This is a genomic window from Micromonospora arborensis, from assembly GCF_003205615.1.
GTDB classification, from domain to species: domain Bacteria; phylum Actinomycetota; class Actinomycetes; order Mycobacteriales; family Micromonosporaceae; genus Micromonospora; species Micromonospora arborensis.
Window position 1 is genome coordinate 1 of the sequence record NZ_PYBV01000062.1, and the last position, 57,671, is coordinate 57,671.

The following is a 57,671-nucleotide window of genomic DNA, read 5'->3' on the forward strand; positions in this document are numbered from 1 at the left end:
GGTCAGCCCGTCGGTGCGGGCGCCAGCGTCGAGGTCGGCCTGCTTGACCCAGTCACGCACCGCGGTCTCGGTCAGGTCGAAATCCTGGCTGACCTGCCGAAGAGTGCGATCACCGCGCTGGCACAACTCAACGATCTCAGCCTTGAACTCCGGCGTGAACGAACGCCGAGGCCGCGGCCGCTTCTTCCCCATGCTCTCCATGATGATGGACATCCTCCCGGAGACCCCAGGTCCCCTGATCTCGGATGTCCGTCAAAACGGGGCAGGCCCAGCCACGATCGCATCGGCGAGACGTTTCCGGGCCGCGACCACGCCGGTCTTCGCGGCGGCGACGATCCGGGCGGCTTCCTCGTCCCGCGCGTCGGTGACTGCTGACCGCGCGACCTCATATGCCCTGACCGCTGCTGCCAGGTCGTCTGCCATCTGACGATCGTTCGATCGTCGATCATGGCCAACTAGAACAGGCCATCGGAACTGCCGATGAGCGGGCACACCGACTAGCGTGCACACATGGCCGAGTCTTCGGACCTCTCGAGTCCGGCTTCGCGTCGGGAGGCGCTCCGGATGGTTGACGTAGATGATCCTGGCCCTTACCACGCGATGCTCCGAGAGATCTTCGACCACGAAAGGGCGTGGCGCGAAGGCCCGGACGTGGGCGAGAGCGACGAGTACGAGCAGGTCTACGTAACGGCCTTCCTTCTGTTCCTTATCGGCGATCCCGCGGACTAGCCCCGCCTGTATGGGGCGAAGTTCCGCACGGGCGACATGGACCTGGGCATCGGCTTCGACGCCCAGGCCATCTTCGGAGCGGGCCGGGGCGACACGCTTCAGTGGCTCCTGGAGAACGGATACACCGACGAGCACGCGCGTCTGTCTGAGTGGTTGTCGCAGTCGGAAGACCCGAAGATCGAAGACTGGGCTCGGCACGTGCGCGGTTACTTCTACTCGCCGGACGGCGTGCTGCTCGTGGATCCGCTCTAGATACGCCCTGGCCAGCAGGGTCCGTCCGCTCTTGCCGCCGATCGGGTGTCACAGTTCGTCACGAGCAGTCCGTGCAGCGAACACCCGGCCCTGCCGATGAGCGGGGGTGTCATCGACGGTCTGCTCGCCAGGCTTGCCATCCTGGCGTGACGGCGTGCCGCTACATCCTCGGGTTCGTGCGCGACACTAGGCTCGTGGATCAACCGCTGAAGGTGCTGTGGTCGCGGCTTCTGCGCCTGCGTTCGAGCGCGGTGGCGTTGGCGGCGGCGTCCGGTGCCCTTGTCGTAGCGGAGCGGCACTCGCGTCTGGTTCGACTGGACCCCCAGACCGGAGCGCCGTTATGGGAGCAGGGCGTTGTGGACTGCTGGGGCACTACCGTTATCGCGGGGAACCGCTGTCTCTATCTGAGTCAGGCTGGGGTCCTGCATTGTTTCGACTTGCACAGCGGGCAGCGGACGTGGTCGACATCGATGCTGCGCCTGCGCCACCACATCAGTGTTAGTGGATCTGTTGCTTTCCTGGGCGGGTGGCGCGGATACCATCCGCTGATACGGGTGGATTTGGCGAACGGCGAGCTTCTTCCGGGTCAGTTCCCGGGACCCGCGTCGGACAGCAGCTTGGCCTGGCCGTTGCCCGTACGGCTGGACGCGGAGCGGGGCTGCACGACCGATGCGATCCTCATCGCGACTGCCAGTGAGGCGGCACTGCTGCTGTTGGACGCTCAAACCGGCGCTATCAGAGGTCAGTGGTCGCTGCCGGCGCCGGTGCGCTTTCCCGACTCCGGCATCGCCTTTAGCGCCGGCGAAGACGGCCGCATTGTCTTTCTCAGCGGTAGCCGCACCGTGATGGCCCTGCACCCAGCCGGCGGCGTGGAGATCCTGTGGCGGCACGAGCGTGACCTGCCATCGCTGCCGCCGATCCTCACCGGTCGAACGTTGTGGCTGGCCGAAGACACCTGCGTCACGATCATCGATCTCGACCGCAGGGCCCGTACAGAGGTAATGCATCTCGCGCACGGTGCTACCAGTGAGGGTGTCCCCGTCTCCGGAGGTGCACTCTTCGTCCGCGCCGGTAACCAACTCATCATGGTGAACCAGGCCGGGGAAATCGCCGCTTGCGTGCGACTGCCGGCACGCATCGACCGGCTACTTCCCAACGGTCGATCCCTGGTACACGCCATCGGCAAAGGCCACCTCACCACGATCGAGATCTCGACCACACCGACGTGAGCTCGACCGATGCGGCTGCGGGAGCCAGCGCTGGTGCCGACCAATGCACTGGTCCGGCAGCTCACGATCGGTCCGCGGTCGGCGGCCCGGTGCGAGCCCGGTTTGGGGGAGCATGTTGGGAGCAGCGGGGTGCCCTGAACGGCCTTGAACTGCGTGCAACGGCATCGAACGGCGCTCAACTGCACCCACCCCATCCTGCGGCTCCACGTTGCCGCAGGTCAGAGTCGGTGCGGCGTCCTGGTTCACACCGAAGAGGTCGCTGGTTCGATACCAGCATCGCCCACCCTTAGTTTGTGCAGGTCAGAAGCCCGTTACCGAGGCAGTCGGTAACGGGCTTTGCCGTGAGTGCCACTTACATTGGGAGCAGATTGGAAGCAGCGCGCGCCTGCGTCTCGGCGCGACCGGCGTCCACATCCCGAGGGTGCCGCCGGGTACCGGCTCGCAGGCGGACTGATGGCAGCCGGTTCGGTGGTCCGCCCCACTCGCCAGATCTTTGCGGCTCGTCGGACTTGCCAGCGCCGACGGATTGACGGCAGCTGACTACGGATCAGAAGGTTAGGGGTTCGAGTCCCTTCGGGCGTACAAACAATCAAGGCCGTGACCTGCGGAAACAAGGGTCACGGCCTTTTTGTTTCCCATTTCCGACCCCGGAATCTGCAGTGGATTCCGGTGTTGAGCAGGACTTCAATCACCCGACTCGAGGCCGGACCCGCATCCCATCCCGGTTACTTTCCGTGACGTTGGCAGGGTCTTTGTCGTCCCGGTAGGGGCCGTCACGGGGCCGTGTATGCCAGTGCGTGGTGCGGAGGCCGGCGGGCGGGACTGAGGGGCGTGACCCGCCGGGCCAAGGTCTCCCATGATCGTGTCCAGGAATGCCGTGCCGGCTACGACAGCTGAGCCTGATACTGCAGACAACCCCATAGATTGACGTCTGGTTGGCCGGCGACAGGGAACGCAAGCTCGGCGGGACGAATCGTTCATCCCCTGGAGCTCTCGTGCCGCACTTCCCTGGTCCTGTCGCGTTGCTGTCCGCCACCATTCTGACCCTGGTAACGGCCTGCTCGGGTGCCGTGCGGCAGCCGACCGGTCAGGCCGGCGGCCGGGTGGTCTTCGCGACCGATAAGGAGCCGGAGTGCTTCGACACGCAGGTGTCGCAGTCGGATATCTCCGGGGTGCTGATGCGCAACGTCTTCGACTCCTTGGTCAGCCGTGGGCAGGACGGGGAGTTCAAGCCCTGGCTAGCCAGCAAGTGGTCATTGTCGGCGGACGAGCTGACCTACACCTTCACGCTGCGCGAGGGTGTGAAGTTTTCCGACGGTACGCCGTTCGACGCCGCTGCCGTGAAGGCCAACTACGACCGGATCGTTGCCCCTGCTACCAAATCGAAGTACGCCGCGGGATTGCTCGGGCCGTACGCGGGGACGACCGTGATCGACCCGCTGACCGTAGCCGTCCGGTTCACCCGCCCCTTCGCATCGTTCCTGACCGCCGCCAGTACGTCGTACCTCGGGATCCGCTCGCCCAAGGCGATCGCGGCCGACCTCTGCGCGGGCAGCCCGGCCCAGCAGGTGGGGACCGGACCGTTCCTCTTCGCCTCCTACACCCGCGGCCAGCAGGTCGTGCTCACGCGGAACCCGTCGTACAACTCGGCACCGGCCACCGCGGCGCATACCGGCCCAGCGAACCTGTCCGAGCTGGTCTTCCGGTTCGTCGCTGAGGACACCGTGCGAGTAGGGAGTGTGACGAGCGGCCAGGCGGACATCGCAGATCGGGTGCCGCCGAACCAGGTCGGCACCCTGAAGAACAACGCCACTGTCCAGCTCACGAGCAGCAACACCCCAGGTCTGGGATACCAGTACTTCCTCAACACCCAGTCGCCACTCTTCGCCGATCGCCGGGTCCGCCTCGCCGTCCAGCAGGCCTTCGATGTCGACCGGGCCGTCAAGGCCGTCTACTTCGGGGAGTACGAGCGGGCGTGGAGTCCGCTGAGCCCTGCTACGGAGGCGTACGACGCCAGTCTGGTGAATTCGTTCAAGTACGACCCCGCTGCCGCAGCTGTGCTCCTCGACCAGGCGGGGTACACCGGCAGAGACGCGCAAGGCTTCCGTACCAAGGCCGGTCGCCGGCTGACCGCCACCTTGCTCTATGTACCGCTGTACACACCTGAGGACCGCCGGACCCTCGACCAGGCGCTGCAGGGTGACCTGAAGAAGGTGGGGATCGAACTCAAGCTCGTACCGATGGAAGCCGCCGCCTACGAGCCGGTCCGCAACGCCGGCGAGTACGACGTGATCGCCTTCGCCTGGGGTGGTTCGAACCCTGACCTGCTCCGGACGATGTTCGACTCGAAGAACTTCTTCGATGCCGGCGGCAACAATGCATGCCGGTTCACCGACCGGGCGGTCGACGACTGGCTGGCAGCGGCCGCCGCGAGCACGGATCCGGTTGCCCGCAAAGATCTGTACGGCAAGGCACAGCGCCGGATCATCGACGAGGGCGTCTCGCTGCCGACAGCGGTGTCCGAGCGGCAGTTGGCCGTCCGGTCCGCGATCACCGGTCTGACCTTCGACGCCAACGGCTGGCCCTTGTTCTATGACGTCGAGCGCAGCTGATGATCGCCCTGATCCTCCGCCGAGTACTGGCCGGAGTCGCCGTGATGTGGGTCGCGGCGACGCTGACCTTCGCCGCCCTCCGAGGTGTCCGGGGCGATCCGGTGGCCGCGGTACTGGGTCCCGGTGCCCTGGTCACCCCGGAGGTGCGGGCGCAGATCGTCAGCGAGTACGGCTTCGACCAGCCACTCGTCGTTCAGTACCTGCGCTGGTTGAGCCGGCTGGTCAGTGGGGATCTCGGCTGGTCCTATCAGCTCGGCCAGCCGGTCACCGAGGTGCTGCGTGGTCAGCTCGGCCCAACGGCTGAACTGGCAATCGCTGCGACGATCACGGCGGTGCTGGCTGCCGTCGTCCTCGCGCTGCTCACGGCCGGACGTGGACGGACGACAAGGTCGCTGGCGTCGATGGCCGAGTTGTCAGCGGTCTCGGTGCCGACCTTCTGGCTCGGTCTGGTGGCGCTGACATTCTTCTCGTTCCGCTGGCAGCTCTTTCCCGCAACCGGGGCGGGCAGCCTCAGCGCGCTGATCCTCCCGGCGGTGGTCCTCGCCGTACCGGTCGCCGGTGTGCTGACTCAGGTGCTGCGCGAGGGCCTGGAGACGGCACTCGCCCAGCCGTTCGCGCTGAGCGTGCGGATGCGGGGGATCGGGCCGGTCGCATTGATCGGACGGCACGCTCTCCGCCACGCCTGCATCTCGTTGGCCACGATGACCGGCTGGGTCCTCGGCAGTCTCTTCGGCGGCGCAGTGCTCACCGAAACGGTCTTCGCCCGCCCTGGCCTCGGCCGCGTCCTGCTGTCGGCGATCACCTCGCGCGACCTGCCCGTCGTCACCGCTGTGGTCCTGCTGGTCGCGGCCGCCTTCACAGTGATCAACCTGCTGGTCGACCTGGCCTACCTCGCCATCGATCCTCGGCTGCGGAGGCGTACCGCATGAGCGGACGAACGCGGAGATCCTGGTCGCCCGCCACATTGGCGGCAGTCGCGACACTTGTGACCATCGTTCTGGCTGCCGTGTGGCCGGAGCTCCTGACGCACCGGGCGCCCGACCCGACCGATCTGGGCGCCACCCTCCAGCCGCCGAACGGCGAGCATCTGTTCGGAACTGACAGGCTGGGGCGTGACGTGTACAGCAGAGTCGTCCATGGTGCCCGGCTCTCCCTTTTGATCGGCCTCGGAGCGACAGCTCTCGGACTGAGCCTGGGCACGCTCCTCGGCGTATTCGCCGGGGCGGGTGGCCGGTGGGCCGACGGAGTCACGATGCGGCTGATCGATGTCCTGTTCGCCGTCCCCGAGCTGCTGGTGGCGTTACTGGCCATCGCCGTCTTCGGCAGCGGCACAGCGAACGTCGTGATCGCGATCGGGCTCGCCTCCGCACCGAGCTATGCCCGGCTGATCCGCTCGCAGGTGCTGACCGTCCGCGAGTCCGAGTTCGTCCAGGCAGCGCGCACGGTGGGGCGGCATCCGCTGCATCTAATCGTTCGGCATGTCATGCCGAACACGCTCGGCCCGGTGCTGGCACTCGCAGCGGTCTCGGCGGGTGGCGCGGTGGTCGCCGGGTCCGCTTTGAGCTACCTGGGTCTCGGGCCACCACCTCCCGCACCGGATTGGGGCAGCATGCTCGCCGACGGACAGAGCTTCCTGCAGACCGCTTGGTGGCTGGTCCTGTTCCCCGGCCTCGCCATCGCCGCCGTCGTGATCAGCGCGAGCGTCGTCGGACGCTCGCTGCGGACCCGGAGCACCTGATGACCGAACTGCTTGACGCCCGCGGACTCACGGTCTCCTTCGACGACCGGGCTGTTGCCCAAGACATCGATCTCCAGCTGGCCGCCGGCGAGTGTCTGGCACTGGTCGGCGAATCGGGATCGGGCAAGTCCGTCACCGCCCGGGCCTTGGTCGGCCTCGCGGGACCGCGGGCCACCGTCACGGCCGAGCGGCTGCAGGTCAGCGGCGAGGACGTCAGCCGGTACGGCGAACGGCAGTGGCGGCGAATCCGCGGCAGCCGGATCGGGTTCGTGCTGCAGGATGCGCTCACCGCGCTTGATCCACTCCGCACCGTCGGTGCCGAGGTGGACGAACCGTTGCGGCTGCACACCCGGCTCGGTCGGACGGCCCGCGATGCCGAGGTCGAGCGGCTGCTCACCGAGTGCGGGATTCCTGATCCGGAGCGGCGCAAGAATCAGTACGCCCACGAACTGTCCGGTGGTCTCCGGCAGCGTGCTCTGATCGCCAGCGCACTCGCTGCCGGTCCGGCACTCCTGATCGCCGACGAGCCGACCACCGCCCTCGACGTGACGGTCCAGCAGCAGATCCTCGACCTGCTCGCCAAGCTCAAGCGGGACGGCCACGGCCTGGTGTTGATCAGCCACGACCTGGCCGTGGTGGCCGAGATCGCTGACCGGATCGCGGTCCTCGATCGTGGCCGCATCGTCGAGCAGGGTCCTGCCCTCGACGTCCTCAGCCGCCCACGACACGAAATGACGCGGGAGCTCCTGGCGGCGATCCCCGGCAACCGGAACGCGAAACCGCGGCAGGTGCACAGACAGGGACCGGCGGTGCTGTCGGTTCGCGGGGTCTCTCATCGGTACCGCGAGCGCTCTGGTCAGTACCGACAGGCGCTGGCCCGGGTCGGCTTCGAGCTGGCTCGCGGCGAGACGCTCGGCGTCGTGGGTGAATCAGGGTCCGGCAAGAGCACCTTGGCGAAGGTGATCCTCGGTCTGCTCCGCCCGGACTCCGGCGATGTCCTCCTCGATGCCGAGCCCTGGAGCAGCATCGGTGAGCGGGACCGGCGCCGCCGACGCCGCGAAGTGCAGTTCGTGCCTCAGAATCCCCTCGGTGCACTCGATCCCCGCTACCGCGTCGGGTCCGTTCTGTCCGAGAGCCTGGCCGCGATCGGCGTACCGCGCAGCGATCGGCTGCAACGAATCGCCGCCCTGCTGGCCGAGGTCGGGCTGCCTCCCGAGCTCGCCGTACGACGTCCGTCCGAGCTGTCCGGCGGTCAGCGCCAGCGCGTCTGCATCGCCCGCGCCCTGGCCACCGACCCGAGGATCCTGGTCTGCGACGAACCGGTGTCCGCGCTCGACGTCCGCACCCAGGCAACCGTGCTCGACCTGCTCGCCGACTTGCGCGACCACCGCGGTCTCGCGCTGGTCTTCATCTCGCACGACCTGGCCGTCGTTCGCGAGATCAGTGATCGCGTGATCGTCATGAAGGACGGCCACATCGTCGAATCCGGACCTGTCGACGATGTCTTCGACCATCCGGAGCACCCCTACGCCAAGGAGCTGGTCGCCGCCACTCCCCGCATCCCAGCCGTGGAGACCCGATGACGCTCGAGATCCGCAGTGGTGTCCGCGGTGCCGCCTTACCCGGTCACGATCCGGGCGAGCGGCAGGCACTCCGGCTCGCCCCGGACACCAGGCAGCGCGACGCGGACCCCGGACACATCATCGCCCAGGCAGTCGAGCACGAGCAGTCCGGCGTCGACAGCGCGCTCGTCGCCCAGTCCAGCTCCTGGCCGGACCCCTGGCTCGTCGCCGCGTGGGCCCTCGCTGCCACGAGCACCTTGCGGCTGGTGCCGGCCCACCGCATCGGGACGACGGCGCCGACTGTGGCGGCCCGTTCGCTCGCGACCCTCCATCGGCTCTCGGGCGGCCGGGCCGGCGTTCACCTCATCCTCGGTTCGAGCGACCTCGAGGTCGGCCGGGACGGCGACAACCTGCCGAAAGAGGTCCGCTATCGGCGGGCGGCCGAGTTCCTGGAGATCTTCACTCGGACCCTGACCAGTCGCGAGCCGTTCGACTTCGACGGCGAGTTCTATCAGGTCCGGGACGCGGTGTCCGGCCTGCCGCCAGTGCGGCCGGAGCTGTCCTTCGCCGGCACCTCACCAGCGGGCATCGCCTTGGCCGGCCGGTATGCCGATGTGTACGGCATACCGACCCAGCCGATCGAGCAGACCCGCGAGCTGATCGCCACGGTGCAGGCAGCAGCCGCCGAACACGACAGCAGGATCCGGATCTGGCGGAACGCCAGCTTCATCCTCGGCGACACCGATGCCGCCGCGGCAGACCATGCCGAACGGCTCGCCGCTCAAGCCGTACACCTCGGCACCCGGCTCGGGCCGGATCCGCTCTGGATCACGCGGCCCGGCCGGATCGCCGTACCGGATGAGCTGGAGCAGGCGATCGCGAACGTGGCCGGACGGGCCGTCGTTGCCTCGCCCGAGACCGCGGCCGAGTTGGGTGCGCAGCTGTGGCGAGCGGGCGTCGACATACTGCAGATCTCGACGCCCCTCGAGACACCCGAGGACCTTCGCCTGCGGCGGCGCCTGATCAGCTCACTGCGCGCCGCCACCGGCGGAGTCAGAGACCCAGCCTCCACGCTCGTACGGTGATGTCGTAAACGGATCCCTTGTCCTTGGTCCACGCCGCCGCGACCTCACCGACAGCCCGGAAGAAGTCTTCCTGCTCGTGATCGGCGACCAACCGGCTGAAGTACGTACCGAATGTCGACGCGTGGAAGTCGGCGTACTGACCTGCCGACTCCGCGACCACCGGCGCCACCCGCTCCTCGACCTCGGCGACCTTGAAGAACCGGCTCAGCTGCTGACCGATGTCAACCGCGGGCCGGGCTCGCACTGCCATCGGTACGACGTCGCCCAGCTCGGCGGGTCGGCCCAGCGCGAGCAAGGCTGCCCGTGCAACGAGATCCTCCGCACCGAATCCGTCATCCTGCACCTGCGGGTGGTGCGTGGTCAGTACGAAGTCGCCGCCGGCAGCGAGGTGCCGAGCGATCCAGCTGTAGAGCAGATGCTCGTCGGGGTACAGCCAGTGCAGCACCGAGGTCATCGTGATCAGGTCGAACCGCTCGACGAGCTGCGGTAGTCGCAGCAGGTCGTCCTGCCAGACCTGCGCGCTCGGCCCGAGCCGATGCTTGGCCTCCTGCACCCGTTCGGGCGATCCGTCGATGCCGAGCAGGTCGAGGTGCCCGGGCCAGCGATCCGTGACCGCCGCCAGGAGCGCGCCGGTGCCACACCCGAGATCGGCGATCCGCCGCGGCCGGCGTTCGACGAGCGACAGCACCCAGTCGTAGTCCTGATGCTGGCGGATCTGGCTGACCTCGTCGTACCCGGCCAGGTCCCTGGCCCGCTGGACGATGCTCATAGCGGCACCTCGATCAGCTGCTCGATCCGGCGGCGAACCTCGGTCTGGTCGTGCCGCTTGAACAGGTTGATCCGGTTCCGCGCCGGATCGCCGCGATGCACCGCCTCGTAGAGATCCTGACGCTGACCGAAACTGTCCGACGTCAGGTCCCACGCGAGCCGGAAGAGCCGGGACTTGGCCTGTACGTCGCGGTTCGCGCCGCGCATGTACCGCTCCAGCAACGGCTTGAGCGACGACTCGATATCGCGCTCGGTGGGCTGCATCAAGATGCCGGATTGTCCGATCCTCCGGACGATGTCCAGGGCCTCACCAGCCACCTCGGCCGCCCAGATCGCCGCGGCGGGCGTCGGCCCGGGGGCGAGCAGCCCGCTGTCGGTGACCCGCGCGGTCGCCTCCCCCGCGGCCAGGAAGTGCCCGAGGATCTCGATGAACGACGTCAGCCGGCCGAGGTCCTCCTGGATGTTGCGGAACGAGTCGACGCCGATCGCCTCGGCCAGCAACGTCCCCACTCCCAGCAGCGTCTTCAACCGCTCCTGATAGCGGACTTGGCCGACGTACTGGCTCCAGGCGTTGATCCGGGTCAGGCCTTCCAGTGCCAGCCGGCCGTCCCGCAGCAGGAACACCCGATCCGCGGGAACCCGGACGTCATCGAAGAACAGCATCGCGTCCTGCTCGTCGTACCGGGATGCGAACGGATGTGCATGCCCGTACGGCGTTCCGCCCAGCGGCTCGCGGCACAGGATTCGCAGCCCCGGCGTGCTCAGCGGGAGCGCGAACCAGATCACCAGGTCCTCGGCGCCCCGACCGGCGAAACTGGCCGACAGGTAGACCAGGACCTCATGGGCGAACGGCGCCAATGTGGTCAACTGCTTGGCGCCCCGGACGATCACGTCGTCACCTTCCCGGCGGACGATCCGCAGCGCCAGGTCGGGATCCTGCACCGGATCGGCACTGCGATCGATCTGCGGGTCGCCGAGCGCGTGGGTCAGCACCAGATCGCGCTCGGCGACGAAGCGGTACCAGCGTTCGGCGTTCTCACCATGCGCCGGATCGTTGGCCGCCAGTCGGTGCCGGAAGTCGTACACGCCCAAGGCGATCGTGGACATGAACGCAGGCACCCGGCCGAGTTGCCCCCACGACTCCCGCATCCACACGGCGGCGTTGCGCCGCAGCGCCCGGAGGTCGGCAAGATCGGCCGGTGGATGGAAGCCTCGGCCGATGCGCAGGCCGGTCGCCGGGTCTTCGACGGTCAGGGTGTCCCGGTGCTCGTCAGCGTGCTGCAGATCGATGAGGCGGCCGAGTTCGTCCAGCAGCGGAGTGAAGGCGGGATGCTCGCCGACGTTCTTCACCTCCTCGCCGTCCAGCCAGACGCTGCGCCCGTCGTTCAGGCTCGCGCGGTAGCGCTCACCGGTCAATGCGCCACGTGGTTCCACAAGCGATGTCAAGGAACTCATGTCGTCGTCTCCAGGTCTGGTCCGAGACACCTGTAGCCGCCGCCGTGGTGGATCAACGGCCGGCCCGGACGGGTCTCCACATCGGTCACGTGGCCGATCAGGATCTGGTGGTCGCCGGCCGGCACCGCCGCGGCGAGCTCACAGGTGAACCAGCTCAGGCAATCCGCGAGGACCGGCGTACCGCCGGTGTCCACGAAGTCGGGCAACGTCTCGTCCGGCCGGTCAGCGGCGGACCGTGCGAAATGCCGTGAAACGTCCGGCTGGCTGTCGTGCAGCACACTGATGCCGAACCGCCGTGTGCTCCGAATGGCCCAGATCAGCGGGCTGTTGGTGCCAATCGCAACGGACACCATCGCGGGTTCGAGCGACAGCGAGCAGAAGGCGGACACGGTCTTGGCCTCCACCTGACCGCGGTACCGGGTGGAGACCACGGTGACGCCCGACGCGAAGGTCCGCGCGGCGGACCGGTAGGCGCTCGAGGTCGGCCAGGTGGTGAGCACGTCGGTCCCGGTCATCGGATCCGCACCTTCCAGTCCTGCAGCCAGCTGTTCACGGCGAGCAGGAAGTCCGCGCCGCCGGTCGGATGCGGAGCCGCGCGCGGTCCGGGCAATGGCATACCGCGGTGCACCAGAGCCTTGACCTTCGCGGGATCCACCAGGTCGAAGACCGGTCCGCCCCGATGCAGCAGGTCGGCCAGCTCCAGCCGCAGCCGATCGCCGTACGCCGTCCCCGCGCTGGCCGGGTAGCCGCTCTTCGGCCGGTTCACCACCTCGTCCGGCAGGAGGTCGGCTGTTGCCTGCCGCAACAATCCCTTGGGCCGGCCACCCGCGTTCTTGAGCGCCCACGGGACGTTCCACAGGTACTCGACCAGGCGGTGGTCGGCGAACGGCACGCGTGCTTCCAGGCCGGTCGCCATACTCATCCGGTCCTTGCGGTCCAGCATGGCCGGCAGCCAACGCGTCAGCGCGAGATAGCTGATCCGCCGGATCCGCGCATCCTCCGTGGCCTCCCCCGGCAACTCCGGTACGGCGGCCAATGCCTCGTGCAACCGATCTCCGGCGTACTGGTCGGGGCGAACCTCCGCCCGGACCTCGTCCCTCAGCAGCGCTGCCGGCGCGGTCTTGCCGGCCGTCCATGGAAAGGCTCCGGTGACCGCCGGGGAATGGAAGTACGGGTAGCCACCGAAGATCTCGTCGGCGACCTCGCCGGTCAGCGCAACCGTCGAATGTGCCCGCACCCCGCGGAACAGCAGGTACAGCGAGACATCCGGCTCGCCCCAGCCGGGCCGGTCGCGAGCCGCGAGACCGATCGATCGGTGCTGTAGCAGCTCGGTCGACGGCACCACGATCCTGGTGTGCTGGGTGCCGACATGCTCGGCAACCAGAGCGGCGTACGGCGAATCACTGGTCGAGTTCCACGCCCCGAGCACCTCCGCGCCTTCATTCTCGGGGAAGTCGACCGCAAAGGTCGCAAGCTTGTCCGGCGAGTACTGAGCGGCCAGCGCAGTCACCGCGCTGGAATCCAACCCGCCGGAGAGCAGCGAGCCGAGCGGAACATCACTGACAAGCTGGCTACGCACCGCCTCCTCCAGCAGCTCTCGGACCGTGCGGACAGTCGTCGGCAGATCGTCGGTGTGCGGATCGCTACTCAAGGCCCAGTAACGGTTCTCACGGACCCCTTGGCGCCCGAACGTCACCGTGTGACCCGGCAGAACCTCGCGGAGGCCGCGGTAAACGGCGTGCCCCGGAGTCGGCGCGGTCGGGACGGCGAACAGCTCAGCGATGCCCTCGGCATCGATCTCGCGCTCGAACAGTGGGTTGGCCAACACGGCTTTGGGCTCTGAACCGAACAGCAGATTATCCGGTGTCGCTGCGTAGTACAGCGGCTTCACGCCGAGCCGGTCACGCACCAGCAGCAGCTCCTCGGAGCCGGCGTCCCAGATGGCGAAGGCGAAGATGCCAAGCAGTCGCTCGGCGACCCCGGCACCCCACTCGAGGTAGCCGGCCAGCACCACCTCAGTATCGGACGCGGTCCGGAAGTAGTGGCCGCGGGCAACCAGCTCGGCACGCAGTTCCCGATAGTTGTAGACCTCGCCGCTGTAGGTGATCACGGCACGTGGCTCGCCGGCCGCGCCCCGTGCCACCATCGGCTGGACGCCACCCGCAAGATCGATGATGGCCAGCCGCCGATGCCCAAGCGCCGCATGCTGCGACAACCAGACACCGCCGTCGTCGGGACCGCGCCGATACAGGGTCTCAGTCATGGCCTCGACCAGGGTGACCTCGCAGCGAAGGTCGCGATCCCAGTCCACCCAGCCGGTCACCCCGCACATGACGACTCCTGTCCCGACGGTTTGGTCGCCTGCCATCGGCACCCCGGGCCGGACGGGTGGTTCAGCAGTTCGAAGGTCGACCGGTAGCCCTTGGCCTCGAGGTTCGCCGAGGTGGCCAGGGTGCAGAACTCGCACGGGGACTTCAGAGTCAGAACCACCCCTCGGGCCCGGGCGCGCTCACGGTAGTCCCAGATCGCACAGTGCGAGATCTCGATCGTTGCCTGCTCGGGCTCTGCTTGCGTCACCGCGTACTCCGAGGCATACAACTCGGCCTGCCGGGCGAAACGGCGGATCGGGTCCGCGGCGCCGCCGCCGAAGTCCGGCTCGACGAGTCGGTAGACCTGCGCGATCGCGTTCGTCCAGCCGGCCAGCCCGTCGTGGCCGAACCGTCCGACGACGAACCGCTCCATCAGTGCCTGGGCCCGGAAGAAGACACGCTGCCAGCCGGCCGGGTCAGGTGCGGACTGGCCGGGCAGGTCGGCGAAGATCTCACCGCGCAGACGCAGCCAGGCCGCGACATCCTCCGCACTGCCGTTCGCTGCCAGGTAGCGGGTCAAGCCCGCCTCTCCCTCGAAGAGGCGCCGTTGCCACAACCTGGTCCGGTGCTCCGCACTGAGACCTTCCGTTTCCAGGACTTTCGCGGACTCGGCCATCTACCCACTCCCCGAGAATTCGCCGTCATGGATTCTTGGCTCGACTCTAGATTTGTGCTGTCCCCCCAACAACGCCGCTGTTTAGACCCCCAATCGGGCACCCTATGACCTCTGGTCATTGGATAACTGCGGATATTGCGAGGCCTTTCGGCAGCGCTTACCGTAACTGCCATGTTCGACAGTTTCACGGACCAGGTGGTCACCACCGCCGAGACCACGATCCGGGTCCGTGTCGCCGGCAGCGGGCCTCCGCTCCTGCTGCTGCACGGCTTCCCGCAGACCCACCTGATGTGGCATCGGGTCGCGCCCGGTCTGGCCGAACACTTCACCGTCGTGGTCACCGATCTGCGTGGGTACGGCGACTCCGGCAAGCCGCCGACGACCGCCGATCACGGGCCCTATTCCAAGCGCGCGATGGCCCGCGATCAGGTCGAGGTCATGCAGCAACTGGGGTTCGACCGCTTCCGGCTGGCCGGTCATGACCGCGGCGCTCGCTGTGCGTACCGACTCGCACTGGATCGTCCGGACGCCGTGGAACGCCTTGCCGTACTGGATATCGTGCCGACCATCGATGCCTTGGAGCGCACGGACCTGGAGGTCGCCAACCTATGGTGGCGCTGGTTCTTCCTCGCCCAGCCGGCGCCGCTGCCGGAGACCCTGATCGCCGCTGATCCCGAAGCCTTCTACTTCGGCCGGCACCACGAGCTCTTCTCGCCGCAGGCGCTGGCCGGATACCGGGCGGCTGTCGCCGACCCGGCGACAATCCATGCCCAGTGCGAGGATTACCGAGCGATGATGACCCTGGATCTCGACCACGACCGAGCCGATCGTGGTCGGTGCCGGATCACCGCCCCACTGCTCACCCTGTGGGGTCGGCGCTCACCGATCGATCGCTGGTTCGATGTCGAAGCGGTCTGGCAGGAATGGGCCACCGATGTCCGTGGTCACGCAATCGACTGCGGACATTTTCTGCCCGAAGAGGCGCCGGACCGGATCGTCAGCGAATTCCTCAATTTTTTCCGCGACTGACGGATCAGCCGGCTGCATCATCCGGCTCGCCGGAGCGGCAAGCGGGAAATACGCACCAGATTTTCGATGAGCGTCCGATCGGCGTCCCGGGCCGGTGTCTGCACCAGGATCAGCGCCTCCGGATCGTCGACGGGCCGGAATGCGAAGAGCTTCAGCTGCAGTCGCCGCCCGGCGACCCGGAGCGAGACCGGCCGCGAGCGCAGGTCATCGACTCCCTGGCACTGCCACCACCCGGACAACTCCGGGAAATCCTCGTTGAGCACGGCATACAGCTCACGGGTCCGCGGATCCTCAGCCCGGCGGGCGGTCTGAGCACGGAACTGCGCCAGGGTGGCCCGAGCCAGCGGTTCCCAACACTCGACGGTCTCCTGCACGTCAGGCGCTCCACCGGCCATGAACCACATCAGGTTCCGCCGGATCGCCGGCACCAGCTCCGGATCGAACCAGACTGCCGCGTACGCCGCATTCCAGGCCGTGATGTCGAAGCGGCAGTCGAGCAGGACCGCTGGACTGGTCTCCCACGAATCCAGCAGCTCTTGAGTGCTGGGCGCGATCTGTTTCTGGTGGTTGACCTCGACCGGCGAGTCGGGCATCAGCCCGGCCAGCGCCAGAAGGTGCCGATACGACGCCGGGCGCAGCCCCAGTGTGCGGGCGACAGAGTCCAGCACCTTCTTCGACGGCACGATCCGGCCCTGCTCGAGCCACGTGTACCACGCGACCCCGACACCTGACAGTGCCGCGACCTCCTCCCGGCGCAGCCCCGGCGTACGGCGCCGGCCGGTGTCCCGCAGCCCGACATCCACCGGATTGCGGCGCTCGCGGTGAGCTCGCAGGAACGCGCCGAGCTCCTTGGGGTGGGTGGGTTTGGCTTGCTCCGTCGTGCTCGTCAAAGGATCCTCCGCGCGGCAAGATGGCTGCTACCACTCGCGCCAAAGCATACTAGAACGATAGGAAATCATCAGCCGCAGTGAATGATTGAACGCCGGTGTCTCACTCCGCGACACCACCTGCCGAACCCATCCGATCCCGAACGAAACCTCCAAGCTCGTCGATGGCCGCCACCGCGAGCGGATGCGGCACGGCCGACTGCCAGCTGTGGGTCACCCGCGGCCAGCTGCGCAGAACAACCCCGGTGCCCAGATCCGCCAGCCGTCGCGCGAAGGCGCGCGAGTCGTCGACCAGCACCTCGTCCGCACCGACCTGTAGGAAGGTCGGCGGCAGTTTCGCCAGCTGCGCGTCCGAGGCTCGCAGCGGTGAAGCAGCCGGGTGGTCAGGGTCAGCGCCGTTCAGGTAGCAGGCTGCGGATCGGGCGGCGGCCTCCCGGCTGAAAACCGGGTCCGTCGCCGCGCACCGGTGATAAGAATCCGCCGCCTGCGTCAGGTCCAGCCAGCCGCAGAGCACTGCCAGGCCGGCAGGCTGTGGCGACTCGGTCGTGAGCAGAGCCGCAGCAGCAAGACCTCCGCCTGCCGACTGGCCGGACACGACAATCCGGTCCCGGGACGAGAATGCGTCGTACACGGCGACGGCGTCCTCGACCGCCGCCGGGAACGGATCCTCGGGCGCCAGCCGGTACGACGGCAGAGCCACCCGCACGCCTGCCCGGTGGGCCAGCTGGGCCGCGAACCCGACGGCCCCCTCCGGCGAACCTGCGCGATAGCCGCCACCGAAGAAATGCAGCACGGTACCCCGAACCGGTCCGGTGTCCGGCCGCACCACCAGCGTCCGGCGGCCGGCGACGACTTCCTCTTCGACCGTGGTCCCCGGCCGCGGCACGATCCGGCGGGCCAGCTCGTCGAGCGCCCGCCGGGTATCAAGGATGTGTTCCCTCGTCAGAGGTGGAGGGAGGTTCACGGGTGCAGATCGGCGAGTACCCGCGGCAGGTTCTGCGGCCGACGAGCCAGCTCCGGCGTGCCGGCGACATACAGAACGATCCGCGTGACGCCCGGCTGCAGATAGCGGGTGATCCGCTCCACACACCGGGCGGGGTCACCATGGATCCAGAGTTCGTCGACGATGTGATCGGGGATCGCCGCACCCGCACCGATCCGGTCGCCCGCGTCGGCCGCCCGCTTCGACACAGCGAGCTCGTCACCACGACCCAGCCAGCTGTGAAAGGCGTGGTACGGCGTCTGGTTGAGGATCCACCCGAGGAAACCGCGACCGGCAGCCCGCGCATGGTCGGCGTCACCGGTCGGGCAGACGAACAGCTTGACCACGGTCTCTCGACCCGGCAGCAACGACTGCACCGGCTCGAGCACCCGCGGCAGATCCGCAGCCGCGAGGAGATTCAGCACCACGCCGTCCGCGTCCTCGTAGCCGACCCGGACCATCTTCGGCCGCAGCGCTCCCACCAGCACCCGCGGCCGCTGTTCCGGCTTCGCGTCAAGCCGGAACCCCTGCACTGAGAACGTCTCGTAGTCCGCCGAGACGACCTCACCGGCCAGCGCCCGGCGCAGGAACCGCACCGTGTCACGAACGCGCGCGAGCGGCTGCCCGAACGGTACGCCGTTCAGCGCGGTGACATGCGCCGGCACCGATGAGCCGACGCCCAGCAACACTTCACCGCTGGTCAACTCCGCCAGCGCTCCGACCGTCTGCGCCAGTACGCCGGGACCGCGCGTACCGACTGGCACGACGCCCGTGCCGAGCGACAACCGCGGCTGCCAGGCGGCCGCCGCAGTCAGCGGGGTGAAGGCATCAGTGCCACCGCCTTCCCCGGTCCAGACATCGGTGTAGCCGAGATCCGGCAACGCCTGGATCAGCTCACGGGCCGCGGTCAGCGGCAGCCCGCTCAGTGGCAGGTTCACACCCCAGCTCGTCATGCTCGAACCAGCCCGCGTAGCCGCCGTACGGGACGCTCGACCAGGACGAACGAAGCCGCCGCGATGGCGACCGTGAACACCACGGTAACGGGGAACAGAATCCAGAACTGCGCGTGCCCGGCGGTCTGGCCGGTGATCCGTAGCCAGGCCTCAACGACGACCATGTGCCAGAGGAACAGCCCGTACGAGATCCGGCCGAGCGCACTCGGAATGCGGCCGGCGAGCAGTTTCGCCGGACCGTGGTCAGCGCGGAAGAGTAGCGGCAGGACCAGAGTGACCGCGATCACAAGGTAGAGCACGTGCTCCAGCAATGCCTCGACCACCGTCGGATAGCGCGCGGTCGTGCCGGTCAATGGCGTCGACACGGCGACGTACGCTACGAGCGCGACTCCCCAGCTCAGCCAAGGGCGTCGGCCGATGAGGACGGCAAGCCCAGGCGGCTCCGCTACTCGCGCCAGATGCGCGGACCAGGCGGCGAGCGCGATACCAGCGGCGAAGTAGCCCAGGTACTCCGGCAGCCAGAGCGCGAGCTTCGGGTACGGGCCCGCCGACGGCACATGCGTCAGGACCACCGTGCCCAGGTTGATGATCTCGAGTACCGCGAAGGCCAGCAGAATGCGGGCCGGTTGCACCACCAACCGGTGCAGAACGACGGCAAGCAACGGCAGCACGGCGTAGAACGCGACCTCGGTGGCCAGGCTCCAGGTCTGCGTGATCCCGAGCGGTATCCCCGTGTCCGAGTAGATATGCGTGAGCGTCAACGTCTGCACGACAGGCCACAGCGAGCCGTGCGTGCTCGAGGCAAAGGCGATCAGCGCGACGATCGCCACCAGCCAGTACGCCGGAAGAATCCGGAGCGCCCGGTGCCACAGATACACCCGCGCCGACGGAGGCGGCCTGTTGTCCAGCGCGGCGTCAGCCCACGGCCGGTACAGCAGCAGACCGGACAGCACGAAGAAGATCGGCACTCCGACCGTGAACCGGGACAACACCGGTCCGAGCGGGCCGCCGGTCCCGATCCCGAGCCAACTGGACGCAACCTGGCCCGTGTAGATACCAACGTGCAAGGCGATCACGAGCAGGGCAGCCACCGCCCGAAGTCCATCCAAGGCCGGGGCATATCTCCGGCTGGGATCGATCGGTACGACGACTCTCGCCACCGGCGCCTCAGACGTAACCATGGTCCACCTCCCCGGTCGCCCGGCCAGGAGCCTCAGACGAAGCCGCCGCCTGCCGTGTGACCGCGGTCAGCAACGGCAGCGACAGCACCGCGGCGATCAGAGCCAAACCGCCGCCGACAACCGCGACACCGACATCGACATGCGGGAACAGCCCGACCAGCGCGACGCCACCCGCGGCTCCGGCGTACAGGACTGCGCTGTTCCACGAACTCGACGTCGCACCGAGTGCGGGCCGCAGATTGAGCAGCAGAGTCTGGACATTGGAGCCGAAGGCACCACTGGCCACGAACCAGATGACGATGGCGGCCGCGGCGACGACCAGCGGTGCGCCGAAGGCAGCCACAACCGCGGCCACGCCGAGCAGCACCGACCAGATCGGGATCCAGAACGTGTCCTGCCTGCCGTTGGCGCGGGTCTTGTCGCCGATCCGGCCTGCCAGCAGCGCACCGACTGCACCGCCGATACCGACCAGAACCCCGATCAGGCCGAGCTCACCGACCGAGAGCCCGAACCGGTCGTGCAGCACCACACCGAGGAAGGTGTAGGCGCCCAGGTTCGCGGCTTGCAGGAAGAGCACCACGATGAGGGCCTGCCGCAACAACGTGTCCGACCAGACCGAGAACACCGAGCCCAGGTTGAGAGTCGCGCCCCGCGGCTTGCTCCCCCGGGTCTCGCGGTACACCAACGGCACCGTGATCACCGAGGCGGCAGCGATCACCCAGAACGCGACCCGCCAGCCCGAGACATCCGCAACCAACCCGGCGATCGGGATCCCGAGAACCTGACCGGCCGAGAACAACGCCAACCCGACACCGATCGCTCGACCGACCAGTCGTTCCGGCACGCTCTCCGCGATGTGCGCCCAGATCGAAGGCCCGGCCAGTCCGGCGCCGAGGGCACCGATCACCCGCGCCAGGATCAGCACCTCCAGGTTGCCGGCCAACGCGGCCAGCACGTTGCCGAGCAGGAACAGCACCGCACCCGCGACGATCGTCGGCTGCCGGCCGAACCGGTCGGACACCGCACCCAGGAACGGCGCGGTGATCGCATAGACGAGCGTGTACGCCGTCACGGTGATCGCGGCCGCGGTCTCGGAGACCTGGATGGACTCGGCGATCGTCGGCAGCAGCGGGGACACCAGGAACGTCTCGGTCCCGATCAGGAAGACGACCAGGTAGATACCGGCGAAGGACCGCCAGGGCACCCGATCCGGCGCGCCGGCGGGCTTGACCTGGGCATGATCGATGGACACGCCGTTCCTTTCGTCAGGCGGGGAAGACTGTGATGTGTCGATCGTGATGCTCCTGACCAGGGCTAGCCAGAACCCGGCTTATGCAGATACCCGCGCTATCAGGCTGGGCACCATCCCGAGATGGTCCAGGAACCGCTCGGCGAAGAGGTGGTGGCCCGCGGGCCCGGGGTGCAGTCGTTCGATCGACAGCGGCTCGAGCATCAGCTCGGCGTCAGACGGGCCGAAGATCTTCAGCCCGTCCAGGTAGTGCACATGCAGGTCCCCCGCTGCTCGCAGCAGCTCGACGGCCCGGGCGGTGCGGGCCCGGCAGTCCTCGATCGTCAGGCCCGACGGCCCGGCCACACTCTCGCGATCGGGAGCATAGATCGTCGACATCATCATCAGTGGAGTCACGGGATGGCGTTCGCGCACCGTCCGGACGAAGCCGATCACCGCGGCAGTGAAGGTCTCCGGACCCAGGCTGCCCAAGGCCTGACTGTTGATACCGACACAGGCGGTCAGGACCTCGGCGGGCAGATCACGCATCAGCCGGGCCGTCATCGGTTGCATATGGCAAGCAGCGCCCAGCGCGAGCGATGTCAGATCCCAGCCCGCGGACTCCGCGACCAACGCATGCCAGGCAGTGCTCGGACTCGCCGCACCACGCCCTTGGGAGATCGAGCTGCCGTAGTGCACCCACCGAGGCCGTCGCCGCTCGTCCGGCTGCCACCGGGTCTCGACCTCCAGCAGACGCAACCGAAACTGGTTGTACGTCGGCAACCACAGCTCGACCAGCCGATCACGTCGCTGACCCCCGAGCGGAACCTCGAACTCCTGGTCCCCGCCGTCCGCGCGGAGCCGGACCGTCCTCAGCAGCCGCCCGTCGACACGTACGTCCAGCCGAGGCCGCTCCTGCGGGCCATTGAGCACTGGCGCCGGATCGGCCTGATACCGGCACCGCAACCAACGGCTGTCGGACCGGAGGCTGATCCGGACCCCCGACGGCATCGCGGCCCGCCCGACCCCACCTTCCGGCAGATGCAGCTCAGCTTCCTCATAAGGCACTCGCCACGGCGCCCACCACAACGGCCGCCCATCGGGACCGGGCGGACCCGGCTGAACGGACACGGCGCCCCGGAACAGGACCGACGGATCCCCCACCGCGACACCCCGGGCGAGAGTTGACGCAGACATACCTGAATCGTCAGCGGCCCCGTCGGCCTTAGCCAGTCCCCCGAGATGCAGTGACCAGAACTATCACCGTAGGGGTCTGCCGCGCCAGTGGGCGATCCGTCCTCGCATCGCCGTGATCTGTCCGGGATCGGCGTCGTAGGCGGCGAATCGGCGGCCCGGGTACCGCTGCAGCAGGCCGAACAGATCGGCGAGTATCCGCCGGTCGGTGCGGCTGTCGCAGGCTTCCCGCCGCTGGCCTTCACCGCCACCGACAACAAGACCCTGATCGGAAGTGAACCCGACATCGCGGTCGCCGTTGCCGGAATTCTCGGCCTGCAACCGCAGCTGAGAACACCTCCTGGGAGAACCTGTTCGTCGGTCTGGACAGCGGTAAGTACGCCGTTGGGGCGCCCAACATCACGGTCACCGAGGAACGCAAGCAGAAGTACGACTTCGCCACGTACCGGCTGGACAACCTCGCGTTCGAGGCGAAGGAGGGGTCGAACTGGAAGGTGGCCGGCCCGAAGGACGTCGCGGGAAAGAAGATCGCGGTCGGCTCTGGCACCAACCAGGAGAAGATCCTCGTCGAGTGGAGCGTGGAGGCCAAGCGGCAGGGTCTGGCGCCGGTAGACATCAAGTACTACCAGACCAACCAGGCGACCTACCTGACACTGGGCTCCGGGCAGATCGATGCGTATCTCGGTCCCTACCCCGGTGTCGCCTACCATGTCGCTGTCGCTGTCGCCGGAGAGACGGGGATCATCGGGACCTACTCGGGCGCGGGAGCCGCACTGCAGGGCAAGATCGCCCTAACCACGAAAAAGGACAGCGGCCTGGTCACGGCCCTCGCTGCGGCGGTTGACGAGCTGATCCGCTCCGGCGACTACGCCAAGATCCTGGCCCGCTGGAACCTCGGCAACGAGACGACCACCAAGTCCGAGATCAACCCGCCGGGTCTGCCGATCGAGGGCAAATGACCGGCACGCACACCGACGAACTTCTGGACAACCCGGTGTGGGCCGCACTGACCGGCCCACACCGGGGGATCGCCGAGATACACGGTCGGGCAGCCCGTTACCAACCGGACGTCGCCCCGTTCACCTGCGTCAGTTCCGACGACGACCCCGATGTCTGGGACGACCTCGCCGCCCTGGTCGGGCCGGGCGCGGTGGTGGCCGTGACCGGGACCGCGGAACCGCTTCCCCGTGGCTGGACGGTCGACGCCGACATCGCCGGGGTGCAGATGATCGACGTCGAGGTCGACGCGGCCGACGACCCGGAGGCGGTGCGGCTGACCGCCTCCGATCTACCGGAGATGGTCTCCCTGATCGCGCGCACCCAACCGGGGCCGTTCCTGCCCCGGACCGTCGAACTCGGCACCTATCTGGGCCTTCGACGGGACGGGGCACTTGTCGCGATGGCCGGCGAGCGGGTGCACCCGCCGGGCTGGACGGAGATCAGCGCGGTCTGCACCGCCCCTGAGGTCCGCGGTCAGGGCCTGGCAACCCGGCTGGTCCAGGCCGTCGCGGCCGGCATCCGCGCTCGGGGTGAGCGGCCCTTCCTGCACGCGGCCGCCAGCAACACCACGGCGATCCGGCTGTACGAGTCGATCGGTTTCACGCTGCGGCGCCACACCACGTTCCGCGCGGTTCGCGTACCGGATCGGCTCCCGGCGGATCGTCGGTCCACGGTCTGATCGGGTCTGTCCCTGCACCTGACAGCCGCACTGCGCCAGAAACCACGGCCGGGCTGATCGACGTCGAGCGTTCGCGTCGCGTCGGCGAGGATCTTCTCCGGACCGTGGCGGTCCCCTCAGCTCGACGCCGTGGTGAGCTGGCGCCACGCCGCCCGCCGAAGCGCCTGTTGGGCCGGGTCGGCAACCGGTGCCGCCGCCAACAGCCGCGACGTGTACGGGTGCCGGGGCGCGCGCAGCACATCGTCCGCTGGGCCCTCCTCCACGACCCGGCCGCGGTGCAGCACCGCCACCCGGTCGGCGAGTTGCTCGACCACTGCCAGGTCATGGCTGATGAACAGGCAGGAGAAGCCGAACTGGCTCTGTAGCGACCGGAGCAGTTCCAGGATCCGCGCCTGCACCGACACGTCCAGGGCGCTGGTGGGCTCGTCCGCGATCAACAGTGCCGGGTTCAGGGCGATGGCGCGCGCGATGGCCACCCGCTGCCGTTGCCCACCCGACATCTCGTACGGGTGGCGGCCACGCAGGCGCGACGGCAGCTCGACCGCGTCCAGCAACTCGTTGACGCGGTGGCGTTGCGCGTCCGGGCGCAGATCGGTGTGCAGCGACAACGGCTCGGCGATGCTCGCGCCGGCCGTCCGGCGGGGGTTCAGGGACGACGCCGGATCCTGGAAGACGATGCCGAGCTGCGAGCGGAACGTGCGCAGTTCACGGCGGGAGGCGTGCCCCACGTCGACGCCAGCGACGGTCACTGTGCCGGCAGTCACCGGTACGAGGCCGGCAATCGCCCGGCCGAGGGTCGACTTGCCGGAGCCTGATTCGCCGACCAGGGCTACCAGTTCACCCTGGCCGATGTGTAACGAGACGCCGTCCACGGCCCGGACCGGCCGGCCGCGCCGCCTTCCCGGGTAGTCGACGACGACGTTGCGGAGAAGTACGACGGGCGTCGTACCGGCCGACGTGTCGAGCGGTCGCGGCTCGTGCGCCGGCGGCGTCGCCGGTTCCGGCTCGGCGAGCCGCAGCTCCGGCAACGTGGGTACGGCGTGCAGCAACGCCCGGGTGTACTCGTGCCGCGGCGCGGCGAAGAGTTGGGCGGCGGGCGCCTGCTCGACGACCTGACCGTCGCGCAGCACCACCACGTCGTCGGCGACGTCGGCCACCACGCCCATGTCGTGGGTGATGAGGAGGACGGCCATGTCGAGTCGGGTGCGCAGGTCGCGGAGCAGGTCGAGGATGCCGGCCTGGACAGTCACGTCCAGCGCGGTGGTCGGCTCGTCCGCGATGAGCAGGACCGGGTCACAACTGATGGCCATCGCGATCATTGCTCGCTGGAGTTGACCCCCGGACAGTTCGTGCGGGTACGACCGCGCCACCCGCGCGGGGTCGTCCAGACCGACGGTGGCGAGCAACTCCAGAAGCCGGGCGGTGGCCGCGGAGCGGCTCACCGGGCGGTGCGCCCGGATCGCCTCGGCGACCTGGTCACCGATGGTGAAGACCGGGTTGAGCGCGGCCATCGGCTCCTGGAAGATCGTGCCGATCCGGCCGCCGCGCACCTCCCGCAGCAGGCTCGGCTCGGCACCGATCAGCTCGGCGCCGTCGAGGGTGATGCTGCCGCTGACCCGCGCGGTGGCGGGGAGCAGGCCCAGGGCGGCCATCGCGGTGACGCTCTTGCCCGAGCCTGATTCGCCGACCAGGGCGAGGACCTGGCCGCCGTGCAGCTCGAACGACGCGTTGCGGACCGCGGGGTGCGTGTCGCCATCCACCTCGAATTCCACGGCCAGCCCGGCCACCGCGAGCAGCGGCGACCGGGTGGCCTTCGTGAGGTGTGGCTCCGTGGGGGACACCGTCATCCCTGCTTCAGCGATACCTTCAGATAGTTCGGGTAGGCCGGGAAGGACGGCACGAAGAAGTTCTGCACCTTCGACCCATGCAGGAACGAGTTCTTCGTGTAGGTCAGCGGCACCACCGGCGCGTCCTGCAGGATGCGCTTGTCTGCCTGCGCCCACAGCGCCTGTGCCTTCGCCGGGTCGGTCTCCGCCGTGGCCTGCTCGATGAGCGCGTCGACCTCGGGCTGCGAGTAGCGGGCGCTGTTGTAGCCACCGCCGCCGATCTCGCTGGATGCGAACAGCGGCTGGATGTTGCCGTTGGCGCTGGGGAAGTCCGGCTGCCAGCTGGCGACGGTCAGGTCGTAGTCACCCTTGTCACCACTCACCTCGGCGGTCCAGGCCTCCTCGTCCACCGGCTTGATGGTCACCGCGATACCCACGCGCTGCAGTCCCTGCTGGATGGCCTGGGACTTGGCGAGGTTCGGCTGGTCGTTCTCGGACAGCAGCGTGAGCTTCAGGCCGCTCTGCCCCGCCTCGCCGAGCAGTTGCTTGGCCTTGGCGACGTCGCCCGACGGGTCGGCGGGGTAGAGGTTGTAGTCGACCCGCCCGGCAACGCCGGGGGTGATCAACGTGCTGGCCAGGTCGCCACCGATGGCACCGCCGGAGGCGACCTGGTAGGCGCGCTTGTCCACGGCGTACTGGATGGCCTGGCGGACCTTGACGTCCTTCAACGGCCCTCGCTGGGTGTTGAGCGCCAGGTACGACAGCGCTCCGGCGTCCGAGGTGACCAGCCGCTGCTTCGCGCTGGCGTTCTGCTCGATCTGCGCGAGCTGGGCGGGCGCAACGAAGCCGGCGCCGAAGGCGGAGCGGTCGTCACCGGAGTCGGCGATCAGCCGCTGCGATTGGACCGTGGTGTCCTGGCCGAGCTGGAAGACGACGTTGTCGGGTCCGGCGGTGCGGACCTGGTCGGTCGCCGCGTCCCAGTTCGGGTTGCGGGAGAGCTTGACCGAGACACCCTGCTGGTACGACTCCACCTGGTAGGGGCCGGACGCGACAGGAGTCTGGCTGTACTTCTTCGGGTCGTCCTTCGCCTTCGGAACGGGGGCGAACGCCGGCATGGAGGCGATCCACGGCCAGTCGCCGTACGCCGTCTTGAGGTGGAAGACGATGGTCTTCGCGTCGGGGGTCTCGACGGAGGCCAGGTCCGCTCCGGAGTACGGCCCCTTGTACTCGGTGCCGCCCACGAGCAGGCTCTTGTGGTAGCCGAGGCCGCCGGAGAGTTCGGGCGCGAAGGAGCGCTCGATGCCGTACTTGACGTCGGCGGCGGTGATCGCAGCGCCGTCGGCGTACTTGAGACCGTCCTTCAGGGTGAAGGTCCAGGTCTTGCCGCCGTCGGTGGTCTTACCGGTGTCCGTCGCCAGATCGGGGACCACCTGCGCCGGCTTGCCCGGCTGGACCTCCCAGGTGGTGAGCCGGCGCAGGACCAGGCCCAGGGTGGTGATCGCCAGGTTCTGGCTCTTCGCGGGGTCGAAGTTGATGTCGCTGGCGGCGTTGAGGATGGTCAAAGTCCCACCCTTCTCGGTGCCCCCGGTCGATCCGCCGGCGTCCGGCGTGACGTCCGGGTTCGCGTTGCATCCGGTCAGGGCGAGTACGACTGCGAGCGCGAGCGCGCTGCGTCTTTTCATCAGTGCCTTACCTTTCGATGATTGGCGCATCAGGGCGCCGCTCTTGGGTCGAGGACGCCGTAGACCAGGTCCACGAGGAAGTTCGCGAGGATGATGAGGAACGCGGAGAAGAGAGTGACCCCGATGATCAGCGGAAGGTCGACGTTGCCGACCGCGTCCAGCAGCAGGGCGCCCAGGCCGGGCATGCTGAAGACCCGCTCGGCGATGACCGCGCCGCCGAGCAGCGACCCGAGGTCGATGCCGAAGACGGTGACCACCGGGATGAGGACGTTGCGCAGGGCGTGCCGGCCGACGACCCGCCGTTCGCGCAGCCCTTTGGCGCGGGCCGTGCGGATGTAGTCCTCGCCCAGCACGTCGAGCATCTGACCTCGGGTCAGCCGGGCGTAGACCGCCGCGGAGATCAGGGCGAGCACACACCAGGGCAGCACCAGGTGCCACAGCCAGCCCACCGGATCCTCGGTCAGCGGCACGTACCCGTTGACCGGCACCATGTTGAGGGTGAAGCCGAACAGCAGGATGCCGAGCAGACCGACCAGGTAGCTGGGAGCGGAGACACCGATCGTGGAGAACGTCATCGCTGCCCGGTCGATCGCGGTGCCCCTGCGGACGGCCGAGATGACTCCGGTGCCGACGCCGATGATCAGCCAAAGCACGGCGGCGCCGACGGCGATGGAGAAGGTGACCGGGATGCGTTCCAGGATGAGGTGGGTGACCGATTCGTTGAGCTGGAAGGAGTACCCGAAGCAGGGCGCCGCGCAGTGCACGGCGGCAGCTCCGGAGCCGAAGGTGCGGCCGGTGACGATCCCGCCGAGGAAGGCCAGATACTGCTGCACCCAGGGCTGGTCGTAGCCCATGAAGGCGCGCGCGTCGGCGAGCCGTTCGGGTGTGCAGGGTCGACCGCAGGAGAGCTGCGCCGGGTCGCTGGGCAGCAGGACGAACACCGCGTACGTGATCAGACTGATCACGAGCAGGGTGGCGATCATGCTGACGAGGCGTCCGGAGACCAGACGGAGGAGTCTCATCGCCGCAGCCCTCGCGTCTTCGGGTCGAATGCGTCGCGCAGGCCGTCGCCGAGCAGGTTGAAGGCGAGCGTCGCGAGGAAGAGCGCCCCGCCGGGAAAGACGAGGAACATTGGGTCGGTCTGGACCCAGCCGATCGCGTCGCCGATCGAGCGGCCCCACGCGGGGGTCGGCGGCGGCACCCCGACACCGAGGAAGGAGAGCGCGGCCTCAGCCCCGATCATCGAAGGGATCATGATCGTGGAGTAGACGATGATCGTGGCGGTGAGGTTGGGGAGTAGTTGCCGCACGAGCACGTGCCATCCACCCGCACCGAGTGCGACCGAGGCCACCACGAATGTGCGCCGCTTCAACGCCAGCGTCTGACCACGGACCACCCGCGCGATCGAGGGCCAGCTGAAGATCGCGAGGACGCCGACGAGGAGCAGTGGCTTCGGGAGGCTGGTCGGCGCGATGGCGCCGAGCGCGATCACGAAGATCAGGTACGGGAAACCGAGCAGCACGTCGATGGTCCGGGTGACGACGCGGTCGTACCAGCCGCCGTAGAAGCCGGCGGTGAGGCCGACGACCACTCCGAGCAGCACCGAGACGGCGGTGGCCCCGGCACCGACGAGGATGGAGGTGCGGGCACCGTGGACCACGATCGCGAACAGGTCCCGTCCGGTCATCGGCTCCACCCCGAACCAGTGCTGGGCGCTGATTCCGCCGCCGAAGCCCTTCGGCGCCCCGGAGTCCGACAGGGCGTCAAGGTCGTACGTGTAGGGGTCCTGACCCGCTATCGCGCTGAGCAGTGGGGCGGCGGCCGCGGCGACGAGGAAGAAGGCCACGCCGCCGGCTCCGCCCAGCGCCCAACGATCGGCGGCCAGACGGCGCCAGAGGTGGCGGGCAGTTGTGCTGCGGGCCTGGCTCGGTGGTCGGGTCGGAGCCGGCGGCGCGAGATGAGTGTCGGCGGACACGTTGGTTCCTTACGGGGTCCAGGGATGGGTGGGCCGGGGATCTCAGCGCTCCCGACAGCACTTCCTGCCCACGCTGACCCCTCTCGGTGCTCGTTCCGGTAGCTGGAGACCGTTACCGGTCGATGCCACACCGCGCGGCTCGGCAGCCGCAGCGACCATGTTCCGTGAGCCGCGCCGGGAAAATCCAGGACTAGAGACCTACAACACAGACCGGATTAGTAGGGAATTGTTGAGCTCCCCGCTCAACCTGGCCGGTCCACGTCAGCGGCTGGGGTGCCACCCGAGCACGGGGCCAAGCCGGGTCGCCATGTCGGTGAGGATCTGCGCGTAGTCGGCCGGCGTGAAGGTGAAGGGCAGGGCGAACGCAACCTCGTCGACCTCGCGGAACGCGACATTGTCGAGCAGCCGTTCGGCGATCAGCTCCGACGGGCCGGCGAGGTCGGGGGCAAACATCATCCGGGCCGGCCCCTGGGGTGACGCCGTTCGAGGCGTGCGTTGGTGGGCGTACTCCTCGTAGCGGGCACGTTGGGTCGGTGTGGCTGTGTCGGTGGGGATGACGACGAGCCCCTGCGAGACACGAGCCCGTTCGCCGTCCGGGTGGTGGGCGCGAAACGTCCGGATGTGCGAGAGCTGGATCTCGGCGAAGTCGGTTGACTCCTCGGCCTTGACCACGCTGCTGGTGAGCAGGTTCATGCCCTGCTCGCCGGCCCAGCGAGCGGAGCTGAGGCTGCCGGCGCCGTACCACATCCGGGCGGCCAGGCCGGGGGAGTGCGGTTGCACTCGGCGGGAAAACTGCTCGAAACCCTCGGAGCCCTCGACGTCGCTGGCCGGCTCGCCGCGAACGAGGTCGAGCAGCCGTCGTACCCGCGTGTAGCTGAAATCCTCCGCCTCGGCGGTGTCCGGGTAGAGCGAACGGCGGACCCGGTCGTAGTGCATCGGTGGGCCGACGCTCACCCCGGGGTTGAGGCGCCCGCCGGAGAGGATGTCGACAGTGGCCAGGTCCTCGGCCAGCCGCAGTGGGTTCTCCCAGCCGAGCGGGATGACCGCGGTGCCGAGCTCGATGTGCCGGGTCCGCTGTGAGGCCGCCGCCAGGACGGCGATCGGTGAGGAGATGCCGTACTGGAGGTGGCGGTGGCGTACCCAGGTGCTGTCGAAGCCGAGTTGCTCGCCCAACTCGATGAGCTGGAGTGAACGGTGACCTCTTCCTTCCGTGGCGGAAGACGCGTGCGGAGGTGCCGGCCGGTGCAGGTGAGGTGTATGTCGCGCGCGATGCGGAGATGGAGCGGCGCTGGGACGATGTCGGGTATTCGCTCATGGAACACGCTGAGGGACCGTTCTCGGTGCTCTACGAGTTTGCCAGCCAGCCTGCGGTCGAGATTCAGCTCCATGAGGACCCCTGCGAACGAAGGGGTTTCGGCTTCGAGCCGTACCCCGCCACGCTGGTCACCGTCGGCTTGTCGCTCGTCACCATCGTGACGCCGGACGCGGACAGCCCCTTCAGCCGAGGGTTACTCAACGCCCTCAAGCAGGCGCTGATCAGTCAGACACATCGCTGATCTTCCCGCTGCCACCCGCTCGACGCCCTCCTGCCGGCTCGTGTGCGCGAATCTGCCGAGAGGCGGATTCGCGTTGCATGCTGCAATGCTCGTGGGGAAAGATCATGTTCATGACGTACTGGAAGGGCGCCCCGCGCCTCGCAGAGTGAAGGGCCCGGCGCTGGTGTCGCCGCTGGGCGACTGGGGATGGCTGGAAGCGGGCGTCGTCTCGGGTGATGTTCTTGTTCCTGGCAGCGATGTGCGGTCACACATTTGGTATTGGGTCGAGGCTGACCGGGACGGATTGGTGACTCGTCGCCTGCTGACCTTCACGACCGACCGCCGCCTGTCGGCCCGGCGGATCATCTTCGAGTTGCTGCACCAGCTGTGCTTCGAGAATTCCCACTGGCCTCCGGTGGCAGACGCCGCCGAGTCGGCCCTGAATGACGTGGATCCGCAGGTGCGGCGCACTGCGGCGACGTTACTGGTGGGCACCGTTGAACCTGATCGGGCCTTGTCGGCTTTGGCCGCCTCGACTGATCCGGTCGTCCGGATCGCCCTCGTGGATGCCATACCCTGGAGCTGGGTCGCGCAGCATCAAGCCATCCTGGAACGCCTACGGTCGGATCTTGTTCCGGCCATCCGGCTACTGGCCAATATCGCAGTGTTCAGCAGAGACGACCCGGTGGCCTGGCCGGCGCTGGACGCCGCGGTCCTCGCCGACCTCGAGTCGTGCGCGGGAGTCCTGAACGGGCCAGGATCCCGTCTTGAGGAGACCGGCGGCGAGCGCTGGGCACGGGCACTGACCGGCTTCGATCGGGAGCAGGACTGCTACGCCTGGGCGGAACGGTTGGCAAACCGGTCCGAGAGCCCAGAGGTCAGGCTCGAAGGCGTACGGATGGCGCTCGCGGCGATGCGTGAGTGGCGCGGCGCGCCCGCGCGGGTGACGCCGATGTTGACTGGCCTCCTGCAGGACGAAATTTCCGAGGTACGGTCGGCGGCGCTGCACACGTTGGCGGCCTCATTGACCGCGTCCCGTATCGCCGACGACGAGCTCGCCGTGCTGTTGGATGATCCTGAGTTCGGTGCGGTGGCCGCTACCGCGCTGGGCAGCGTTGGCGACCACCGAGCCGTGCCGCATCTGGTAAGGCTGATGCTTTCCGACAGTGACGAGCCGCGCCTGGCTGAGGCGTTCAAGGCGGTTGCCCGGGCGGGCGCCGATCCGCACGCGCCGGTGGCCGCCGCCCGGCAGATCCTGGCCGCGTTGCCGGATTCGTGCGCGCCGGCCCTGCCGATGCGGGTGCTGGCCGCGTTCGGTCCGGCTGCTGCTGCCGCGGTGCCGGAACTCATTGCCAGACTCGAAGGGGCCGAGAACGACACTCCGGACTGTGCGATCTACGTTCTGGGACGGATCGGGCCAGCCGCCGCAGCCGCGGCAGCGTTGCTGCGGCAGTACCCGACGCAAGGCGCGACGCTAGCCCTTCTCAAAGTCACATCGGACCGGGCGGTCGCCGACCAGTATCTCGCTGGCCGGCCGGAACAACCCGGCCGCCGAGACGGGATCGCGCCAGCTCTTCTGACCTGGCTGGCCGAACACGACGGACTCACCGCCCGCCAGCATAAACAACTGCGGAGCCTGTTCCAGGCTCCCGGATTCGGGCAGTTGACGTCTGCCGGCGCACTATGGCTCCACGATGGCCCCGCGGTAGCTGCTGAACTGCTGGAGGTTCTACCGGATTACCTGTCCGACGACCTGTACGGGCGCAAGGCGCTGCGAGTCCTCGCCGCGATGGGGTCGCACGCACGGCCGATACTCGACCGGCTGGATCGATTCGTGGTCTCCCGGCACCGAGCCGGGATGAATATCGGCGATTTCGACGCCGAGATGCGCGCGGACGAAATGCTGCACGCCGCCGTCATCGCCGCCCGGCAGGAGATCGCTGAGTAAATCGCCCTCGTGCCTTCGCTTCTGCCGCTGACAATGCGCGGTGATCGTGGGTGTGCTCCCCGATCGACCGATGCGGCCGCGGGAGCCGGCGCTGGTGCCAACCAAGGCACTGGGCCGGCAGCTCACGATCGGTCGGCGGTCGGCGGCCCGGTGCGAGCCCGGTTTTGGGGGGAGCAGATTGGGTGCAGGTTGGCGAAGTGGTCAGCGCGGCCGAAGTGCTCACCGATGTTGGACAGGACGGCGGGCGTTGACCTGCGGTGACGCGGCCGAGCGGTCCGGCGTGAGCTCCCTGAGAAGATCGAAGAGGTCAACCTTTGCTGGTCACCGCCTGTCCGGTGCCGGGCTGTCGTCGTGGGCCCCTCAGGCGCGATCGAAAGGGTTCGCCGCGTCGACGTACCGCTCCGGGCCGTCCGTGGTGCCGTCGGTATGGATCCCGGAAGCTGAGACTCACGTCCCACCAGCAACCTTCTGGCCAGGGCTTCTAGCTGGGAGACCTCTTCGGCGAACCCGAAGGTGTCAGCATTGGTAGCTCCGGGTCGTCAGGCAGGCGATGTTGACAGACGTGCGCACATCCCGACGTTGAGTGCGCCGCTAATTCGCTCGCCGATCAGGGCTAGCGTGTTGGCCACATTCCTCGCCGGACGAGGCGATCGAGGTGGTCGAGCAGCTTCACCTCGCTGCGAGCCAGCCCCTCACGCTCGGGCGTCGGTAGATCGGCAAGCAGGTTAGGGAGCTGCTCATTGCGTGGTACGAACACCATGCTGCCGGAGCGCTCGCGGCAGGTCGAGCACCAAGCCAAGCCGACGCAGCGCTCGTAGGATCTATCGGAGGGCGGGTTAAAGCGGTATCTGTAGGAGTAGATCTCGCCAGCCGGCCCCGCAAACGCCCCGACGTGCTGATCACGGACAAGGGCTACGCCCACGACTCCACCCGGCGAGCCCTGCGTTCACGCGGCATTCGCGCGTCATCCCCCGAACGTTGCGACCAGGTCGCTTGCCGGGCCGCCAAGGGCAGCAACGGCGGGTGGCCACCGGCCTTCGACAAGGGTGATCTACCGCAAGCCCAACGTCGTGGAACGCTGCTTCAACCGGCTCAGACAGTAGCGCGACCTGGCCATCCGCTACGCCGAACGCGCATCCCCCTACCGATCCAACCTCGTCCTCGTCGCCGCCAGCGTCTGGCTTCCGTGATCGACAGGACAGGCACCTAGGTAGCAGCCGTACCCCCGGGTTTCTTCGCCGCAGTTCTGCGCCCGAAGTGCGCTCCCGGCAAGGACGAAGTGCCTCAAGATCGTGCATGACTACGCCGCGCCGCCCGGACATCGTCCGACACTGCGTCCGGGATCGCCCACCCGCACACCATCATCCTGGCAGGGTGACCATCAGCTCCTTGCCGGGCAACGCCTTCACCGAGTTTCGAGATCCTTTCAGCCGGCACCTTCGGCGTCACGGCTCCGCTCAACCGCTGGCTCCCCGCGTCGGCCAGGGACCCCAACCGCACGGGCGAACCGTCAACTTCGCGACACTCGGAGCGCGGGCGAAGAATTGCTACTCGCTGATTGCCGTTCACCACGCCTACGATCCGCACAGGTCTGAACTTCTCCCGCGACATTGCTTAAGAATTGTGATCGTATTTCACTTCCCGCACGCGGCAGGCGGCGTAATAGCTGCTGCAAAAAGCTGCGGCGTAAGGAATCCGTGGACCCATTTCGGCTTTCGAGGAAAGGTGGCGCGGCATGTCGCTCTCACGTCGTTTCCGAATGTCGACGGCCGCCGCCGCGGTGGCCCTGCTGACCGCCGGTGTGCTGGTCCTGACGCCGGGCACCTCGCTGGCGGTGGGGTCCACGCTGTTCAATCAGCCCTTCCACAACAACACCGCGAACGGCGTCGGCGCGGTCATGCTGCCCGACACGTCGCTCGTACCCGGAAGCAACGTCGCGTGCCTCACCGCAGCCGGAAACTCGACCATCGGCCCGCTGTTGAGCTGTCCGACGTCCACCGATGCGCAGGGCGCCGGGAAGTTGCGGTTCACCTCGGCCACGGCCAACCAGATCGGCGGTGTGTTCAGCGCGGTCAGTGTGCCGACGTCGCAGGGCTTGGACATCACCTTCAACACTTACCAGTACGGCGGCAATGCCGACGGGCTGGCCTTCGTGCTGGCCGCAGTGGACCCCGCCAACCCCCGCTCGCCGGCGGTCATGGGGCGTGGCGGAGGGTCTCTGGGCTATTCCGCGGCCTTCAACGGCAACACCCTGGGCTTGTCCAACGGCTATCTGGGTATCGGCTTCGATGTCTTCGGCAACTTCAGCAGCAGCAGCTATCAGGGCAGCGGTTGCACCAACCCGCCCTACATCTCGACGACGGGAAGGGTGCCCGGGCAGGTGGTCGTGCGTGGACCGGGCCGCGACAGGGTGGGCTACTGCGCGGTCAACAGCACCGCGACGACCACCGCGTCGCCGCCGTTGGCGCTGGGTGCGGCGACCCGGGCTGCCTCGCAGGTACCGGTCCAGGTCGTGATCAATCCGACGGGCGCCGCCTTCACCACCGGCTCCGGTATCAGCGTGCCGGCCGGCGAGTACCGGGTCCGGTTCACGCCGGTAGGTGGGGCGGCGGTCACCCTGTCGGGGGTCCTGCCAACCGTCGCGGCCAGTTTCTACCCGTCGCCCACGTGGGTGAATGCGAACGGGATCCCGAGGCAGCTCGCCTTCGGCTGGGTCGCCTCCACCGGTTCGGTGTCCGCCTTCCACGAGATCGACAATGCCGCGGCGACCACCTTCACCGCGGTGCCGGATCTGAACGTGACGCAGACCAGCTACACCGGACCCGCGCCGCAGCCAGGTGACCCGGTCAATTACTCGGTCACCGCCGGAGTCGACCCCGGCGTGGCCGAGACCGCACCGATCTCGGTGACGCAGACGGCGCCGACCGGTGTGGTTCCACTCGGCGCCTTCGGCAGCGGCTGGGTCTGCGGAACCCCGGTCGGACAGACCATCACCTGCCTCAACAACAACGGACCCTTCGCCGCGGGCAGTTCCCTGCCGCCGATCTCGGTGGTGGCCATCGTCACCGGAGCCGGAGTGACGCCCGCCCTGATCCAGACCGCGACGGTCGCGACCTCGTCATCCAACGACGCCAACCCGGGGTACTCCTCGTCCACCACCCCGGTCGCCCCACCCCCGACACCCAGCGGAATTACCGTGACGCCGGCGCTTAGCTCCGTCGCCGGGGGCATCCCGGTCACCGTCGGCGGCACCAACATCGCCGGTGCGACGGCGATCGAGATCGGCACCACCGCCGAACAGCAGGCCGGTACCCCGGTGACCCTGCTGCCCTGCCAGTCCGGGCCCGCCGCCGGTTGCTTCACCGTCAACGGCAACGGGACGCTGGCCGTCTCGTCTATGCCCGCGCGCGCCTCGGCCGGTACGGTCAACGTCACCGTCGTCACCCGCGGCGTCGCTGCCTCGACCAGCTACGTCTACGCCTCCGCGCCGGCAGCACCAGCGGCGCCGACCGCGACGGCCGGCATCACCAGCGCCACCGTGAGCTGGACCGCGCCCGCTGACAACGGCAGCCCGATCACCGGCTATGTGGTCACACCGATCCGCAACGGGACAGCCCAGGCCACCCAATCGTTCGACGCGAGCACGACCACCCGCACCCTGACCGGTTTGACCGCCGGCGCGTCGTACACCTTCCGCGTCGCCGCGGTGAACGCCTTCGGCACCGGCGCGAACAGCCCGCCCTCGAATGCCGTCATCCCCTACACCGTTCCCGCTGCGCCGACCATCACGGCGGTCAGCGCCGGAAGCAACGCCGCCACCCTGAGCTGGAACGCCCCCAGCAACGGCGGTTCGGCGATCACCAGCTACGTGGTCACCCCCTACATCGTTGGGGTCCCCCAGCCGGCGCAGACCTTCCCCAGCGGGTCGACCACCCGCACCATCACCGGACTGACCGCCGGAACGACATACACATTCCGGGTCGCCGCAACCAACGCCGCCGGCACGGGCCCGGCCTCCGCCGCATCCGCGCCGATCACCATCAACGCCTCGCCCAGCCTGAACTTCCCACCGCCGCCGCCCGGTGAGGTCGGCGCCGCCTACAGCGAACAGCTCACCGTCACCGGTGGCACCGCACCGTTCGCCTGGTCGATCAGCGCCGGCTCGCTACCGCCCGGGGTGACGCTGAACCCCTTCACCGGACTGCTCTCGGGCACTCCCACGACTGCCGGCAGTTTCTCGTTCACCGTCCAGGTCGCCGACGCCAGTGACCTCACCGCGAGCCGGGCCGCCACGATCGTGATCGCGCCACCGCCCACCCTGACGTTCCCGCCGCCGCCGGCTGGTGAGGTCAACGTGGTCTACAGCGAACAGCTCACTGTCACCGGCGGCACCGGACCCTTCACCTGGTCGATCAGCGCAGGGGCGCTGCCGCCCGGCCTGTCCCTCAACACCAGCACCGGTCTGCTCTCCGGCATCCCCAGCGCCGCCGGCACCTTCTCGTTCACCGTCCGGATCGTCGATTCGTTCGGGCAGAGCGACACCCGACCGGCGACCCTGGTCATCCGCCAGACGGCCACTCTGGCGCTGACCTCCTCGACGACCACCGCCACCTTCGGCACCCCGGTCACCTTCACCGCCACCGCAGGGCCGGCACCGGCCACCGGAACGGTGACCTTCACCGCCGTCTCCAGCACCGGGAACACCGTCACGCTGGGCACCGTGCCACTGTCGGGCAACGTCGCCGTACTCACCGTCGCCCTGCCGGCCTTCAACACGAACACGGTCACCGCCCGCTACGGCGGTGACGCCACCCATGGCACCGCCACGTCGAACTCCATCGCTGTGCAGGTCTCCGCGATCCTCGGGGAACTGATCATCGACCAGTTCCGGTTCTCTGGTCCCGGCGGGGCCACTGACCAGTACGTCCAGCTCTACAACACCGGAGCCGCGATACCGCTGGCCGGCTTCACCATCGCGTCCGCCACCGGGGCGTCGCTGACCCTGCCGCAGGACGCTCCCACCCTGCCCACGGGACGGTCCTACCTGGTCGCCGCCACCGGGTACTCGCTCAACACCGTGGCCAGCCCGGACCTGAACACCGGCAGCCTCGGCGGCGGTGGCCTGAAGATCAGCGCACCGGACGCGGCCGCCACGGTCACCGACGCCGTCGGCTCCACCGGCGCCGGCTTCTACTCCGGTACCCCACTACCGACCCTGACCGGTGTCCCCACCAACCAGTACGCCTGGCAGAGACTCACGACCGCCGGCCGACCCGCCAACACCCAGAACAACAATGCCGACTTCAAGCTGATCTCCACCACGGCAACGCCGGTTGGCGGGGTTCCGTCCGCCCTCGGCGCTCCGTCACCGCAGAACACCGGATCGCCCTACCAACAGAACGCGGTGCTCCAGTCGACGCTGCTCGCCCCCACCGTGGCGGCCACCGCCACCCCGAACCAGACGTACGTACCGGGCACCGGCGGCAACCCCGGCACCTTGACGGTGCGCCGCACCATCACCAACCGCTCCGCCACCGCCACCATCACCACGACCCAACTGAGAATCACCAGCCTGAGCGAGGCCAACGGCGCACCCCGACCGGGCGTGCCCGTCCAACCCACCAACCCCGCGCGCCTCAGGATCGTCGCCCCGGCGACCCCCACCAGCAGCGTCACCATCCCCGGCGGCGCAACCGTCACCGTACAGAACCTGTCCGTCGACCCTCCGGCCAGCGCGCTCGGCGGCGGCCTCGGCAGCAACCTCACCGTCCCGCTGCCCGGCGGCAGCCTGGCCCCAGGTGAGTCCGTGCACGTCGCGCTGACCTTCGCCGTCGACCAGGGTGGAACGTTCTGGTTCGGCTACAACGTCGATGCGCTCAGCACCGAGCCGGGCCTCGCCAGACGAACCATGGCGACCGTGCCCGGCCATAAGACCCGCATCGCACCGCCGACCCAACGGTCCGGCGCCGCCGGCCGGATCTGAAATCCAGCCAGGCGTCTCCCCAGCTAGGAATGCACCCTCGTTGCCAATACCCAGAGAGAAATACACGGATATGCCCGTCTCTGCCATGATTGTAGGTAGCGAGCCCGAGCCCGAACTTCCTCGTGCTCACCACCGCATCGACCGCAGACATGGAACAGGGAAGCGCCAGTGAATATGCCTCGCATGATGGAAGACAACCCGCGGGCAGGGTTTCCGGTGGACCGAACGGATCACCGCTACAGCCCACCGCTCATCAAACGGCTCGGCACCCTCGCCGAACTCACCAGGGGCGGCACAGTGGGACCGGACGACGGACTGGGCGGCGCCGGCGGCGACGGGTCCCTGTGAGCGGTGGCCGCAACGCCCGCACCCGACTGTTGGCTACGTTGCTTGGGCGGATAGCCGCAGGAGAACCCGCGTGTGTAACCCTTGACAACCGGCCCCCGATCTGGCCAAAAGAAGAGGCGAAACCCCTTCACCGCGACCGAAGTGCTCACCGACGCCAGACAGAACCGAGGGCTCTGACCTTGCGGTGATGTGGCCGAGCGGTGCGGTATCGACGGGCACCGGAAACAGGTCGTCGGTTCGGCGCCACGATTCGTGGGGTACCTGCCAGAGTGGTTCATGCCCTTGAGCGCGTACCACCTCAGAACCTCGGTCGCCGTGTCCGACATTCAGAAGGCCGTGGCCTTTTACGAAGGCGCGCTGGGCCTGCGGGCGTTGCGGTCCGGCCCAAGCGCCACCATCGCCGACGGCAGCCGCGTCTATGGCTCCGGTGGCGGGCCGGCGTTGAACGTGTACCAGTCGGTCACTGCCGGGAAGACCCCGGCGACGCTGGCGACGTGGTACGTCGACGACATCGACCAGATTGTCGACGAGCTCTCCTCGTCCGGCGTCGAGTTCGTTCGCTACGAGCAGCTCGAGCACGACGCCAAGGGGATCACCGCGCGGGCCGGAGGTGGACGTATCGCGTGGTTCCAGGACCCAGACGGCAACACCTTCGCTCTCGAAGCCGACGTGTGACCTCCTGGCTCGCGATCTGCTCCGTCACCACCAGGCCGTCATCTCCGCTCAGGATCGCGGTGACCGGCGGATGCCGCCTGGACCGCCCGTACCCTGAGTTATCGGTATTCGACGATCCTGCAGGACGCCAATATCTGCCTGGTCCTTGCACCAGTTCACGAAATATTCAATGTCGCGCTGAGCGTCATCGGTGGTGGGGCAATGGGTCGTGTCGCCCCTCGGACACGAACCATAACCCCACGGTGCGCGCTGAGATCCACTGCAGCGCGCACCGTTTGCGATTTCGGTCTGGTACGTGAGTCGGAGTCCGAGTTGTCGATAGACCTCGGCTTTGTCGTTGGAGTCGGCGTCGCGCAGAACGGTGGCGATGTCGCCGAGCGCTCGGACTAGGTCGGCGATCTGGGTGCGGCTCATCCGACGTGGCTCTGTCTGCTGGGTCGTTTGGAGATCAGCTTCGGCTCGTGCCCTTTCGGCCTGGGTTTGGGTAATCCAACCGCTGACTAATACGGGATCTGCGCCGGCATCGAGGGCGGCCCGGTACTGGGCGAGCTTCGCGTCACAGGCCGCGATCGTGGCCTGAGCTGCGGCCGTCTGTGGCCTCAGTTGGTCCGTTGGCTGGGCGTCGCACATGGCGGTGATCGTTTGGTCGAGGTGGTCCGGGGTGAACGCGGATGCCAGCCACTCGTCGAGCGGGTCGGTGAGGGCGTCCTCGCGCAGGTAGACGTTGCGGGGGTGTTCGACCTCGTTGGCCAGGGCGTATTCCTGAGGGAAGCGGCAGCGGTAGTAGGCGGCGCCGTGGTTGTACTGGCCTTGCATGCGGCGCTCACAGACGGCGCAGTAGATCATCCCCCGAAAGACGTAGGGGTTGCAGGCACGGCGCTGGCGCTCCTGACGGTCGACGGCTCGCGCGCGACGGGTGAGTAGGGCCTGCGCTTGCTCGAAGGTCTCGTCATCGATCAGGGGTGGGCGGGTGATCTCCTTCGAGACCACCCACTTGTCACGGGCGTTCCAGCGCATGACCGCCGGTGTGACCCAGGGCGACGTCGTCGACGTCGAGGAGGACCTCGCCGGTGCGTTGTTTGTTCCACACCTGCCGGCCGGTGTAGCGGGGGTTGGTGAGGATGACGCGGATGGCGCTCTTGGACCAGGCGATGCCGCTGCGGTGTCTGTTGCGGGCCCGGTCGTGTGCCGAGGGGCAGGGCACGTGGTTGGCGGTGAGTCCTTCGGCGATGGCGAATAGTCCGTAGCCGGCGAGGAACTCGTCGAAGATCCGGCGGACGATGGGGGAGGTCTGGGCATCCGGGGTGAGCCCGCGGAGGTGTTTGCCGTCGGCGGCCTTCGCGGGGTTGGGGTGAGGGCCGAGATCACGCAGGGTGTAGCCGTATGGCGGGCGTCCGCCGAGGTATCGGCCTTCCAGGAGTGTCTGGGCGGCCATGGCGGTGCGGACGCGCAGCTTGATGCGGTTGCGTTCGCCTTTGCTCATGCCGCCGAAGACGGACATGACAAGTTCGTGTGCCTCGTTGTCGGGGTCGATGGGGCCGCCGATCTCGGGTACCCAGAGTTCACACCGAAGAGGTCGCTGGTTCGATACCAGCATCGCCCACTCTCAATTCGTGCAGGTCAGTAGCCCGTTGCCGGAGTAGCCGGTAACGGGCTACGCCGTATGCGCAGCTTACATTGGGAGCAGATTGGGAGCAGCGCGGCTGGCTCTGGATTCGGACCGGCATGGACCCGCCCGGCTGGCATGCCGAGCGTGTCGAGCTGGCGGTGGGGATGGCTCAGCAACGCGGTGCCCACCCCGCGGTTCTGCTACTCGGGGCTGACGGCGACGTAGGCGAGGTAGTGGTGTGGCTCGCTTGGGTGAAACGCCTCGAACACCGCGTCGAGGAGGGCGAACTTCGGCGCGTACACCCCGGTGGCCGCTTCCAGCGCTGCTGGATGCTCCCGTGAGCCCTTGGGCGGGGTTCGGGGCGCGGGTACCGGATCGCGATGATCATGGCTCGGTCAAGCCCTGCCGGAAGGCGTACGTGACGGCCTGTGCCCGGTCGCGGGCGCCGATCTTCGCGAACAGGTGGTTGATGTGACTCTTCACTGTTCCTTCGCTGACGACCAGGTGAGAGGCGATCTCGGCGTTGGACAAGCCACCGGCCATCAGTGACAGCACCTCGGCCTCGCGGGGCGTGAGACCGTCCGGGAACCTTGATCGTGGCGTCGGCTCAGTTGCGATCGCGTCGATGAGGTGGCGCTGCACGGCCGGGTCGACGACGGCGTGGTTGTCCAGGACCTGCCGCAGCGCCTCGGAGATCTGCGCACCGCTGGCGTCCTTGGTGAGGTAGCCGCGGGCGCCGGCGCGAAACGCGTCCAGCACCGATCGATCGTCCGAATACGTGGTCAGCACGACCACCTTGGTCTCGGGCACCTCGCTGCGCAGGCGACGGGTGGCCTCGATCCCGTCACACCGTGGCATGCGCAGGTCCATGAGCACGACATCCGGTCGGAGGGCCTCGGCGAGCGTGACCGCCTCGTCGCCGTCGGCGGCCGTTCCGACCACCTCGAAGCCCTTCATCAGAGCGAGCACCATGGTCAGACCCTCACGGACCACGCGCTGGTCGTCGGCGATGAGCACCCGGATCATGTCGGCACTACCAGATCGACCCGAAACCCATGATCGGTCGTGCCCGCGCTGAGCGTGCCGCCGAGCAGCTCGGCCCGCTCACGCATCCCGGTCAGCCCGTAGCCGCCCGTCTCGGCAGGGATCACGAGACCCCGGTCGGCGAAGTCCTCTACGGTCAGGCGGGTACCGGTCGATTCGTAGGCAAGACGCAGTGAGACCCGGGTCGGCGACGCATGCCGGCGCACGTTGGTAAGTGCCTCTTGCGCCACCCGGTAGAGGGCCAGACGAGCCTCCGGTCTCAGCGAGCGTGGCTCGCCGGACACCGCGAAGTCGCACGGGACGGACTGATCTTGGCTGAATTGCTCGGCCAGCGCAGCCAGCCGGTCCGGTCCGGGCAGGTCGTCGTCCCGCAGCATCCCGATGGCCCGGCGAGCTTCCTCCAGGCCGCTACGGGCGAGATGATGGGCGCGGTCGACGGCGACGGGCAGGCGCGGATCGGTCGGATCCTCAGTGATCAGCATGCGCGCCCCCTCCAGGTGCAGCAGAAGTCCCGACAGAGAGTGGGCGAGCACGTCGTGCATCTCCCGGGCCAGCCGTTGCCGCTCGGCCAAGCCCGCTGCCTCGGCCAGCGCCGCCTGGCCGGCTTCGAGCTCGGCGAGCAGCCGCTTGGTCTCGCGCTGCGACTCGGCCAGCCGGAACGCCAGGTAGAGCGCGCCGAACAGCACGGCGAACCCGGCGAGCACGGCCAGGAAGCCAAAGTCCTGCCCGGTGATCGAAGCCAGCATCTCGAGTACCACGAACGCCACGATCAACGCCGGGACGGCCACCCGGACGGGCATCAACGCGGTCGCCGCGCACAGCACCGCCACCAGCACCGCCACCGAGCCCGGACCGCTCGGCTGTACCGCGACTAACGTCACCGAACCAACCAGCATCGCCCCGACGAAGACGGCGTGCGCCGGCCGGATCGGCACCTCGGCGGTCGCGTTGCGGCCGAACACTCCGGCCACGAACACGACGGTAGCCAGTACGACGATCAGCCGCGTCCCGGTCAGCCCGAATCGGGGCTCGGCGGTGGCGGCGGCCCACACGAACCACGCCAGCATCAGCGGTGTCAGCAGCTGCATCCACCGTACGACCCGGAGACGGGTCAGCGCGGGCTCCTCGGTCTGCACCCCACAAACCTAGCGGGATGTCGCCGCAACAGCGTCGGCGCAGAGGCTGTAGACGCGTCTCCACCCTCGGGTGGAGACGGGACTTCGATCCGCGCGCCGATGCCTGACCCCAGCCCCGAGACGCAGGCTGGGCGGCATGAAAAAAGACCACCTGAACGCCGTCGTCAAGCTGCTGACCGCCTTCCTGGTGATCAGCGTGTCCACCTTCCTTGCCGTGGTGCTGATGCGCCACGACCCGGCACTTGTCACCACAGCCGTCTGGGTTCGTACGCCACTGGTCGCCGCCAGTGCGGCAGTGCTTCTTCTCTTTGCCCACCGCGCAGCCGCCGGTCACCGTTCCTCGTTCCGCCGGCTGCGCATCATCTCGGTGGTGGTGCTGGCCGCGATCATCGGTGTCGTTGCCTGGCCGGGCGCGTTCCCCACCTGGCTGCGCATCGAGCAGGCTGTGTGCGGCGCTCTGATGCTCAACGTCGTGATTCGCGCGAATCTCCGTACGGTCCGGTCGTCCATGGAGGCCACCCCACAGGAACCAACGCCCATCGCTGTCGAGCGCACGTCAGGGCCATAGCCGCGGTACGCACGCTCGTCGTGGGTAGCGGGCGTCCTCGGCGGCTTCGAGTACGAGCTTGGCCCGCACGATCGGGGCGGCTCGGTGGGAAGCAGGCACTCCAGTGCACTGAACGGCGTTCAGGGCATCAACCGTGCACAAACGGACGGGCGGGACGCAGGCGTGATCCGCGCGAAATCACCCTGTTCGTTCAGCAGATCCTCGGCTACTCGCCGCTGCGGACCGGCATTGCCTTTTTGCCGTTCGCGCTCGGGATCGTGGTGACGGCGACCGTGGCGGGCAGGGCGATGACGCGTATCCAGCCGCGGATCATCGCAGGCATCGGCACCCTGCTGGCCGCCTTTTCGATGGCGATGTTCTCACGGCTTTCGGTGGACGACGGCCCGGCCGCCGCGGCGCTGGCCGCCACCGGCGGCACCACGGTCGGCGGGAATGTCAGCTACTGGGCCAGGTGTTCCCGTACCTGATCACCATGGCCGTGGGCATGGGAATGGTGCTGGCCGGCCTCACCCCGGCCTCGCTCTACCGGTTGGCACCGCAGGACACCGGCGTCGGCTCCGGCCTGTTCAACGCCGCCCAGCAACTCGGTGGATCAGTCGGCCTCGCCGTACTCAGCAGCGTGTCCCTGCACTTCGCCGGGCAGCGCACCGAGCAGGTGATCGGCCCGATCACCACAGCGCTTCCTGGCGACCCCGAGGCCGTGGGGCGGGCGCTGTTGCAGGCGCTTGCTTGACCACCGCCGAAACCCATCCGATATCTCGCCTGGCACTACTCTCAGTGACCAGCGCCGGGCGAGCCCCGCGATGACGCGCGGCGGCTCTTCAGTGATCCCCGCCGTTGTCCTGCCCGGCCCGGCGTCCGGCGTACGCGTTGCTCCTGGCTCACCCGCAGCAGCAATGAGACGTCCTTCACTACCCCTTCCCAGCCTTGCCGCCACCCGAAGTCGTACAGCTGTCGATGGGCTGGTGACGCGCGATTCGCGTGGCCGAATCGCCGACCGAACCGCGATGAGCGAACCTCAGTGGGTCTCCGGGCTGCCACTGAACATCAGGGAGCGTCGAGGGCTGATCGTCGTATCCGCGGACAAGCAAGGCGTCTTCAAGGTGACGAAGGAAGGCTACGTCCGGCTGCCGGCGGTGGTCCGTCAATGGTGCCGCCTCGCCGCCGGCGACCGCGTACTCATCGTGGCTGAATCAGCCAGCAACCGCCTGGTGGTTCATCCGCCAGCAAGGCTCGACGAGATGATCGGACAGGCTCACGATTTGGTCTTCGGGGGCGAGCATGAGTGACGCACCGGCGAGTCGAGCTGAGGTGGACGCGGCTCGGCTCCTTCTTGGAAGGTTCCTCGATATTTTCGTCGAGATTGGCGGGAAGGCGGCACGGTGATTCTTCCCTGGGCATCTACGATGTGGCGGATCTCGTCAGTGCCTGTGGCCGGCGGTGCAGCGCGGCACTGGCAGGTCTTCGCGACCTTGGTGAGCCAGGCCCGACCGTCTCGTACCGACAGCCGCCCGTTGAGTCGCTTGGCGTCGATACCGGGAACGATGGAGAGGCGGCTCAGCGTCTCGTAGGTCAGCGGGCGAGGTTCGGCTCCACGTTCTCGGCGAGGCGGTACGTCAGGTCGCCCGCGACCGTGGGGACGTCGCGACCGGGCCTACAGGTGCAGTTTCACCCACTTGTCGCGGGTCTTTCCGTGGACGTACTCACGGGTCCGGTTTGCCGGGGGGCGTGGAGGCATTCATCGATCCATTCCGGCAGGATGCGGCGATACCTGCCGTCCCTGACCGAACGCAGTTCGCCGGGGGCAATCGTCATCTTCACCCTGGACAAGCGGTAGGGGCGCGCCTCGACTAGCCGTCCTGGGCCGGGACCTGCCCGGGTGGCAACGAATCGGGCCCGGTCACGGCCGCTACGACGTGACAGCCACCATCCAGCAGGCCGCCGGCTGGGCGATCGGCGCGGGAGAGCACGAGTACGGCACCGCGGCCCGCTGTCCCGGCCTTCTGCGGCGAGCAGCCAACTGGGGTGCCGCACGAGTCCCATGGGTGCGTCGGACATGACAGGATAGGCGCTCACGTGGAGCCCTCTCGAGGTCTGCATTCTGTCGCACGGACTTGTCTATCGATGGCTCTAGGCCTACCTCCGGCACCATCCGATACGGACCGATCTGCCCGTGTAATGGCGGATCATCTGCCATTCCTTGTTGAGATAACCTAAATGTCCTTGAGATTCCCGTAATTGCCCAGCCAGGCATCGACCCTGGTGCTCGCGGTGACCATTTGTGTACAGTCAGGACAGCGCGTCTTTCGGGGGGACAGGCGACATGTTCATCAAGCTGCTCGGGTCGCTCGAAGTGGTCCACGAACGGCGATCGCTGGATTTGGGAGGGCCACGGCAACGGATCGTTCTGGCGATGCTGGCGTTGAATGCCAATAGAGTGACGCCGGTCGACCAACTGGTGGACGCGGTGTGGGACACGGCGCCACCGTCGACGGCCCGCGGCCAGATCCAGACCTGCATCTCGGGCCTGCGCAAACTGCTGACGACAGGCGGCCCGGGCGGTGTCATCAGCACCCATCCGCACGGATACCAACTGCAGCTCACGGCGCAGGAACTGGACACCGAGCAGTTCGCCGACCTCGTCACCGAGGCACGGCGGCACGCCGCCGACGCACGTCTGGACGCCGCTGCGACGACCCTGCGGGAGGCCCTGTCCCTGTGGCGCGGGGTCGCCCTGGCCGACGTCGACAGCGACCTGGTGCGCCTCGGAGCCGCCCGGCTCGAGGACCGCTACCTCTCCACCCTGGAGGAACGGCTGCGCCTCGACCTGGCGCTCGGCCGGCACGGCGAGGTCATCGACGAACTCGGTGAACTGATCCACCGCCATCAGCTCCGCGAGCGCCTGTACGAATACCTGATGCTCGCGCTGTACCGGGCCGGCCGCCCAGCCGAGTCGCTTGAGGTGTCCCGGCGCTGCCGGGCGGTGCTCGCCGAGGAGTTGGGCATCGAGCCCGGCGGTCAGTTGCAGGATCTGGAACGCGCGATCCTCAACCGCCAGCCCCACCTGGACCAGTGGGCCCCGCCGCCGACCAAACCGCCGGGCCCCTTCTCGGGGGCGGGCTCGGTGGCCCCGCCGCCGACGCCCGCGGCGTCGGTCCCGGCGGCACCGATCTCGCCCGCGCCGGTCTCGGCCATGCCGCTCTCCGTGGCCCCGGTGTCCGCCGCGGCGGCCGGTCCGCCGCCGATGCCGGCCGAGGCCGATCAGCCCCGGGTGCCCAGCGAGCTGCCCTTCACCATCGCCGACTTCACCGGCCGCGAGGATCTGATCGACCAGATCAAGAGAGTCCTCGTCGCGCTGCCGGGCGACACCGCGTCGCCCTACTCGATGCCGATCGTGGCCATCTCCGGGGCCGGCGGCGTCGGTAAGTCGAGCCTGGCCCTGCGGGTCGCGCACGAACTGCTCGACGTGTTCCCGGGCGGGCACCTCTACGGCGACCTGCAGGGTGCCGCCGGCGGCGACACCGGCGCGGTTCTCGCCCGGTTCCTGCGCGCGCTCGGCATCCGGGGCTCGGCCATCCCGGAGGATTTGGAGGAACGCGTCCAGCTGTACCGCAGCACGGTGGCCCGCAGCAGGGTCCTGGTGGTGCTCGACGACGTCACCTCCGAGGAACAGGCGCTGCCGCTGCTGCCCGGCAGCGGCGACTGCGCGGTCATCGTGACCAGCCGGGCCCGGCTGTCCGGCCTGCCCGGCGCGGCCTGCGTGGACGTCGAGCCGTTCGAGGTCTCGCACGCCAGAGAGCTGCTCTGCAAGATCGTCGGTGCCGAGCGGGTACGCGCCGAGGACCGCGCCGCCACCGACCTGCTGCGCTTCTGCGGCGGGCTGCCGCTGGCCCTGCGCATCGCGGGCGCCCGGCTGGCCGCGCGGCCACACTGGAACATCGCGATGCTCGTCCGCCGGCTCGGCAACGAGGCCCGCCGGCTGGACGAGTTCTCGCACCGCGGGCTCGAACTGCGGGCCAGCATCAGTCTGACCTACCGCGGCCTGGGCTCCCGGGTGCAGCGGGCGTTCCGGCTGTTCGGCATGCTCGACGGGCACGACTTCCCGCCCTGGGTGGCCGCCGCGCTGATGGACACCGACCTGAGCGACGCCGGCGACCTGCTGGAGAGCCTGGTCGACGCCCGGATGCTCGACGTGGTCGAGTACCCGGGTCAGCGCACCCGCTACCGCTACCACGACCTGATCCGGGTGTACGCGCAGGAGCGGCTCGCCGAGTCGGACAACGAGGCCGGCCGCGCCGACGCGCTGCGCCGGGTGCTCGGCGGCTGGCTGTGGTTGGCCGACGAGGCGCACCGGCGGGAGTACGGCGGCGACTACACCGTGCTGCACGGCGACGCTCCCCGGTGGCGGCCCCGCACCGAGCCCGGCCGGCACGCGTACCCGGCGGACTGGTGGGAGTCGGAGAGCGACTGGTGGGAGACCGAGCGCACGGCCCTCATCGCCGCCATCCGCCAGGCCGCCGCCGCGGGACTCGACGAGCACTGCTGGGACCTGGCGCTCACGTCGGTGACCCTGTTCGAGAGCAAGGGCTATTTCGAGCTGTGGCGGGAGACGGCCGAACTCGGCCTGGACGCCACGACCCGGGCCGGCAACGAGACCGGCCGGGCGGCGATGCTCTACTCGATGGGCACACTGCACATGTTCCAGAAGCAACTGCCCGACGCCGAACGCTGCTTCGACGGCGCGATGCGGGTCTTCGAGGCGTCCGCCAACACGCACGGCCGAGGCCTGGTGCTGCGCAACCTGGCCCTGGTGCACGGGCTGCGCGGCGAGACCGCCGAGATGGTCGAGCACTACCGCGAGGCGCTGACCGCGATGCGGGCCGTCCACGACCGGATGGGTGAGGCCCAGATCCTGCGCAGCCTGGCCAAGTGGGCCATCGACGAGGGCGACCCGGAGCAGGGTTCCCGGCTGCTCGGCGAGGCGCTGGCGATCTGCCGGGAGGTGCGCTGCCTGCGCGGCGAGGCCCAGGTCACGCACCAGTACGCGCACCTGTACCAGGCGACCGGCCGGCTCGACCTGAGCGCGCAGGCCATGCGGCGGGTGCTGAGCATCGTGCGCGAGACCGGCGACCGGATCGGCGAGACGTACGCGTTGTTCGGCCTCGGCGCGGTGCGGGTGGCCGAGGGCGACGCGGAGGAGGGCGAGCGGACCCTGCTGCGGGCCCTGGCCCTGGCCCGGCAGGTCGACGAGCGGCTGGTCGAGGGCGAGGCGTTGTACGCCCTGGGCGAACTCTGCCTGACCGACGGCCGGGTCGAGGAGGCCGCCGAGCATCTCTCGGCCGCGTCCGTGCTGTTCGAGGAGCTGGGTTCGGTGCTGTGGCACGCACGCACGCTGGCCGGCATGTCCACCGTGCACCGGGCCAAGAGCGAGCTGGAGAAGGCCGCGTACGACCTGGACCGGGCCGAGCGGCTACTGGCGGGCCTCGGCTCGCGGGAGGCCGGACGCTGGCTGGAACAGGTGCGGGCCAGCCGGGAGGCGCTGCCCGCCGCACCGGGTGTGCCGACCGGCATGGGCGTGACCCCCTGAGAGGGTCACGCCCACGCGGTGTCGGCTCGGGTCAGGGCAGGCGGACCTTGACGATCTCGCCGATCCCCGGCGCGAGCGCCTGGTTGGAGAGGAACAGGTCGCGGCCGGAGACCGCGATGCCGGTCGGCGCGATCAGGCCGGCGGGCGAGAACTCGGTCCTGCTCCCGTCCCGCTCGAACCGGGTGATCTTGCCGGGGCCGGGCGGGAAGATCTCGCCGGCCGCCGACAGGGAGACTGCGAGCAGACGTCCCTTGTGGTCGAAGGCGAGGTCGGTCAGCAGGGTGAGGCCGTCGGCGTACACCGTGGGAGCCTGACCGGGCACGACCCGGTAGACCCGCGCGGTGCCCGGCACCACACTCAGCTCGGCGACGTACAGCGCACCGTCCGGACCCACCTCGACCGCGGTCGGCGCGCTGTGCAGCTGCCAGCCGTCGCCCATGTCCTTGGTCGGGAAGACCGCAAGCGTGTGCACCTTGCCGAGCGGGTCGACCCAGAGCAGCGTGTTGGCGCCGGCGTCGGCCACCGCGTAACCGCCGCGGTACGGGGTCATGCCGTACGGGTTGGACTCGATCTCGTTGCCGGGCGGCGCGCCGATTCCGCCGTCCGGGTTGGTGCGCGCCTCGTGCACGCCGAAGTCGGCACCGAGCCGCGGGGCCTGGTCGAGCCGGTCGTAGTGCAGCAGGCGGCCCATCTCGGGCCCGTTCGCGCCGAACGGGTTCAGGCCGGTCCGCTGGTCGATGCCCGAGGTGGACATCAGCACCTGAAGCTTGCCGCCGACCAGCGACAGGTCCGCCGGTCCGGTGGCATACGAGCCGTCGGTCGGTGCGCCGAGCGACGGCAGACCCTCGACGACTCGGCGGACCTCGCCGTCGCGGACTGTGGTGATCGCCCCGCTGCGGCCCAGGCACTGCTCACCCTCGGGTGTGACGATGCACTGCAGGCCGCCACCGACACCGGCCTCGGCGACCCAGATCGTGCCTCGGTCGACCGTCAGGTGACGAGGATTGTTCAGCCCGGAGGCCACGACTTCGAGCGTGGCCTGCCGGGTGTGTCCGGAGCCCCCCGCGGTCGCCGCGCTGGCGGTCGGCGCCACCATGACGGCGGCGCCGGCCAGCACCAGAAGCGACCGTCTCCCTATGTTCATCTGCTGTCCTCTCTCGGGTGTGTATTACCAGTGCATGTCCAGGTCGTGGTCGGGGCGCCGGTCGTCCCTGGCCTCGGCGGCGACGGTGGTCGACACCGCAGTGGTGGCCGAGCCGGTGAACGCCGCCTCCGCGGCGGCGAACGACAGTGCGAACAGGCCGAGCAACTTGACGGTGGAGGCGGTCTTTGCCAGCTGGATCCGCATGCCGTGTTCCTCATCTCTGCGCTGAGCGCTCCGTACCGCTGCGTTAGGACGACCAGAGCGTCACGCACCGCGTTCTCGACCGGCTTTCCATCGGTCGAGAGCGAACAAAGAGCGGGTGAAAAGACAGCCCCGGGACCCTCTTCGCGGACGACCAGGAGGGGGATGCCCGTGCTCGTCGAACGAGATCACGAACTGAACACACTCATGGAGATGCTGGACGAGGCCGCCGGGGGGACGGGTCGGGTCGCGCTGATCAGCGGCGGTCTGGCCACCGGCAAGACGGAACTGGTGCAGGCGTTCGCCGAGCGGATCACCGACCGCGACGTACTGCTGATGACCGGTGGGGGAGCGCCGGCCGAGCGGGACCTGCCGATGGGCGTGCTGTGGCAGCTGCTGCGCAGCTCCGAGGACCCCGACCTGCTGGCGCGGGCGGTAGCGCTGATGCCGGCCGATCCGACCGGCCCGGGGGTGCCGCCCGCGGTACACGGGCTCACCGCGTCACTGCTGGAGGCAGCCGCGGACCGGACGGTGGTGCTCGTCGTGGACGACCTGCACCACGTCGACGTACCGACTCTTCAGGTGCTGCTCCGCCTGCGCCGGCAGATGCGGCACGCGGCGGTGCTGATGGTGCTGACCGAGGAGGATCGGCGCGGTGCGGCCAGGACCCTGTTGCAGGCGGAGGTCGGCCGCCAGCCGCACCGCCGGCTCTCGGTGGGCACGCTCACCGCGGCGGCGACGGCCCACCTGGTGGAGCGCTGCCTCGGCACGTACGCCGCAGCGCTGGGCCCCGCCGTGCACCGGATGACCGGCGGCAACCCGCTGCTGGTGCACGCCCTGGTGGCCGACCAGCGGCGGGCCGGACGGACGGCCGGCGCCGAACCGGTGCCGGGAGCCGCGTTCCGTCAGGAGGTGGGCGACGTCCTGCACCGGGCCGGGCCGGAGGTCGCCGCTACGGCCGCCGCGGCGGCGGTGCTGGGCATGCACGCCGCCCCGGAACCGATCGGCGAGCTGCTGGACCGCAACACCAGGGCGGTGACCCTGGCGCTGGACGTGCTGCGCGACGCGGGCCTGCTGAACGCCAATCGGCTGCTGCACCCGCACCTGGAGGCCACGGTGCTGGAGGGCCTGCCGCAGGACGACCTGGTGCGGATGCACGAGTGCGCCGCCGGCCTGCTCTACCGCGACGGCGCGGACGTGCTCGCGGTGGCCCGGCACCTGATCGCCGCCGACGTGGCGCCGGTGCCGTGGGGCGGTGAGGTGCTGCGCCGGGCCGCCGACCTGGCCGGCCCGGACGACCACCGGCTGTCCGTGCGCTGCCTGGAACTCGTGTTGCGTTCCGGCCCGGACGACGAGGTCGCGGTGCGCGCCGCCCTGATGCGGCTCGCCTGGCGGGCCAACCCGTCGGCGGGCACCCCGCACCTGCCCGCCCTGCGCACCGCGCTGGCGGCCGGGCGGCTGGGCTGGCGCGACGTGGTGCCGGTGGTGCGCCACCTGCTCTGGCAGGGTGACCTGGCCGCGGCCGCGGACGTGCTGCGCGCGGCCCGGACCGCGTCCGGCCCGGCCGACCCGCACGTCCTGGCCGAGCTGCGCTTCTCGATGGAATGGCCGTACGGCCCGGCGCACGACCGGCTCCCCGCCGACGTGCGGTCCTGGCTGACCGCCCCGGACGCGTCCGGCAGTCCGCTGGCCAGGTTCGCCAGCCTGGCCCGCGGCGGCGGCTCGGCCGTGGTGGACAGCGCCGAGCACATCCTGCAGAGCTGCCTGGGCGACGTGCTGCCCGAGGTGGGCACGATGGCGCTGCTCAGCCTGGAGTGGTCGGACCGGCCGGAGCGTGCCCAGTTCTGGAGTGTGGTGCTGGCCGAGGAGGCCGCGCGCCGGGGCGCGGTGACCTGGAGCGCGCTGCTCGGCTGCGTCCGCGCCGAGCTGGCCTGGCGGCGCGGCGACCTCGCCGGGGCGGAGGGGGCCGCGAGCGCCGCCCTGGATCTGCTGCCGTCGCAGAGCTGGGGGGTGCTGGCCGGCTGGCCGCTGGCCACCATGGTGCTGGCGCGCACCGCGATGGGCCGCTTCACCGAGGCCGCCGAAACGTTGCAGCGTCCGGTTCCGGAGGCGACCGCGACGACCGTGTTCGGTGCCCGGCTGCGGCACGCGGCCGGCTGTCTCAACCTGGCCACCGGCCGTCCGCTGGCCGCGGTCGACGAGCTGGAACGGTGCGGTGCGCTGCTCAAGCAGCTCGACCTGGACCTGCCCGCCATGGTGCCGTGGCGCAGCGACCTGGGCCGGGCCTACCTGGCGGCCGGTTCCCGGCTGCGGGCCCGCGAGCTGGCCGCCGACCAGGCCGACCGGGCCGAGACCCGGACCCGCGCGCTGTCGCTGCGGGTGATGGCCGCAGCCGGTGACGTTCGCAACCGGGCGGCGCTGCTGAGTGAGGCGGTCGCGCTGCTGGAACAGTGCGGGGACCGGTTGGAACAGGCCTACGCGCTGGCCGACCTGAGCCAGGTGCGCCGCGAGATCGGTGACCTCGGCGAGGCGCGGCTGCTTCAGCGGCGGTCCCGCCAGGAACTCAAGGCCTGCCAGGCCGCCTCCCCGCCGCGCGGCGGGGAGGCGGTCGTGCCGGACCCGGTGCCGGCGGTCGAGACGGTGGTGGACGCCACCACGCTCAGCGAGGCGGAGCGCAACGTGGCCGGGCTCGCCGCCCTCGGGTACACCAACCGGCAGATCGGCCGCACGTTGTTCATCACGGTCAGCACGGTCGAACAGCACCTCACCCGGGTGTACCGCAAGCTGCGGGTCACCCGCCGTACCGACCTGCCGGCGAAGCTGCCGGCCTAACCGGCCGAGGTGCTCGCGTCGGCCTCGTGACCGTCGATCCGCGAAGCGGCCCCCGATCCCGGATGGGATCGGGGGCCGCTGTCGCGCGGTCAGGCCGGGACCGGGGCGGCCTTCAGCGGCTCCCACCAGGCCCGGTTCTCCCGGTACCAGCGGGCCGTCTCGGCCAGTCCCTGCTCGAACGGGATGCGCGGCGCGTACCCCAGCTCGCCACGGGCCTTGGCGATGTCGACCGAGTAGCGGGCGTCGTGCCCCTTGCGGTCGGGCACCCGCCGCACCATCTCGGGGCCGCTGCCCATGACGGTCAGCAGCCGGTCGGTCAGCTCCCGGTTGCTCAGCTCGGTGCCGCCCCCGATGTTGTAGATCTCGCCGGCCCGACCCCGCTCGGCCACCAGGGCGATACCCCGGCAGTGGTCGTCCACGTGCAGCCAGTCGCGCACCTGGCTGCCCTCGCCGTACAACGGCACCGACAGACCGTCGAGCAGGTTGGTCAGGAACAGCGGGACGACCTTCTCCGGGAACTGGTACGGCCCGTAGTTGTTCGAGCACCGGGTCACACACACGTTCATGCCGTGGGTGCGGTGGTACGCGCGGGCCAGCAGATCCGACGACGCCTTCGACGCCGAGTACGGCGAGTTCGGCAGCAGCGGACGATCCTCGGTCCACGATCCGGAGTCGATCGAGCCGTACACCTCGTCGGTCGAGACGTGCACGAACCGGCCGACGCCGGCGGTCAGCGCCGACTGCAACAGCACCTGGGTGCCGAGCACGTTGGTGCGGACGAACTCGTCCCCGCCGGCGATCGATCGGTCCACATGGGACTCCGCGGCGAAGTGCACCACCAGGTCGGTGCCGGCCATCAGACCGTCGACGACCGGGCGGTCCGCGATGTCGCCGCGTACGAAGTGGACTCGCGGATCCTCCAGCACCTCGCCCAGGTTGGCCAGGTTGCCGGCGTACGTGAGGTTGTCCAGCACCACCACGTCGCCGGCGAGGGCCGGGTAATCGCCGGCGATCAGCCGCCGCACGAAGTGCGATCCGATGAACCCGGCACCGCCGGTGATCAGGACGCGCATGCCAGCGCCTCCGTCCGGTGTTCGGCGGCGATCGTCATCAGGTACTGCCCGTACGCGGTTTTGCCCAGCCCCGCGCCGATGGCGTGACAGGCGTCGGCGTCGATCAGCCCACGGCGCAGGGCGATCTCCTCCAGGCACGCGATCCGCAGGCCCTGCCGCTGCTCCACGGTCTGCACGTACTGCCCGGCCTGGAGCAGCGAGTCGTGGGTGCCGGTGTCCAGCCAGGCGAAACCGCGGCCCAGCGTGACCAGCTTGGCCCGGCCCCGATCCAGATAGACCCGGTTCACGTCGGTGATCTCCAGCTCGCCGCGCGGCGACGGCTGGATGTTCTTGGCGATGTCGACGACCTCGTTGTCGTAGAAGTACAGCCCGGTGATCGCCATGTTGCTGCGCGGGTTCTCCGGTTTCTCCTCCAGCGAGACCAGCCGGCCGGCGCCGTCGGTCACGCCCACCCCGTAGCGGGAGGGGTCGTTGACCGGATAGCCGAACAGCACACAGCCGTCCACGTCCCGGGCGTTCTCCTGCAGCACCTCGGAGAACCGGGGGCCGTGGAAGACGTTGTCGCCGAGGATGAGCGCGGCCGGATCGTCACCGATGTGGTCGGCGCCGATCAGGAACGCGTCGGCCAGGCCGCGCGGGGTCTCCTGAACGCCGTAGGTGATGTTCAGGCCGAGCGTCGAGCCGTCGCCGAACAGGTGCTCGAACTGCGGCAGGTCCCGCGGGGTCGAGATGATCAGGATGTCGGTGATGCCGGCCAGCATCAGCACCGACAGCGGGTAGTAGATCATGGGCTTGTCGTAGACCGGCAGCAGCTGCTTGGACATCGGCAGCGTCACCGGGTGCAGGCGGGTACCGGCCCCGCCGGAGAGGATGATGCCTTTCACTTGTCGCTCCCTCGTGGATGGACCGCGCCGTCACGCGGCGGTCAGCTCCTCCAGGTGTGCCACCAGATCGCTCGTGGTGGGTCTGCTGCGGATCTCGTCGCGCAGCCGTGCCGCCCGGTCCCGGTACGCCGGGTCGGACACCAGTGACCGCACCGCTTCGCGGATGGAGGCCGGGTCGGCCAGGTCGCCCTGTAGATGCACACCCACGCCGGCGGCCGTGAGGCGTTCGGCGGTGACGGTGGTCTCGGTGGTGAACGTGATGGCGAGGTGGGGGACTCCGTAGGCGAGGGCGGTCATGGTGGTGCCGCTGCCGCCGTGGTGCACGACGGCGTCGCAGTGCTCCATCAGCAGCCGCACCGGAACCCGTTCCAGCACCCGTACGCCAGGTGGAACCGTGCCCAACGCCGCGATGTCCTCGGCGGTCGCGGTGAGGATCACCTCCAGGCCCAGGCCGGACACCGCCTCCAGGATGTCCGGCAGCAGATAGGAGTTCGGGCCGCTCATCGTGGACAGGGCCGTGGACCAGGACACGCAGACCCGACGCCGCTCCGGCGGGTCCAGCACCCAGTCCGGCACCGGCGCGGAACCGTTGTAGGGCACGAAACGCACCGGCACCCGCTTGGTGTCCACGGCCGGGGCCATCGCGTCGGGACACGGGTCGATCACGTACTCGAGGTCGTCGAGGCCGAACTCCGGCAGACCGTGGCGGGGGAACGAGCCGCTGGCGTCGTGCGGCACGCTGCGCCGGTGTGGCGGCTCGTGCGTGCCGACCGGTCCCCACAGGTGGAGCAGCGCGGGCACGCCGGTGACCCGGGCCGCCAGCAGACCCTCCAGGCTGGTCGGGTCGTGCAGCACGACGTCCGGCCGCCAGCGGCGGGCCACGTCGACCGCCGCGTCGAAACTGCGTGCGGTACGCGCCAGGAGGTCCGGTTCCACATCCCTCCGGTACGCCGCCAGGTCGAAGTCGTCGAGCGAACCCATCTCCGCCCCGGTCAGCGGATGCAGCGGAAGCCACGGGTAGCGCCAGCGACCCTCGACCGCCTCGTGGTAGTACTCCATCCGGTTGGCGACCACGATGTCCATGCCGTCGAGCACGGGGATCGGCAGCAGCCCGGCCCGGGTCAGCGGCTCGGCCTGCCCCGGCGGGCACAGCACCCGCAGCTCGTGGCCGGCCGCCTGTAGGGCCCAGCCGAGCGGCACCATCGCGGCGTAGTGGGTGGCCCAGGACGAGACGGTGAACAGGACCCGCATCGTCACCACCCGCCCGGCGCGGCGGTGACGAAGACCGGCGTGCAGCCCAACGCGAGGTGCACCCGCCCGTCCCGGTACGCGATCGGCCACGTACGACCCAGGGCGTCCACCCCCTCGGCGGCGGCCGGTCCCCAGTCCACGGTGACCGCCTCGTCCGGCTCGTCCTCGCCGCTCCACGGATCGCGGTCCAGCCAGGTCACCAGCAGCGGCGGCCGGCCCGGCCGGGACACCTCGAAGACCCGGTGCCCCTCCCGGCTGCCGGCCCGCGACAGCACCTCGTCGGCGCCGGTCAGCTCACCGGCGACAAGCGCGAACGCCTCCGCCGACGGGTGCCGGCGGGCGATCTCCTCGCCGTCGTGGGCCAGCAGCGCGAAGGTGCGGAACATGACGTCCATCAGCCCGTAGCGGTTGTCGAAGCCGGGTGCCTCGGGGGCGAGATGCCAGCAGGTGGTGCGGCGGATGCCGGACGAGAAGGCGAGCACGTTGCGCATCACGATCTCGCGGCGTGCCATCCGGTAGCGCTTGGCGTCCAGCTCGGGCGGGCAGTCCATCAGGAACATCTGCAGGCTCACCGGCAGCTCGTCGCGCCGCCGGTACAGCTCGGCGATGGCGGCCCGCTCGCCGTCGCGTCCGTGCGCGGCACCGGTCTGCACCGGGCCCAGCAGCACCTGCATGGCGTCCGGGAACAGCGCCGGCCACGGGCCGTTGTACTCGCCCACCACGACCGGCTTCTCGTACCCGTGCGCGCGCATCAGGTCGCGGGCGAACTCGACGTGCTCCGGGATCAGCGCGGCCGGGCCGTACAGGTGCAGGTCGAACAGAT

General features: G+C 69.1%; 51 protein-coding genes and 2 pseudogenes (1 of these 53 running past the window's edge). 23 read left to right on the top strand and 30 right to left on the bottom strand.

From position 1 onward, the window contains the following. On the bottom strand, nt 1-192 hold a 192-nt coding region (locus C7C45_RS31695), incomplete at its 3' end, for a helix-turn-helix domain-containing protein (RefSeq protein ID WP_167454896.1). Nucleotides 193-252: 60 nt separating this feature from the next. Then, nucleotides 253-423 (bottom strand): hypothetical protein, encoded by a 171-nt coding sequence (locus C7C45_RS34305; protein WP_167454897.1) that lies wholly within the window; start codon nt 421-423, stop codon nt 253-255. An 87-nt stretch (nt 424-510) separates the two neighbouring features. On the opposite strand from C7C45_RS34305, the gene C7C45_RS35340 reads away from it, so the two are divergent. The 8 genes from C7C45_RS35340 (at nt 511) to C7C45_RS31730 (ending at nt 9,207) form a co-directional block, all read left to right on the top strand. Further along, on the top strand, nt 511-729 hold the full coding sequence (locus tag C7C45_RS35340) for a hypothetical protein (protein ID WP_244200670.1): 219 nt from the start codon (nt 511-513) through the stop codon (nt 727-729). Between the two features lie 36 nt (nt 730-765). Beyond that, entirely contained in the window at nt 766-981 is a 216-nt protein-coding gene (locus C7C45_RS35345; protein ID WP_244200671.1) for a hypothetical protein, read from the top strand. 194 nt (nt 982-1,175) lie between these two features. Then, nucleotides 1,176-2,210: an outer membrane protein assembly factor BamB family protein gene (locus C7C45_RS31705; protein ID WP_167454898.1), complete on the top strand. Its 1,035-nt coding sequence runs from the start codon at nt 1,176-1,178 to the stop codon at nt 2,208-2,210. A 995-nt stretch (nt 2,211-3,205) separates the two neighbouring features. Then, entirely contained in the window at nt 3,206-4,822 is a 1,617-nt protein-coding gene (locus C7C45_RS31710; RefSeq protein WP_110568410.1) for an ABC transporter substrate-binding protein, read from the top strand. Next, entirely contained in the window at nt 4,822-5,751 is a 930-nt protein-coding gene (locus tag C7C45_RS31715) for an ABC transporter permease (RefSeq protein ID WP_110568411.1), read from the top strand. Before C7C45_RS31710 ends, C7C45_RS31715 begins: the two co-directional genes overlap by 1 nt. A gap of 323 nt (nt 5,752-6,074) precedes the next feature. Then, complete coding sequence (locus tag C7C45_RS35955) at nt 6,075-6,560, top strand: ABC transporter permease (protein WP_244200672.1); 486 nt, start codon at nt 6,075-6,077, stop codon at nt 6,558-6,560. After that, nucleotides 6,560-8,143 carry a dipeptide ABC transporter ATP-binding protein gene (locus tag C7C45_RS31725; protein ID WP_110568414.1) on the top strand — a complete coding sequence of 528 codons (1,584 nt, stop codon included), beginning with the start codon at nt 6,560-6,562 and terminating at the stop codon, nt 8,141-8,143. Before C7C45_RS35955 ends, C7C45_RS31725 begins: the two co-directional genes overlap by 1 nt. Continuing rightward, nucleotides 8,140-9,207: an LLM class flavin-dependent oxidoreductase gene (locus C7C45_RS31730; protein WP_110568416.1), complete on the top strand. Its 1,068-nt coding sequence runs from the start codon at nt 8,140-8,142 to the stop codon at nt 9,205-9,207. Before C7C45_RS31725 ends, C7C45_RS31730 begins: the two co-directional genes overlap by 4 nt. Here C7C45_RS31730 and C7C45_RS31735 read toward each other — a convergent pair. The 5 genes from C7C45_RS31735 to C7C45_RS31755 are packed head-to-tail and all read right to left on the bottom strand — an operon-like array spanning nt 9,176 to nt 14,319. Beyond that, nucleotides 9,176-9,976 carry a class I SAM-dependent methyltransferase gene (locus C7C45_RS31735; RefSeq protein WP_110568417.1) on the bottom strand — a complete coding sequence of 267 codons (801 nt, stop codon included), beginning with the start codon at nt 9,974-9,976 and terminating at the stop codon, nt 9,176-9,178. The genes C7C45_RS31730 and C7C45_RS31735 overlap by 32 nt on opposite strands. After that, nucleotides 9,973-11,430, bottom strand: a complete 1,458-nt coding sequence (locus C7C45_RS31740; RefSeq protein WP_110568419.1) for a 4-hydroxyphenylacetate 3-hydroxylase N-terminal domain-containing protein — start codon at nt 11,428-11,430, stop codon at nt 9,973-9,975. The genes C7C45_RS31735 and C7C45_RS31740 overlap by 4 nt, the downstream gene beginning before the upstream one ends. Next, complete coding sequence (locus C7C45_RS31745; protein ID WP_110568420.1) at nt 11,427-11,945, bottom strand: flavin reductase family protein; 519 nt, start codon at nt 11,943-11,945, stop codon at nt 11,427-11,429. The genes C7C45_RS31740 and C7C45_RS31745 overlap by 4 nt, the downstream gene beginning before the upstream one ends. Further along, entirely contained in the window at nt 11,942-13,762 is a 1,821-nt protein-coding gene (asnB, locus tag C7C45_RS31750) for an asparagine synthase (glutamine-hydrolyzing) (RefSeq protein WP_110568422.1), read from the bottom strand. Before asnB ends, C7C45_RS31745 begins: the two co-directional genes overlap by 4 nt. Then, complete coding sequence (locus C7C45_RS31755) at nt 13,750-14,319, bottom strand: hypothetical protein (protein WP_146247468.1); 570 nt, start codon at nt 14,317-14,319, stop codon at nt 13,750-13,752. Before C7C45_RS31755 ends, asnB begins: the two co-directional genes overlap by 13 nt. A gap of 291 nt (nt 14,320-14,610) precedes the next feature. On the opposite strand from C7C45_RS31755, the gene C7C45_RS31760 reads away from it, so the two are divergent. Continuing rightward, a complete protein-coding gene (locus C7C45_RS31760; RefSeq protein WP_244200673.1) occupies nt 14,611-15,444 on the top strand; it encodes an alpha/beta fold hydrolase in 834 nt (277 codons plus the stop codon). A gap of 17 nt (nt 15,445-15,461) precedes the next feature. Here C7C45_RS31760 and C7C45_RS31765 read toward each other — a convergent pair whose 3' ends face one another. From C7C45_RS31765 to C7C45_RS34310, 8 genes and pseudogenes are all read right to left on the bottom strand, one after another. After that, on the bottom strand, nt 15,462-16,334 hold the full coding sequence (locus tag C7C45_RS31765) for a helix-turn-helix transcriptional regulator (RefSeq protein ID WP_110568428.1): 873 nt from the start codon (nt 16,332-16,334) through the stop codon (nt 15,462-15,464). 100 nt (nt 16,335-16,434) lie between these two features. Then, the gene (locus C7C45_RS31770) at nt 16,435-17,295 is read right to left on the bottom strand and encodes an alpha/beta hydrolase fold domain-containing protein (protein WP_167454900.1); all 861 of its coding nucleotides are present in this window, start codon (nt 17,293-17,295) and stop codon (nt 16,435-16,437) included. After that, complete coding sequence (locus C7C45_RS31775; RefSeq protein WP_110568432.1) at nt 17,292-18,266, bottom strand: LLM class F420-dependent oxidoreductase; 975 nt, start codon at nt 18,264-18,266, stop codon at nt 17,292-17,294. Before C7C45_RS31775 ends, C7C45_RS31770 begins: the two co-directional genes overlap by 4 nt. Then, nucleotides 18,263-19,447, bottom strand: coding sequence for an acyltransferase family protein (locus tag C7C45_RS31780; RefSeq protein WP_110568433.1), 1,185 nt, complete (start codon nt 19,445-19,447; stop codon nt 18,263-18,265). Before C7C45_RS31780 ends, C7C45_RS31775 begins: the two co-directional genes overlap by 4 nt. Next, a complete protein-coding gene (locus C7C45_RS31785; protein WP_167454902.1) occupies nt 19,434-20,699 on the bottom strand; it encodes an MFS transporter in 1,266 nt (421 codons plus the stop codon). Before C7C45_RS31785 ends, C7C45_RS31780 begins: the two co-directional genes overlap by 14 nt. Nucleotides 20,700-20,777: 78 nt before the next feature. Continuing rightward, complete coding sequence (locus tag C7C45_RS34595; RefSeq protein WP_208641482.1) at nt 20,778-21,434, bottom strand: GDSL-type esterase/lipase family protein; 657 nt, start codon at nt 21,432-21,434, stop codon at nt 20,778-20,780. Between the two features lie 6 nt (nt 21,435-21,440). Then, nucleotides 21,441-21,872 (bottom strand): annotated as a pseudogene (locus C7C45_RS35960) (hypothetical protein); the annotation flags it as partial. 63 nt (nt 21,873-21,935) lie between these two features. Further along, nucleotides 21,936-22,190: a hypothetical protein gene (locus C7C45_RS34310; RefSeq protein ID WP_167454895.1), complete on the bottom strand. Its 255-nt coding sequence runs from the start codon at nt 22,188-22,190 to the stop codon at nt 21,936-21,938. 41 nt (nt 22,191-22,231) lie between these two features. Between C7C45_RS34310 and C7C45_RS31795 the strand changes: the two genes are divergently transcribed. Both C7C45_RS31795 and C7C45_RS31800 read left to right on the top strand, forming a co-directional pair. Further along, a complete protein-coding gene (locus tag C7C45_RS31795; protein WP_244200677.1) occupies nt 22,232-22,828 on the top strand; it encodes a transporter substrate-binding domain-containing protein in 597 nt (198 codons plus the stop codon). Beyond that, entirely contained in the window at nt 22,825-23,547 is a 723-nt protein-coding gene (locus C7C45_RS31800; protein ID WP_110568439.1) for a GNAT family N-acetyltransferase, read from the top strand. The genes C7C45_RS31795 and C7C45_RS31800 overlap by 4 nt, the downstream gene beginning before the upstream one ends. Before the next feature lie 116 nt (nt 23,548-23,663). Here C7C45_RS31800 and C7C45_RS31805 read toward each other — a convergent pair whose 3' ends face one another. The 5 genes from C7C45_RS31805 to C7C45_RS31825 form a co-directional block, all read right to left on the bottom strand. After that, nucleotides 23,664-25,388, bottom strand: a complete 1,725-nt coding sequence (locus tag C7C45_RS31805) for a dipeptide ABC transporter ATP-binding protein (RefSeq protein WP_244200674.1) — start codon at nt 25,386-25,388, stop codon at nt 23,664-23,666. Nucleotides 25,389-25,390: 2 nt separating this feature from the next. After that, nucleotides 25,391-27,055 (bottom strand): ABC transporter substrate-binding protein, encoded by a 1,665-nt coding sequence (locus C7C45_RS31810; RefSeq protein ID WP_110568443.1) that lies wholly within the window; start codon nt 27,053-27,055, stop codon nt 25,391-25,393. Nucleotides 27,056-27,084: 29 nt separating this feature from the next. After that, complete coding sequence (locus C7C45_RS31815; RefSeq protein ID WP_110568445.1) at nt 27,085-28,077, bottom strand: ABC transporter permease; 993 nt, start codon at nt 28,075-28,077, stop codon at nt 27,085-27,087. Beyond that, nucleotides 28,074-29,030 carry an ABC transporter permease gene (locus C7C45_RS31820; protein WP_110568447.1) on the bottom strand — a complete coding sequence of 319 codons (957 nt, stop codon included), beginning with the start codon at nt 29,028-29,030 and terminating at the stop codon, nt 28,074-28,076. Before C7C45_RS31820 ends, C7C45_RS31815 begins: the two co-directional genes overlap by 4 nt. A 261-nt stretch (nt 29,031-29,291) precedes the next feature. Beyond that, nucleotides 29,292-30,203 carry an LLM class flavin-dependent oxidoreductase gene (locus C7C45_RS31825; RefSeq protein ID WP_244200675.1) on the bottom strand — a complete coding sequence of 304 codons (912 nt, stop codon included), beginning with the start codon at nt 30,201-30,203 and terminating at the stop codon, nt 29,292-29,294. Nucleotides 30,204-30,217: 14 nt separating this feature from the next. Between C7C45_RS31825 and C7C45_RS31830 the strand changes: the two genes are divergently transcribed. From C7C45_RS31830 to C7C45_RS31850, 6 genes and pseudogenes are all read left to right on the top strand, one after another. Further along, complete coding sequence (locus C7C45_RS31830) at nt 30,218-30,586, top strand: hypothetical protein (RefSeq protein ID WP_110568451.1); 369 nt, start codon at nt 30,218-30,220, stop codon at nt 30,584-30,586. An 85-nt stretch (nt 30,587-30,671) separates the two neighbouring features. Continuing rightward, nucleotides 30,672-32,513 (top strand): hypothetical protein, encoded by a 1,842-nt coding sequence (locus C7C45_RS31835; protein WP_146247469.1) that lies wholly within the window; start codon nt 30,672-30,674, stop codon nt 32,511-32,513. 868 nt (nt 32,514-33,381) lie between these two features. Further along, nucleotides 33,382-33,703: pseudogene (locus C7C45_RS35355) on the top strand (transposase); the annotation flags it as partial. A 545-nt stretch (nt 33,704-34,248) separates the two neighbouring features. Beyond that, complete coding sequence (locus tag C7C45_RS31840) at nt 34,249-38,496, top strand: beta strand repeat-containing protein (protein WP_208641484.1); 4,248 nt, start codon at nt 34,249-34,251, stop codon at nt 38,494-38,496. A gap of 216 nt (nt 38,497-38,712) precedes the next feature. After that, nucleotides 38,713-38,844 (top strand): lasso RiPP family leader peptide-containing protein, encoded by a 132-nt coding sequence (locus C7C45_RS31845; protein WP_167454903.1) that lies wholly within the window; start codon nt 38,713-38,715, stop codon nt 38,842-38,844. Between the two features lie 276 nt (nt 38,845-39,120). Next, nucleotides 39,121-39,519, top strand: coding sequence for a VOC family protein (locus C7C45_RS31850; RefSeq protein ID WP_110568510.1), 399 nt, complete (start codon nt 39,121-39,123; stop codon nt 39,517-39,519). 48 nt (nt 39,520-39,567) lie between these two features. Here the strand turns inward: C7C45_RS31850 and C7C45_RS34600 are convergent, their stop codons facing one another. The 4 genes from C7C45_RS34600 to C7C45_RS31865 all read right to left on the bottom strand — a co-directional run bounded on the left by C7C45_RS34600 (nt 39,568) and on the right by C7C45_RS31865 (nt 43,308). Then, a complete protein-coding gene (locus C7C45_RS34600; RefSeq protein ID WP_208641486.1) occupies nt 39,568-40,536 on the bottom strand; it encodes a recombinase zinc beta ribbon domain-containing protein in 969 nt (322 codons plus the stop codon). Next, entirely contained in the window at nt 40,517-41,020 is a 504-nt protein-coding gene (locus C7C45_RS34605; protein ID WP_208641488.1) for a recombinase family protein, read from the bottom strand. The genes C7C45_RS34600 and C7C45_RS34605 overlap by 20 nt, the downstream gene beginning before the upstream one ends. Nucleotides 41,021-41,512: 492 nt before the next feature. Further along, entirely contained in the window at nt 41,513-42,154 is a 642-nt protein-coding gene (locus C7C45_RS31860; RefSeq protein WP_110568457.1) for a response regulator, read from the bottom strand. Continuing rightward, entirely contained in the window at nt 42,151-43,308 is a 1,158-nt protein-coding gene (locus tag C7C45_RS31865) for a sensor histidine kinase (protein WP_110568459.1), read from the bottom strand. Before C7C45_RS31865 ends, C7C45_RS31860 begins: the two co-directional genes overlap by 4 nt. Nucleotides 43,309-43,444: 136 nt before the next feature. On the opposite strand from C7C45_RS31865, the gene C7C45_RS31870 reads away from it, so the two are divergent. From C7C45_RS31870 to C7C45_RS31895, 5 genes are all read left to right on the top strand, one after another. Beyond that, nucleotides 43,445-43,876 (top strand): hypothetical protein, encoded by a 432-nt coding sequence (locus tag C7C45_RS31870; RefSeq protein ID WP_110568461.1) that lies wholly within the window; start codon nt 43,445-43,447, stop codon nt 43,874-43,876. Between the two features lie 236 nt (nt 43,877-44,112). After that, complete coding sequence (locus tag C7C45_RS33765; protein ID WP_146247471.1) at nt 44,113-44,343, top strand: MFS transporter; 231 nt, start codon at nt 44,113-44,115, stop codon at nt 44,341-44,343. Continuing rightward, on the top strand, nt 44,328-44,609 hold the full coding sequence (locus C7C45_RS31880; protein WP_110568464.1) for a hypothetical protein: 282 nt from the start codon (nt 44,328-44,330) through the stop codon (nt 44,607-44,609). Before C7C45_RS33765 ends, C7C45_RS31880 begins: the two co-directional genes overlap by 16 nt. Before the next feature lie 232 nt (nt 44,610-44,841). After that, nucleotides 44,842-45,165: an AbrB/MazE/SpoVT family DNA-binding domain-containing protein gene (locus tag C7C45_RS31885; protein WP_244200676.1), complete on the top strand. Its 324-nt coding sequence runs from the start codon at nt 44,842-44,844 to the stop codon at nt 45,163-45,165. Nucleotides 45,166-46,199: 1,034 nt separating this feature from the next. Beyond that, entirely contained in the window at nt 46,200-49,463 is a 3,264-nt protein-coding gene (locus C7C45_RS31895) for an AfsR/SARP family transcriptional regulator (RefSeq protein WP_110568466.1), read from the top strand. Between the two features lie 31 nt (nt 49,464-49,494). Here C7C45_RS31895 and C7C45_RS31900 read toward each other — a convergent pair whose 3' ends face one another. Both C7C45_RS31900 and C7C45_RS31905 read right to left on the bottom strand, forming a co-directional pair. Then, on the bottom strand, nt 49,495-50,607 hold the full coding sequence (locus C7C45_RS31900) for a ScyD/ScyE family protein (RefSeq protein ID WP_110568468.1): 1,113 nt from the start codon (nt 50,605-50,607) through the stop codon (nt 49,495-49,497). 24 nt (nt 50,608-50,631) lie between these two features. Beyond that, entirely contained in the window at nt 50,632-50,811 is a 180-nt protein-coding gene (locus C7C45_RS31905) for a hypothetical protein (protein WP_110568470.1), read from the bottom strand. A 162-nt stretch (nt 50,812-50,973) separates the two neighbouring features. Between C7C45_RS31905 and C7C45_RS31910 the strand changes: the two genes are divergently transcribed. Then, the gene (locus tag C7C45_RS31910; RefSeq protein ID WP_110568472.1) at nt 50,974-53,640 is read left to right on the top strand and encodes a helix-turn-helix transcriptional regulator; all 2,667 of its coding nucleotides are present in this window, start codon (nt 50,974-50,976) and stop codon (nt 53,638-53,640) included. A gap of 89 nt (nt 53,641-53,729) precedes the next feature. Here C7C45_RS31910 and rfbB read toward each other — a convergent pair whose 3' ends face one another. The 4 genes in view from rfbB to C7C45_RS31930 are tightly spaced (at most 30 nt apart) and all read right to left on the bottom strand, a layout consistent with a single transcriptional unit that may run on beyond the window. Then, nucleotides 53,730-54,713 (bottom strand): dTDP-glucose 4,6-dehydratase, encoded by a 984-nt coding sequence (rfbB, locus tag C7C45_RS31915; RefSeq protein ID WP_110568474.1) that lies wholly within the window; start codon nt 54,711-54,713, stop codon nt 53,730-53,732. After that, nucleotides 54,701-55,597, bottom strand: coding sequence for a glucose-1-phosphate thymidylyltransferase RfbA (rfbA, locus tag C7C45_RS31920; protein WP_110568476.1), 897 nt, complete (start codon nt 55,595-55,597; stop codon nt 54,701-54,703). The genes rfbB and rfbA overlap by 13 nt, the downstream gene beginning before the upstream one ends. Before the next feature lie 30 nt (nt 55,598-55,627). Then, complete coding sequence (locus tag C7C45_RS31925; protein WP_110568478.1) at nt 55,628-56,848, bottom strand: nucleotide disphospho-sugar-binding domain-containing protein; 1,221 nt, start codon at nt 56,846-56,848, stop codon at nt 55,628-55,630. Nucleotides 56,849-56,850: 2 nt separating this feature from the next. Next, nucleotides 56,851-57,671 carry the 3' portion of a hypothetical protein gene (locus C7C45_RS31930; protein WP_110568480.1) on the bottom strand. 592 nt of this gene lie beyond the right edge of the window, so the window shows 821 of its 1,413 coding nt (coding positions 593-1,413); its start codon lies off the right edge, out of view — the gene reads right to left on this strand; the stop codon is at nt 56,851-56,853.

Coding starts and splice junctions, on each gene's coding strand:
- C7C45_RS31840 (WP_208641484.1), top strand. CDS start 34,249: ATGTCGCTCTCACGTCGTTTCCGAATGTCGACGGCCGCCGCCGCGGTG.
- C7C45_RS31740 (WP_110568419.1), bottom strand. CDS start 11,430: ATGAGTTCCTTGACATCGCTTGTGGAACCACGTGGCGCATTGACCGGT.
- C7C45_RS35340 (WP_244200670.1), top strand. CDS start 511: ATGGCCGAGTCTTCGGACCTCTCGAGTCCGGCTTCGCGTCGGGAGGCG.
- C7C45_RS31925 (WP_110568478.1), bottom strand. CDS start 56,848: ATGCGGGTCCTGTTCACCGTCTCGTCCTGGGCCACCCACTACGCCGCG.
- asnB (WP_110568422.1), bottom strand. CDS start 13,762: ATGTGCGGGGTGACCGGCTGGGTGGACTGGGATCGCGACCTTCGCTGC.
- C7C45_RS31815 (WP_110568445.1), bottom strand. CDS start 28,077: ATGAGACTCCTCCGTCTGGTCTCCGGACGCCTCGTCAGCATGATCGCC.
- C7C45_RS31745 (WP_110568420.1), bottom strand. CDS start 11,945: ATGACCGGGACCGACGTGCTCACCACCTGGCCGACCTCGAGCGCCTAC.
- C7C45_RS31775 (WP_110568432.1), bottom strand. CDS start 18,266: ATGACGAGCTGGGGTGTGAACCTGCCACTGAGCGGGCTGCCGCTGACC.
- C7C45_RS31910 (WP_110568472.1), top strand. CDS start 50,974: ATGCCCGTGCTCGTCGAACGAGATCACGAACTGAACACACTCATGGAG.
- C7C45_RS34605 (WP_208641488.1), bottom strand. CDS start 41,020: ATGTCCGTCTTCGGCGGCATGAGCAAAGGCGAACGCAACCGCATCAAG.
- C7C45_RS31905 (WP_110568470.1), bottom strand. CDS start 50,811: ATGCGGATCCAGCTGGCAAAGACCGCCTCCACCGTCAAGTTGCTCGGC.
- C7C45_RS34600 (WP_208641486.1), bottom strand. CDS start 40,536: ATGCGCTGGAACGCCCGTGACAAGTGGGTGGTCTCGAAGGAGATCACC.
- C7C45_RS31835 (WP_146247469.1), top strand. CDS start 30,672: ATGCTCGTGGGGAAAGATCATGTTCATGACGTACTGGAAGGGCGCCCC.
- C7C45_RS35345 (WP_244200671.1), top strand. CDS start 766: ATGGACCTGGGCATCGGCTTCGACGCCCAGGCCATCTTCGGAGCGGGC.
- C7C45_RS34305 (WP_167454897.1), bottom strand. CDS start 423: ATGGCAGACGACCTGGCAGCAGCGGTCAGGGCATATGAGGTCGCGCGG.
- C7C45_RS31900 (WP_110568468.1), bottom strand. CDS start 50,607: ATGAACATAGGGAGACGGTCGCTTCTGGTGCTGGCCGGCGCCGCCGTC.
- C7C45_RS31860 (WP_110568457.1), bottom strand. CDS start 42,154: ATGATCCGGGTGCTCATCGCCGACGACCAGCGCGTGGTCCGTGAGGGT.
- C7C45_RS31810 (WP_110568443.1), bottom strand. CDS start 27,055: ATGAAAAGACGCAGCGCGCTCGCGCTCGCAGTCGTACTCGCCCTGACC.
- C7C45_RS31870 (WP_110568461.1), top strand. CDS start 43,445: ATGAAAAAAGACCACCTGAACGCCGTCGTCAAGCTGCTGACCGCCTTC.
- C7C45_RS35955 (WP_244200672.1), top strand. CDS start 6,075: ATGCGGCTGATCGATGTCCTGTTCGCCGTCCCCGAGCTGCTGGTGGCG.
- C7C45_RS31850 (WP_110568510.1), top strand. CDS start 39,121: ATGCCCTTGAGCGCGTACCACCTCAGAACCTCGGTCGCCGTGTCCGAC.
- C7C45_RS31800 (WP_110568439.1), top strand. CDS start 22,825: ATGACCGGCACGCACACCGACGAACTTCTGGACAACCCGGTGTGGGCC.
- C7C45_RS31725 (WP_110568414.1), top strand. CDS start 6,560: ATGACCGAACTGCTTGACGCCCGCGGACTCACGGTCTCCTTCGACGAC.
- C7C45_RS31715 (WP_110568411.1), top strand. CDS start 4,822: ATGATCGCCCTGATCCTCCGCCGAGTACTGGCCGGAGTCGCCGTGATG.
- C7C45_RS31735 (WP_110568417.1), bottom strand. CDS start 9,976: ATGAGCATCGTCCAGCGGGCCAGGGACCTGGCCGGGTACGACGAGGTC.
- rfbB (WP_110568474.1), bottom strand. CDS start 54,713: ATGCGCGTCCTGATCACCGGCGGTGCCGGGTTCATCGGATCGCACTTC.
- C7C45_RS31895 (WP_110568466.1), top strand. CDS start 46,200: ATGTTCATCAAGCTGCTCGGGTCGCTCGAAGTGGTCCACGAACGGCGA.
- C7C45_RS31730 (WP_110568416.1), top strand. CDS start 8,140: ATGACGCTCGAGATCCGCAGTGGTGTCCGCGGTGCCGCCTTACCCGGT.
- C7C45_RS31780 (WP_110568433.1), bottom strand. CDS start 19,447: ATGGTTACGTCTGAGGCGCCGGTGGCGAGAGTCGTCGTACCGATCGAT.